We start from the raw sequence: 57,671 nt of genomic DNA on the forward strand, positions 1-57,671 counted from the left end.
TTGTATTAACTGTTATACTTCTAAATTTTGAAATTTATGATGCTCCTAAAGAAATTAGGCCAGAAGTTCGAGTTGCAGTTAATTTTATTGTAGCCATGTACTCGACTATAAGTTATTGCTTCTTCATTTCAGATTATCTAACTGAACCTCTTTATAATATACTTATTCCTTTGGAAAGTGAGTTTGTTGAACACTATGGAGAGTTTTCAAGGCAGATGATCAAATTAAAAGTAGAAAATTTTATAAAATGGGTTACTTTGCCTTATTTGATAGGTGCAGTTTTTGGTTGCTTCCTATTAGAACTACTAGATAGAAACGATTATATGAGTAATAAGAAGAAAGAAAATGAACTACATAATGAACAGACTGATTGGTGAAATTAATTTTGTACGATATTGAAGGCATATCAAATTAAGATAGTATTCCTTTATAAACTAGGATATGTACAGATTTAACTTTACTAGTTAGCCTTTATATAATCTAAACAGAATTGACTTACTTAATAATTAGACAATCTATGGTAAAATTTTCTTGCAAAATAATAAATATAAAAAATAAGTTGCAAATATAACTTATAAGTTATATAATATTGTTAAAGGGAGATACTAAATTGTGAACGAGAGAAAAGTTACTACTAATATTATTTATCCTTTTGGTTCAAAGTATCCAACTGAATATATAAAAGTTTACTATACTTTAAATAACGAACTGGAAGATATAATTGAAAATAGTGGATATAAAAGAGCATTCTTGAGCAAATATCAAAAGAGTTTAAGATTTTTAGAAGGATTAAAAACAAAATGTTGTCTTGGTAATAGCGATTTATTTGAGAAGTTACTTGATGAAGATAACTTATATAGTATTAGATTATTTGGAGAAAAAAATATAAGAATTCTATTTTCTTTTATTTCTATTAATGGAAATGGTAAAGCAATTTTGTTAAATGTATTTGAAGAAAAAAATAAATCTGATTATGAAAGTGGTAAAAGAATTGCTAGAATTAGAAGAAATGAAATAATTGATGTTCTTAATATGAAGGAGTGAGAAATATGTTAATAAATGATATTTTAAAAAATCCGTGGGACATTTTTAATGATGTTGATGAGGAAACAAAACAAGAATTTGAGTTATCTAATATGCTTGTTGATATTGCTTGTAAAATAATAAACTATAGACTAGACAATGATATGACTCAAAAGGATTTGGCTAATAAATTAGAAATAACTCAGGCGATGGTTTCAAAATTAGAAAGCGGAGAATATAATCCATCTATAGAGTTTCTATTTAAAATTTCTAAAAAACTAAATTGGAAATTTGAATTAACTTTTGAGGAAAATTATTCGGATGTATTAATTCAATATAATATGGAAAAAGAACAAGAAATATTAAATGAAGCAAATGAAAAAACTAGTGAAGAATTAGAATTATTAAAGGGGCTTGCAGCATAATGAAAACAGATAAAATAATGGCCGATTTTCAGTTTTTAAACAATAAAGTTATTGAATTTTCTATTGAGAATAATTTATTAAATATAAAAGATAAAGTAATAAAAGTTGATTTTGATATGGACTATGATATTGTAAGTTGCAATGAAGTAGAAGATGGTTATTTAGGTGTTGTTGATTTTATTGTGAATTCAATTGGAAAAATTGAAGAAAGTGAATCGTTCAAAATTCACTTAAAAATGAGAGGAAACTTTATTGGTTTCAAAAGAAACCTTAATATGGATAAATTTAAAGAAATGTTAGAAGTGAATGGAACAGCAACATTATCCCAAATTTCAAGGGCATATATTACTTCAACAACCTCATTATCAGGAATGCCTTCTATTAACTTACCTATGGTTAATATATATGCAATGAAGAAATACAAAGATAATATATTAAAATAGTATACAAAATTGTTCATTGTCGACTTCCAAGAAAGTCGGTTCAAAATTACAAAGTTTGTTCACGAAAGATACAGAGCGTCAGACTGGGAAACCAATCTGGCGCCTTTTATTTGTGCAAAAGAATATCCCCCCCGCCACAAACATCCCAGATAACCAAACAACTTTTTCCCCCGCAGCCCAGTAAAATCAATATATATAAAAATATAAGTAAATACCTCCCCTATGCATATCGCACTTACATCTCATATAATTGTTCCTATTTTTCCACGAGCAAACTTTGTCATTCTTCACTGCTCACGAGCAAACTCGCTTGTCATTTTCTCATTTTTTATCTCTTTTTTTCTATTTTTTAAGTAAATGCAACCCACGAACAAACTTTGTCACTCAAAGTAACTTATGGGCGAGAAGCATTGCAACCACTCGCTTACCAGACGAGTAAACTTTGTCACTACGTGAGCAAACTCGTGTGTAACTGGACAATTGGAAGCACTGGATACCCAGTGCTTTTTTTATGACCTAACACAGCGAACGTCAGTGAGCTGATGTAGGTCAAACGCAACGAACGCCAAATTCATGTGAATGATAATGAGCAAATGAATTTGTGCAGTGAGACTGCGGAAAATGACCTAACTTAACGAACGATAGTGAGTTCTAGTAGGTCAAACGCAACGAGAACCAAATCTATACGAGCGTAGGGAGCAAATAGATTTAAGTTTCGAGACTGCGTAATAAGCCTAAATAATTAATTTAGTTTTTCCTTGGAATATACTTTGTATATCTACAATATATTTCTATAGGAGGGGAGAGGAAAAGATGAAATTGATTATTATTAGAAAAAAATATATCAGAATAGGTATCATATTCTTGGTAGCATTAATAGCTTTAGGATATGGAGTGATAAAAAAATATAAAATTATGCCAGTAACTTATCTACCAATATCAAATAAGGTTATTGCCATAGATCCTGGTCATGGAGGAGTAGATCCAGGTGCAGTAAGTAAAAATGGTATTAAAGAAGATGAAATAAATTTGGAAATAGCATTAAAACTAAAACGACTAATTGAACAAAGTGGGGGCATAGTTTTCATGACTAGGTCTACAGATCAGGGTCTATATACATCAGAATCTAAGACACTTCGTCAAATGAAAACAGAGGATTTAAAAAAAAGGAGAGAACTCATAGATAATAGTACTAGTGAAATACTTATATCAATACATTTAAATAGTTTTACTAGATCAGCCTATTATGGAGCCCAGACTTTTTATAAAAAAGGATCTGAAGAAGGAGAACAGCTGGCATTGATAGTACAAGAGGAATTAAGAAATATATTAGATAAAGAGAATAAAAGAGAACCTCAAAAAAGAGATGATGTGTATATATTAAATGAAGTTAGTATACCAGCTGTATTGGTTGAATGCGGATTCCTATCAAATAGTATGGAAGAACAATTATTGATAGATGAATCATATCAGGAGAAAATAGCTTGGGCAATATATGTAGGTATAATGAATTATTTTAATGAAATAGATTCAAAGCATGAATTTTAAGATGTTGATAAGAACTGTGGATAATATAATAAATTGTGAATAATTAACAATGTGCATTTATCAATGTTAGACAAATAAATACTTAAGAGGAAATAGTAGGTTTACATAAATTATCCACGGTCAATTGTGGATAATGTGGATAAAGTGGATTGAAAGCGAACGTAACACTCTATATCCGTTCGCTTTCTCATTATAATTTATCTTAAAACTTTGTCAGCATCTTTAAGAGATTTGATAATTTCAATATGCTGTGGGCATATTGATTCACATGCACCACATTCAATACAGTTTTGAGCAGATTTTTCTAATTCAATAAGTCTATTATAGGTATTCTTAGATTCTTGTTCGGTGTTATAAACATAGACGTTATTATATAGTTCAAAGATATCAGGGATTTCTACGCTCTGTGGGCAAGGAAGACAATATTCACATCCTGTACAACCTACCTTAACATTTTGTGAATATATTTCGGTAACTTCGTCGATTAACTCTAACTCCTCTTTGGTTAAAGAATTTGGAGATGAATTTGAGCAAGTTTTAATGTTTTCCATAACATGATCTATTGTTGACATACCAGATAATACTACTGATACCTCTTCAAAATTTAAAATCCATTTCAATGCCCATTCAGCAGGAGTTCTTTTAATTTGACTTCTATTCCAAACTTCGGATATCTCTTCTGAAGCATTCGACAATTTTCCGCCTTTTATAGGTTCCATTATTACCAGGGAAATATTTTTGTCGGCAACATATTTCATACCCTCGATTCCTGCCTGATAATGTCTATCCATGTAATTTAATTGTATCTGACAAAAATCCCAAGAATATGAGTCTACAATACTTTTAAATACATCTAAGCTATCATGGAAGGAAAATCCTGCATATTTAATTTTTCCATTTTTCTTAGCTTCATCAAGAAAATCTAGTACTTTCAAATCATAAATTTTTCCCCAAGTCTTTTCTGATAAGGCATGAAGAAGGTAAAAGTCAATATAATCAGTTTGCAATCTTTCTAGTTGCTCGTCTAAATATTTTTCAAAATCATTGTAGGATTCAACTAACCAAACAGGTAGTTTTGTTGCTAGATATACTTTTTCTCTATATCCATTTTTTAGAGCATTACCTACAAAGGCCTCACTATTGCCTTTATGATAAGGATAAGCAGTATCAATATAATTTACCCCATTATCAATAGCATAGTGTAACATACGGGTTGCTAAATTTTTATCAATCCTACCTGAATCACCCTCTAACGTTGGAAATCTCATGCATCCAAAACCTAATTGTGATACTTTTAACCTATCTTTAGTAAAATAACGGTATTGCATATTTTTACCTCCTCTTGTATAATTAAAGCGATACTACAATATTATAACATTTAATAATCTATAAATAAAATCAGTTTATTTTTTAGATAATAGGGTAACATATTCGTAGTATGAAAAAAATAAGGGAAGGAGTGGTTAAATGGAAGCAAAGAAAACCCCATTATATGATGAGCACGTAGGCCTAGGAGGAAAAGTTGTTGATTATGCAGGATGGTATCTTCCGGTGCAATACGAGGGTTTAGTTGCAGAACATGAAGCAGTCAGAAATGCTGTAGGTTTGTTTGACGTATCCCACATGGGTGAAATCACTATTAAAGGAAAGGACGCTTTGGCATTTGTAGATTATCTTATGACAAATGATATATCTAAAGTAGTAGATAACCAAATAGTCTATACCTTCATGTGTGCACCTGATGGAGGAGTAGTAGATGACTTATTAGTATACAAATTAGCTCATGATGATTTTTACTTAGTAGTAAATGCTTCAAATACTGCTAAGGATTATGAATGGATATTAGAGCAAAAAGGTAATTTTGACGTAGAAATCACTAACATTTCCGATACTGTTGGAGAAGTAGCAATACAAGGGCCTCTAGCACAAAAAGTGTTACAAAAATTAACAGAGACTGATTTAAATACAATTACTTTCTTCACATTAAATAGGAAAGTTGATATCAATGGAGTAGAATGTATGATTTCCAGAACAGGATACACTGGAGAAGATGGTTTTGAAGTTTATACCACTAATGAAGGTATAGTAAAAGTGTGGAAGGATATACTTGAGGCAGGAAAAGAAGAAGGAATTAAACCATGTGGTTTAGGATGCAGAGATACACTTAGATTTGAAGCTTCATTACCATTATATGGTCATGAAATTTCGGCAGAAATAAATCCTCTTGAGGGTGGATTTAAGTACTTTGTGAAACTTGATAAGGCATCAGATTTCATAGGAAAAGAAGCTCTTAACAAGCAATGGAAAGAAGGACTTAAGAGAAAATTAGCGGGATTTGAAATGATTGATAGAGGAATTCCAAGAGAAGGCTATGAAATCCAAAAAGATGGCAAGGTAATAGGACATGTTACTACAGGTTATATGTCACCAACTCTTAAGAAAAATATTGGTAATGCACTTATTGCACCTGAATATACAGAGCTAGGTACAGAAGTTGACATTATGATAAGAAATAAGCCAGCTAAGGCTAAAATAATTAGTAAAAAATTCTTAAACAAATAACAAATTAGGAGGGTTAATAATGAAAGTTGCAAAAGGATTATATTACACTAAGGATCATGAATGGGTTAAAGTAGAAGGAAATTTAGCATTTGTAGGTGTTGCTGACTATGCACAACATCATCTAGGAGATATCGTATATGTAGAACTTCCAGAAATTGATGATGAAATTGAAAAAGAAGAAGCTTTCTCAGCTGTAGAATCAGTTAAAGCAGCAGCAGACATTTATATGCCAGTAAGTGGTAAAATAGTAGAAGTAAATGAAGAATTAATAGATGATCCAGCTCTTTTAAATGCAGATCCATACGAGAACTGGATGATTAAAATAGAAATGACTAATAAAGATGAATTAGAAGAATTAATGACAAGTGAGGAATACGAAAAGTTTTTAGCTGAGGAGGAATAAAATATGTTTCCATATATCCCAACTACTCATCAAGATGAGCAGGAGATGCTAAAGTCTATAGGGCTTAACTCCTTAGATGATCTTTTTAATGATATTCCTAAAGATCTTCAATTAAATAGAGAACTGAACTTACCTAAAGCAAAATCTGAACTTGAAGTTCGTTCATATTTAACTGAATTAGCAAATAAAAACTGCTCTACTAGTAAGATGACTTGTTTCCTTGGCGCAGGAGCATATGATCACTATATCCCTTCAATAATAAATCATATTATTTCAAGGTCAGAATTTTATACATCATATACACCATATCAACCGGAAATAAGCCAAGGAACATTACAATATATATTTGAATTCCAGACCCTTATATGTAATTTAACTGGGATGGATGTTGCAAATGCGTCATTATATGATGTTGGTACTGCTGTTGCTGAAGCCGCTTTAATGGCTGCAGCATCTGCAAGAAAAGATGAAATTATAATTTCCAAAACAGTAAGACCAGAGTCAATTCAAGTCCTAAAGACTTATGCACATGTACAAGGCTTAAAGGTTATTGAAGTAGATATGAAGGATGGAGTTACTGATTTAGAAGAATTAGATAAGCTTGTAAATGATAATACTGCGGCAGTTATAGTTCAAAGTCCAAACTTTTTTGGTATAATTGAGGATTTAAAGGCTGCTGGAGAGATTGCTCACAAAGCTAAAAAAGCTAGTTTTATAGCATCCGTTGATCCGATATCTCTTGCTATTCTAAAGAAACCTAGTGAATTAGGTGTTGACGTAGTAGTAGGAGAAGCTCAAGGTATGGGTATACCTGTATCTTTTGGTGGACCATACTTAGGATTTATAGCTGCTAAATCAGACTATATGAGAAAATTGCCTGGTAGAATAGTAGGACAGACAGAAGATAAAAATGGTAAAAGATCTTTTGTTCTAACACTTACAGCCAGAGAACAACATATTAGAAGAGAAAAAGCTACTTCTAATATTTGCTCAAATCAAGGATTAAACGTATTAGCTGCTACTATCTACATGGTGACTCTAGGAAAAGAAGGGTTAAAAGAAGTTGCTCTTCAAAGTACAAAAAAAGCTCACTATGCTTTTGAGCAGATTACTAAATCAGGTAAATATAAACCACTTTTTGATAAACCGTTCTTTAAAGAATTTGCCGTTACATCTGATATAGATGCTGATAAGATAAATGCAGATTTAATAAAAGAAAATATAATAGGTGGCTATCACCTAGGTAAAGATTATCCCCAATTTAATAATTCTGTCCTATATGCAGTAACAGAAAAGAGGACTAAAGATGAAATAGATAAATTGAGTAGTGTATTGGAGGGGATAAAATGAGAAAATATGATAAGTTAATATTCGAATTATCTAAGTCAGGAAGAAAAGCTTATAATCTTCCTACACTAGATGTAGAAGATAAGGACATAAAGAATTTTATTCCAGAAGAATTTTTATCTGATTCAGAACTTGAATTTCCAGAACTATCTGAAGTTGATGTAGTAAGACACTATACAAATCTATCAAATAAAAATTATGGTCTAGATACTGGATTTTATCCACTTGGATCTTGTACTATGAAATACAATCCAAAAATTAATGAGGATACAACTAGATATGATGGGTTTGCAAATCTTCATCCATATCAATCAGAATGTTGTACTCAAGGTGCACTACAATTGATGTATGAGCTAGATAAATCATTAGCAGAAATAGCGGGTATGGACAAGATGAGTTTACAGCCAGCTGCTGGTGCTCATGGTGAGTTAGCTGGTATCATGGTTATAAAAGCATACCATGAAAAGAATGGAGATTTTAAGAGAAATAAAATCATAGTTCCAGACTCAGCTCATGGTACTAATCCAGCTACAGCAGCAATGGCTGGATATAAAATAGTAGAAGTTAAATCAACAAAAGATGGTTTAGTAGACTTAGAAGCACTTAAGGCAGTAGTTGGAGATGATACAGCAGGATTAATGCTTACAAATCCAAATACTCTTGGAATATTTGATAAGAATATTAAAGAAATAGCTAAGATTGTACACGATGCTGGTGGGCAATTATACTATGATGGAGCTAATGCTAACGCTATCCTTGGTCATGCAAGACCTGGAGATATGGGATTTGACGTAGTTCACTTCAATCTTCATAAGACTTTCTCAACACCTCATGGTGGTGGAGGACCAGGAGCAGGACCGATAGGAGTTAAGAAACATCTTGAAGAATTCTTACCAGTTCCAGTGGTACAAAAAGATGGAGATAGATACTATCTGGATTATAACGTACCATATACTATAGGTAAAGTTAAGGATTTCTTTGGTCATTTTGGCATATTAGTTAGAGCGTATACCTATATATTGACAATGGGTAGTGATGGATTAAAGAAAGCTAGTGAAATAGCTGTATTAAATGCTAACTATATGGCTAATAAATTAAAAGAACATTTCTATTTACCAATAGATACTTTATTTAAACATGAATTTGTATTAGGTGGGTTAAAGGATACGTTGTCTGAAGTAACTACATTGGATATAGCTAAGAGATTGCTTGACAAGGGATATCATCCACCAACAGTTTACTTCCCATTAATTATTAATCAAGCAATTATGATTGAGCCAACAGAAACTGAATCTAAAGAAACGCTTGATGAATTTATCGATGCTATGATTACAATCTCTAAAGAGGCAAGTGAAAATCCACAGTTATTAAAGGATGCTCCTTTAAACACTATTGTAAGCAGACCAGATGAAACAAAAGCAGCTAGATTCCCAGTGCTTAAATACGAAGGGTAGGTGTACCATTTGACTAAAACTATTGCAGTTATAGGGGCTGGTCCAGGAGGCTACGTAGCGGCAATAAGAGGAGCTCAACTTGGTGCAAATATAATCTTAATAGAAAATAGAGAAGTAGGGGGTACATGCCTTAATAGGGGCTGTATCCCTACTAAAACATATTTTAGAAATGCAGAGATTATGTCCAGTTTTAAAAGAGCTGCTGAGTTTGGAATTACAGCAGGAGAATTTAAAATGGATGGAAAAGCACTACAAGAGAGAAAAAATAAAGTTGTAAATACTTTAGTAGGAGGTATTGAACAACTTATATCCTCTTATAAAAACATAGAATTTTTACGTGGAACAGCTAATATAAAAGATAAAAATAATATTTCTGTAGAATTAAAAGATGGAAACAAAAAGGAAATAACTGTGGATAATATAGTTATAGCTACAGGTTCTAAACCACAAATGACCGAAACAAAAGGAGTTGATTTAGAAGGGGTAATCACGTCTGATGAGCTTCTAGAGATGGAAGAGATTCCAGAAACTTTAATTGTAGTAGGTGGTGGAGTAATAGGTTTAGAGTTTGCAAGCATTTATCAAGAACTAGGCTCCCAAGTAATTCTTTTAGCATCTAGGATTTTAAAGGATGCAGATAAGGAGATTTCAAGAAGATTAGTACCAATGTTGAAAAAACAAGGAATTGAAACATATGTTGATATTAGGGCTAAAGAAATCACCAAAGAGGGAGATAAACTTAGAGTTTTAGCCAAATATAAAGAAAAAGACGAAGAAATAGAAGTAATAGGAGATAAAGTACTTATTGCATCAGGAAGGGGTCCCGTAATAGAAGGGTTAAACCTTGATGAATTAGGGATTAAATATGATGACAAAGGTGTTTTTGTAAATAATGAGTTTGAGACAAATATTCCTGGCATATATGCCATAGGAGATGTAAATAGAGGAGTTCAATTAGCTCATGTGGCATCTGCACAAGGTGAATATGTAATGGAGAAAATAATGGGTCATACACCAGATGTCAACTTAGATATCTATCCAAATTGCGTATTTACAATGAATGAAGTAGCTCATGTAGGCTACACTGAGGAAGAGCTTAAAGAAAAAGGAATACCTTATAAGGCTAGTAAGTTTATGTTTGCAGCCAATGGAAAGGCCTTATCCTTAGGAGAAGGAGAGGGAATAATAAAAATACTTGCTGGAGAAGAAGATAAGAAGGTTCTGGGAGTTCATATACTTGGACCTCATGCAAATGATTTAATTGCAGAAGGAACACTGGCTATAGCTAATGGATTGGATATATATAGTATAATGAGAACAATTCATGCCCATCCAACTCTTTCAGAAGCATTTTTTGAGGCTACATTGGGATTAGAAGATAAAGCGATTCATATAGCACCACCAAGAAAAAGAAGATAGGATATCCTATCTTCTTTTTCTTGGTGAGATTAGTTGGTGCTACATATAGTTGACTGTAATAATAATATACTATATACTTGAATTGATAACTAAATAATTAGGTGAAGGTGCAGAGAAAAATATTCTTTGCTTAAAAGGGAAATAGGTTAAATGCCTATACGGTCCCGCCGCTGTAATGGGGAAGGATTTAAAACTAATGTCACTGAATAAATCGGGAAGACTTTAAGTCCTTATGAACCAAAGTCAGAAGACCTGCCTTTACTTATGCACTAAAAAACTCTACGGTCGATAGGGGGTGTTAAAAGCAGATTTAAATATGTAGACAAATTATATAATCTGTCTATTTCTTTGTGCCTCCCAGAACACTTAAGTTTTGGGAGGTTTTTTGTAAATAAAAATTATAAAGGAGGAATATATTTGAAAGGAAAAATAAAAGAATATGTATTTATAACTCTTGGTATGATAATGGTAGCAGCAGGTTTATATTTCTTTCTTATGCCCCAGAAATTAGCTGTAGGTGGAGCTAATGGACTTGCGATTGTTATTAATCATTGGATTCCAATTTTATCAATAGGAGCTATTATGATAATCATTAACATAGTTTTATTTATAATTGGTTTTCTTATTGTGGGAACCAGCTTTGGATTTAAGACTATTTATGCAAGTCTGGGGACTTCTATAACCATTTCTTTATTTGAGAGAGTTATACCTATACAACAGCCTTTAGTAGAAGACATTATAATACAGCTAATTTTTGGAGTTTTTATATCGGCAATAGGTATGGGGATTGTATTTAATCAAAATGCATCAACAGGTGGAACTGATATAATAGCAAAGATAATAAATAAGTTCTTTGGGATAGAGCTTGGCAAAGGAGTGCTTATATCAGACTTCATTATAATAATAATGGCTGGATTTGCATTCGGGCCTGAGTTGGGAATGTATTCTCTATTGGGAATTATATTAAATGGTGTAGTAATAGATTGGACTATCGAGGGTATAAGTTTGTGCAAAGAAGTCAATATAGTGAGTGAATATAGTAATGATATTAAAGAATATATAGTAAATGATTTGGAAAGAGGGGCGACTATATATAATGCTAAAGGAGCTTATACAGGAGAGAAAAAGAATGTAGTAGTAACAGTTATAGATAGAAGAGATTTTATTAAATTGAAAAGTTATATTAAAGGCATAGATAAAGATGCATTTATTACAGTAAGTAATGTTTATGAAGTATTAGGTGATGGATTTAAAAACATAGAAGAATAAGATTAATAGAAAGGTTGATTTCACTAAAGAAATGAACCTTTTCTATAACGAATAAGAAAATTCTACTTTTTTTGTCTTTTTCATTTTAGAACTTGACCTATTTGAGTTTTAAGCAGATTGTCGAACATTTTGATTTCGTACAAGTCGCTTATGCAGTGACCAAAAAGTTTTCCTTAAAATTCTCCTTTAGAAGCCTTTTTTTATTAAGAAGTTTTTTGTATTTTACGAGAACTTTGGTATAATGAATTTGATAGAAAAATAATAGGGGTGTATAAATGAATAAGCAAGGTAAAGATTTTATTTTAGGTTTAATGTTAATAATATTTTTAATTTTAGGTTTTATGGTTAATGGTAGCAGTGAGGGTATTCTATTTGATGTGGATATAATGAAGTACATACATAATAATACCAATCCAAGAATATTATCATTTATGAAATTTATATCCTTTATAGGATCTGTAAATTTTTTATTGCCAGTTACTGCTATGGGGATATCATATACGTTAATCAAAAAGAAATATTACATATCTAAATTATTGTTGTTATCAACTCTGGGATCATATTTATTAAATTATTTATTAAAGCAATTCTTCCAAAGAACGAGGCCATTAGAGTTTTTTTTGGTGAATCAAGGGGGATTAAGTTTTCCTAGCGGACATTCTATGGTAACAATGACCCTTTATTCTACAATAGCATTTTTATTGGCGAAAAAAGTAGATAATGATAGGAAGAAAAAGCTAATCCATATTATATCTTTTGTCATGATATGTCTAATGGGAATTAGTAGGATTTATTTAGGAGTCCATTGGCCAACAGATGTAATAGGTGGATATTTGATAGGGTATATATTTTATTGTATAAGTATTAAGTTAATTAAAGAATAAAAATAAATATGCCACTTAAAAGATTTATATATAGATTATTGACAAAGGATATATCTCTATATATAATAAATATAAATAAAATTACTCTTAATGTAAAAGTTAAGAGGTTTTTTATACGAAAAATTAAATGCAAATGATTTGCGTTGGCATTTAAGTGGTAAATAAAATAAGATTAGAAGCGAGGAGGAGTATATGGTGAAGGGAAAAAGGATTTGGAAGACATTTATAATTTCTCTTGTAATATTATTGATGTCAGGTTGCAGTAAAAACACAGATCATGAAGAAATAAATAGTGGTAGACTAAAAATTATAACGACTTTGTTTCCTCAATATGATTTTGTAAAGGAAATTGGCAAAGACAAGGTTGATGTAAATTTATTACTTCCACCAGGAGTAGAATCGCATTCATATGAACCCACTCCTAAAGATATGGTAGATATTAAGAATGCGGATATATTTATTTATACTGGTGAGTATATGGAACCTTGGGCGAAAAAAATAGCAGATAATATTGAAGGCTATAATTTAATAATAACTGATGCTAGTGAAGGTGTAGAACTACTTGAAGGACATGGGCATGAAGAAGATGAGCATGAGGGTCATGAGAATGAAGAAGATGAGAATGAAGACCATGCTCATGATCACAGTGATAAGGATCCTCATATATGGCTAGATCCTATGTATGCACAAAAAATGATAGATAACATAACCGTAGCTCTTACAAAAGCAGATAAAGAGAATAAGGAATTTTATATAAAAAATGCAGAAGAATATAAAAAACAATTAGACTTACTAGACAAAGAAATTGCAGAAGCTTTAGAGAAGGTAAATTCAAAAAAGGTTATCTATGGTGGGCATTCTGCATTTAGTTATTTTGCTAGGAGGTATAATCTAGAGTTTATTACACCATACAATGGATTTTCTCCTAATGCAGAGCCAACACCTAAAATGATTATTGAATTAATTAAAAATATTGAAGATGCAGGGGTAAAATCAATATTCTATGAAGAATTAATTGATCCTAAGGTAGCTAAAATAATATCGTCAGAAACGGGAGCTAAAATGATTTTATTGCATGGTGCACATAATTTATCTAAGGAAGAGATAGAGTCAGATGTAAGATATATCGATATTATGAAAGGAAATTTAGAAAGATTAAAAGAAGGACTTGGCTATGAAGAATGAGATATTATCAGTAAAAAATTTAACTCTAAAATATGGAAGGCATGAAGCAGTAAAAGATATTAGCTTCAGCCTATATAAAGGAGATTATCTAGGAATTATTGGACCTAATGGTTCGGGCAAAACCACATTATTAAATGCAATTTTAGGATTAATAGAGTGTACAGATGGCAGAATAAATTTTCATGGGGAAGCTAGATTAGGCTATCTTCCGCAAAAATCTATTTCAAGTGATAAGTTTTTTCCAGCAAAAGTAAAGGAGATAGTTGCAACAGGATTATTATCACAAAAAGGAATATTTAAATTCTATACAGAGGAAGATTATATTAAAGTAAATACTATTCTCAAGAAACTGGATATATACGATTTAAGATATAAAAAAATAAGTGATTTATCCGGAGGACAGCAGCAAAGAGTATTTTTGGCACGGGCTATGGTATCTTCACCTAATATATTAATACTAGATGAGCCCACTAACTATTTAGATACTAAAATGAGAGATGAGCTTTATAGAATTCTCAAAGAATTAAATAAAGAGGATAATGTAACTGTAATAGTAGTATCTCATGATTTGAAAACTCTAGGAAATTATATAAATAAGGTTTTATATCTTGAAACAGAGCTTATTTTTTATGGCGCATATAAATCCTTCCTCCATTCAAAGGAAATAGGAAGATACTCAAATCCTATCAATATAGATCAAATAGATGGAGGGATATAATTGGGAAATATAATTTATATAATAGGAGAGATATTAAAATATGATTTTATGATGAAGGCAATTGTTGCGGGAAGTTTAATAGCGATTTCTTCATCATTTCTAGGGATATTTCTTGTACTAAAGAAATATTCTATGATTGGTGATGGATTAGCCCATGTAAGTTTTGCAACAGTGGCTATGGCCTTATTATTAAATCAGTCACCTATATTAATGTCCATACCAATAGTTGCTGTAGCCTCAATAATAATATTGAAACTAACTGAGACAAATAACATAGATGGGGATGCATCTATAGGTCTTATATCATCTTTTTCAGTGGCTTTAGGAGTGCTAATTTCTTCCTTGTCAAATGGATTTAATGTTGATTTGTTTAGTTATCTTTTTGGAAGTATTTTAGTAATCAGCAATTTTGAACTAATACTTTCTGTAATCTTATCCATAATTATTTTATTATTAATTATTCTATTTTATAATAGTTTATTTGCAATTACCTATGATGAAAATTTTGCTATGACAATGGGGATAAATGTCAAACAATTAAATTATCTAATATCAATTTTAATATCCATAACGGTAGTTCTTGGCATCCGAGTAGTTGGTACGATGTTAATCTCAAGTATGATTATTTTTCCAACAGTAACAGCATTACAATTATCTACTAGTTTTAAAAATACTATAATTATATCTATAATAGTATCAGTTTTATCAGTACTATTAGGGATACTTATTTCATTTATCTATGACCTTCCAACAGGAGCTACAATAGTTATTGTAAATGCCATTTGCTTTGTGATATCTTTAATTATAGGGAAGATAAAATAAAATTGAGATAATTAAAAGGAGATAGCAAATTGAGAAGAATAGATAATAAGGAAATATTTAGTAAACATGGAATAAAGAATACGAAACAGAGAAATGTAATTTTAGATATATTGAAGAATACAGATTCGCCTATTACTGCGGAAGAAATATTTATAAGAAGTCAAGATTCAAATGTAAATATGAATTTTTCAACGGTATATAGGATATTAAATACCTTTGTTTTAAAGGATATAGCTATAAAGACTAGTATTGGAGAAGATGATAAAAATCTATATGAGCTAAATATGGAAGAACACAGTCACTATCTAATTTGCTTATCATGTAAAAAAATGATAAAGATAGGACACTGTCCCTTAGAGGAATATGAAAGTCAAATACAACGAAATACTAAGTTTCGTATAATAGGCCATAAGTTAGAAATACATGGTTATTGCCCTGAATGTATAGAGGAGGATATGCATGAAAATAAAAATTGATATTATATCAGGATTTTTGGGTGCAGGCAAAACTACTTTAATAAAAGAGATGATTAGTCAAAAACTTTATAATGAAAAAGTAGTAATTATAGAAAACGAATTTGGAGAAGTAGGTATAGACGGAGAGCTAATAAGAGAGTCTGGATTAGAAATTAAAGAAATAAATTCAGGATGTATATGTTGCTCTTTAACACAAGATTTCGAGAAATCTATTGAGGAAATAATTGAAAAAATCAATCCAGAGAGAATTATTATAGAGCCATCTGGAGTAGGGAAATTATCTGAAATAATTAAAGCTTGTAAGTCAGAAAGATTAGAAGATTTAATCCAAGTTAATATGTTGATAACAGTTGTTGATGTAGAAAGATTTTATTTATATATTTCGAATTTTGGAGAGTTTTTTGAAGATCAAATAAAAAATGCTAAGACTATTTTGCTTAGTAGAACTAATAATACTGGTAAAGAAGAAATAGAACTTGTAACTAGCCAAATACAGAAGATTAATAGTAGAGGAAATATAGTTTCAACACCTTGGCAAGAGCTTAAATTAAATACAATTATTTCATTGGCAGAGAAAAATACTATTAGTCCTATCAATAAAAAAGTAAAGAATATCAGAGTAGTAAAGGAAAAAGTAAAAAAATCGAATTCGCATAAAGTATTTCAATCTTGGGGGTTGGAAACTCCTAGGATTTTTACAAAAAATAAGATAGAGGATATTGTAAGAAAATTTGATATATCCAAAGAATATGGAAATATTTTAAGGGCGAAAGGAATTGTAGAAATCCAAGATAATAGGTGGATTCAGTTTAACTATGTTCCGGGTGATATTCAAATAACAGAAGTATCACCGAATTATAATGGAAAGGTTTCCATTATAGGAACTGGGCTTAATAAAAATAAATTAAATAAAATATTTCATGATATATAACAAGAGGACATGTTTATGAAAACAGGAATAGAAATAGTTACAGGATTTTTGAGTTCTGGGAAAACATCAATGATTAATATTATTTTAGGAGAGAATATAGATAAGGATAAAAAAATAGTTATAATACAATGTGAAATGGGACAAAAAGAAATAAATGAAAAAGAAATAAATGAAAATATAATCATTGAAAAAATTCCAAAGGGTAATTCCTTAGAAGAAATGTATATAAAGCAAATAGTCGATAAATATTCTCCAGATAAGATTATTATTGAGCAAAATGGGATGGAAACAATTGAAGAATTATTAAATCAATTAGATACTAAAAGTATGAGAAAATACACAAGAATTGAAAGGATTATAAATATTATTGATTGCAAGCAGTTTAATATGCTAATGGGAATACTAGGAAATAATCTTATAAATAAGATATCCTATAGTGATCTAATTATTTTAAATCATGTTGATGGCGTATCTGATGATGAGTTAGAGGACATCAATAAAAAAATTGGGAGTATAAATAAATCAGGTTTAGTTATAGAAATTAATGAACATGAAAAATTTCTAAATTATACTAAAAATAAAGAAACAAATAAAATATGGAAAGGGACGATTTATGATAAGTTATCAATACTCTTTTTAATAGTTGCATCAATTTATTTATCTATAAACCTTTTAATATCAATTGATTTCAGCAAATTTAACATAGACTTTTCTAATATATATATTTTAAATACAATTTTTATAAGCATATTGATGGAATCATTCCCATTTTTAATTCTTGGAGTATTTATATCATCTATTATTCAGATATTTGTAACAAGAGATATGATAGTTAAGTATTTTCCTAAAAATAAAATAATATCATTTCTAGTAGCCATTGTGGGAGGGTTATTTTTTCCAGTTTGTGACTGTGCCATAGTGCCTGTTGTATCTAGATTAGTAAAAAAAGGAGTTCCATTATATGCAGCAGTAACTTTTATGTTAGCGGCTCCCATTGTAAATCCAATAGTTATAGTCTCTACATATTATGCATTCCCTGGGCAGCCACAAATCATGATATTTAGATTAATAATAGGTATCATAGTTGCAATAATTTCTGGTATTTTATTTCTGATTTTTCCTGAGGGGGAAATGACTGTTAAAAGCCATGAATTAGACAATCTTTGCAATTGTGTTTATTGTAATAATATAGATAATAGAGATATTAAAGGGAAAATAAGTACAATATTCAAACATGCAGGTGAAGAATTTTTCGATGTTGGAAAGTTCTTGATAATAGGTGCATTATTGACAAGCTTTTTTCAAGTCATAATTCCTAAGGATATTATTTTAAAACTGGGAGGAGATAGTGTAACGGCTATTCTACTTATGATGTCCATAGGATTTCTTTTTTCCTTATGTTCATCATCAGATGCTTTTATTGCCAGAAGTTTCCTAAATCAGTTTTCACTAAGCAGTATAATGGGATTTATGATTCTAGGACCTATGATAGATATTAAGAATTTAATTATGTTATCAGATATTTTTAGTAAAAGGTTCATTATCAAACTGACTTTTATTGTATTTAATGTAACATTTTCAGCTATTTGTTTTTTTACTATATTATATTTAGGGTGATTAAATATGAAGCTAAGAAGATTCCATAGAATAAATATAGATATTTTTTTGAGATTAGTCTTTTTATTAGGTTTTACTGTATTTTATCTTATGACAATTAAAAAGAATACAGTGACTAACTATGTTCATCCTCGCATAATACCATATATTGGTTTTGCTATAATCAGTTTTATATTTATAATACTATTTATGGTAAAGGAGCTTTTTAAAGTCAGGAGAAAGAATACTAAAATAGGGAGATATATTATTTTTTTATTTCCTGTACTGACAGCATTTATATTTCCGCCTAAGACAATGATTTCTGAAAGTGCGAAATTAAATAAAATTACTTCAAAGAATATAGTAGAGTCAAAAACAGATAGTGAAAAAGAAACTGAAGAGAGTATTTCATCAGAAATATTTGATATATATAGTGATATACTCGATGATGAGGGAAATACTCTTTCTTTAGAAGATGGTAGAATTATTCTTGATGAAGATAATTTTATAAAATGGATTGATGAAATATATATAAATGTAGATAAATATGAAGGGAAAACTATCGAATTAACTGGATTTGTCTTTAGAAATAATGAATTCAAGCAAAGTGAATTTGTAATGGGAAGGCTTATGATGGTATGCTGTGCAGCTGATACTCAGGTTATAGGCTTTTTATGTAATTATGATAAGGCATCTGAATTAGAAGAAGGTTCTTGGAATAAGATTAGTGGAATTTTAAAAAGCATAGAGGATAATGAAGAGAAAATACCTCTAATTGAAATTGAGAGTATAGAAGAAGCAAATAGACCAGAGAATGAATTTATATATCCTTATTAATAAAGTTTAACATTATAAAAAAATATATAATATAAAAATATGCTGGTTTCTACAGAAACCAGCATATTTTTATATCTTTAATGTTTATCTTCACCTCCATGTTATTTTTTGCATATTCTAAAGTACCAAAGAATATGGGAGGGATTTTATGGACATTCAATTAAATGCTCTACATTATGTATATCTTCTATTCACTCTTTTAATATTAGGGGTAATGATTAAAAAGAGAGATACTTCTTTAGTATGTATTTTAGGAGTATTTATACTAGGAATCATTGCTACTTCTTCATTATCTCAAGCAATAATGGGAGTTTTCAATTCTTTCATCTATGCCATAGTGGAACTAATGGGAACAATCCTTATTATTTCAGTAATAGTAGGGATGAGTACGATTCTAACCAAAACAGGAATAAACGAAATAATGGTCTCACCTTTTACAAAATTAATCAAGAATCCTACATTAGCTTATTGGGTAATAGGATTACTTATGATGATAATATCTTGGTTTTTTTGGCCATCTCCAGCTGTAGCTCTAATAGGAGCAGTTATGTTACCAGTGGCAGTTAGTGCTGGATTACCAGCTTTAGCTGTGGCTATGACAATGAATTTATTTGGGCATGGAATAGCATTATCGGGAGACTTTATTATTCAAGGAGCACCAAAGCTTACAGCAGATGCAGCAGGTATTCCAGTATCACAAGTGATTTCTGCAAGTATTCCATTAGTAATTGTTATGGGCGTAGTTACTACAATTACGGCATTTATATTTTTAAAGAGAGATTTGAAAAGTGGAAAAATAAAAACAGAAGAAAAAGTCAATAGATTTAAGAATAAAGAAGAGGAAGATATCTTAAAAAACATACTAACAATGAAGACCAAGAAAACTTTGGCGGTTGTAACTCCCATGTTATTCGGCATAGATGTTATAATTATGTTTGTAGCCAATTTACAGGGTGGAGATGCCACAGCTTTAATAGGCGGAACTGCCATATTTATACTTGTATTAGTTTCACTGTTGGTTCATAAAGGAAAAGCTTTAGAAGAGATAACAAAATATTTAGTATCAGGATTTAAATTTGGATTTGAAATATTTGGTCCGGTAATACCAATAGCAGCTTTTTTTTACTTAGGAGATGATGGGTTTTTAAAAGTTATTGGTGAATTCTTACCTGAAGGCTCTCAAGGATTAGTAAATGATTTAGGTATCGCCTTAGCTAATATTGTACCATTAAATGCTGGAGTAGGAGCAGTGACCATTACATCAGTAGGGGCAATAACAGGCTTAGATGGCTCAGGTTTTTCTGGTATATCTTTAGCAGGTTCTGTGGCTAGATTATTTGGAGCCGCAATAGGGAAAGGTGTAGCTACTCTTACGGCCCTAGGTCAAATTGCAGCAATATGGGTAGGAGGAGGAACACTAATACCTTGGGCAGTTATTCCAGCAGCAGCCATTTGTGGAGTAGATCCTTTTGAATTAACGAGAAGAAACTTTAAACCAGTAGTTATTGGATTGACTATAACTACCATAGTAGCAATGTTCATTATGTAGATAAACCATTGGATAATATAACAATTTTAATGTTATTCATTACAAGATTTAATATAAAAAGGCTTCCATTAAAGTACTAATAATTTAAGGAAGCCTTTTCCCTATTTTAATAAAAAATACATGCAATATAAAATTGTATGATATAATAATATCAATATACAGAATAGTTCGGCAAAATATAGGCATAAAAATAATAATAAATTATTAAGAAGGGGGAGATGTAAAATGAGTAGGCTTAGTATAATTACGCGAAATCAGGCACAGCAAACCATTTATTTGATTAAAAATGAAAATCCTAATCCTGATGCATTTAAGGAAGTAAGAGGAAGAAAAGGATGGAAAGAAGCAAGCTTTGACCAAAACTTAGGGTTGCTGTTGCCAGTGGATTGGGAAATGCAAGAAAGCTAATAGAGGCTATTAGAGTGGGAACTGCTGAATATGACTTTGTTGAGATTAGACCTGTCCTATAGGCTGCGCTAGTGGAAGAGGACAGCTAGAGGATGGTAAGGAATTGGCTGGTGAAAGAGCTGAAATACTATATGGTTTAGATAAAGTAAATAATCTTCGCTTCTCCCATGAAAATCCATCAGTCATTAAATGTTATGAGGAATACTTAGGGAAACCATTATCAAATAGATCACACAAACTACTTCATACTAATCAAAAAGATTGGTAAAATATAAATTAAGACCTCTAAGTATGGGTAACTATACTTAGAGGTTTTATCAACAATAAAGTCAGACTAAAAAATATAAGGAGCATGAGAAAGATGAAAAAAACATTGTTATTGTATTTATTCTTAATTATTGTAATACTAGGTTTTACAGGCTGTAACAAATTAGATACTTTGCAAAAAGAGCCTAAGATTATTAAATTTAGTTATCAAGATGGGACACCTGCTTTAACAGCTGCTAAGTTGGCTAAAGAAAATCCAATTATTGATGAGAATATAACTATTGAATATGAAATGGAAAAATCTCCAGATTTACTAGTCACAAAGATATTAAAAGGGGAAGCAGATATTGCCATAGTTCCATCGAATCTAGCAGCTCAGGCATTTAATAAGGAACTGCCATATAAAATAGTAGGTACATCTGTATGGGGTTCACTCTATCTAGCTAGTACAGAAGATATAAAGGATTTTGAGGAATTAAAAGATAAGGAAATTTATACCTTTGGAAAGGGACTCACTCCAGATATAGTCCTTAGATATGTTTTATCTAAAAATGGAATTGTTCCAGATAAGAATGTGAAGATTACATATTTAAATGCTGCTTCAGAGGTTGGTCCTATATTCATCAGTGGAAAATCTAATCTAGCCGTTTTAGCAGAACCTTTGTTAACTACTGTGACGATGAAGAAACAGGATACTAAAGTGATTTTTGACCTTAACCAAGAATGGGCTAATGCAACAGGAGTGACTAAAGGCTATCCTCAAGCTAGCTTAATAATTAAAGAAGACTTAATAAAGAATAATATAGAATTTGTGAAAGAATTTATTGATATATATGAGGAAAGTAGGAAATGGGCAAAGGAAAATGGAGAAGAATTAGGAAAATATGCAGAAGAATTGGGAATTAGTGTAGCAAAGGAGACAATAGAGAAAGGGATAATATGGACTAATATAGAATCCTTTGATATAAGAGATGGTAAAGAAGAATATAATGCCTATTATGGAGCAATATTAGATTTTGCACCGGATTTTATAGGAGGAAAAATGCCTGATGAAAAAATTTATTTTGAAAGATAGGAAATTATCTATCATTTCAAAAATCTTAATAATAATTATATGGATATTGCTATCAATATTTATAGACAATGAAGTGATATTTCCTACAATAAAGAGTACTTTTAGTAGTCTTGTAGATATAGCCACAAATTCAAATTTTTTAATTATTATTGGCTATTCTCTCCTAAGAAGTTTGATTGGATTTATGATATCATTGTTTTTAGCCATGGTGATAGGAATTTTTTCTAGTATCTCTAAGACCATATATTATCTAATGGTTCCTATAATAAACTTTTTAAGTTCAGTACCAACTATGGCGATTATTATATTGGCTCTCATATGGTTGGATAATGAGATGGTACCGATTTTTGTAGGATTTATTATGGTATTTCCTATATTATATGAAACGGTTTTAAATGGAATATTAAACGTGGATAAAAAAATTATAGCCATGGCAAAAATATACAAGGTAGATAAGACTACTATTATAAAGAATATCTACATACCAAGTATCTTGCTAAGTTTAAATAATATTATATCTTCTGCATTGGGGATTAATCTAAAGATGGTAATTGCAGGAGAAGTATTGTCACAGCCTAAATATGCCATAGGGAGTAATCTGCAATTACAGAAGATGTACTTGAATACTTCAGGAGTTTTTGCTTGGATAATAGTAATTCTTCTTATTTCTAAAATATTTGAATATATGCTGGAAGGGATAAAAAATTTATGTATCAAGTCAAGAATATAATAAAAAATTATAATGATTTAAAGGTATTAGAGGATATTAGCATTGATTTTCCCAAAAATAAGACTACCTGTATTTTAGGACCATCGGGATGTGGAAAAACCACTCTTTTAAATATAATATCAGGAATAATAAAAGAGTATTCAGGAGAGATAATAGGATTTGAAGATGATATATCCTTTGTTTTTCAAGAGGACAGGCTTATTCCATGGAATAATGTAAGTTCTAATATAGAATTTGTTTTGAAAAATAAAATGAATAAAGAGAAAATAGAGACTACTATGGAAAGGTATTTAAAATTAGTCAATTTAGAGGAATACAGATATTATTATCCCAAGGACCTTAGCGGTGGAATGCGACAAAAGATAAGTATATTGAGGGCTTTTGCTTATCCATCGAACTTACTTATAATGGACGAGCCTTTTAAATCCTTAGATATCAATAGTAAGCAAGTATTAATAGATTTTTTTAAGGAACTGAGAATAATGGAAAATAGAACCTGTATAATAGTAACCCATGATATAGAAGAGGCTTTAACCTTAGGAGATAAAATTGTAATATTAACGGAAAAACCTACTAGGGTAAAGAAGATAATGGAATTAAATGGAAGTCAAGAAAACAGGATTAAGTTAAGGGAAATAATAGAAAAGGAGTTAATGATGTAATAATCAACTTAGAATACCTACTTTATTTAAGATATAATAGGATATACGCATTAAGAGGAGATGTCAATAGATTTTGCTATATATAAGAAAATAGAAAAGTTCTAGAGGTGATACTATGAAAACAGAAATGAAAAGAATTTTAAAAATAGTCTTGGGAATTTTAATCATAATACTGCCTTATATTTATGCAAATGGAGATATAAAGGGATATAAATTTATAAGCCCTATGTATGAAGTTTATTTTATATCCAAAGTAATATGTGCTATAGCAGGTATTCATATGATAAGCAAAGAAATTTAATTTTGAAATGTTCTTAGCTTTAATAGTTAAAGGGTAGGTTTTTAGCGAAGACTAAAAACCTACCTACCTATTTTACCTATCCTAATACATCCATACTTTTTTCTTCAATGAACTGATTAGTATATAGATTATAATAATAACCCTTCTTCTTAATCAATTCCTTATGATTTCCTGCTTCTTCAATTTTTCCATTTCTTATAACTAAAATCCTATCTGCATTTCTTATGGTAGATAATCTGTGAGCTATAACAAAGGATGTTCTTCCATCTAGTACTTTGTGAATAGCATCTTGAATAATCTTTTCAGTTTCCGTATCTATAGATGAAGTAGCCTCATCTAGTACAAATAGTCGTGGATTACGAACCACAGCTCTTGCAAAGGATATAAGCTGTTTTTGTCCAGTAGAAAGTAGACCTCCACCTTCACCTACCTCAGTATCATACCCTTTTTCAGTATCCATAATAAAGCTATGGGCATCAACTAATTTGCTTGCAGCTATAATTTCTTCATCTGTAGCATTTAGATTACCATATTTAATATTTTCCTTTATAGTACCACTGAATAGATGAGGAGCTTGTAGTACATATCCAAGATTTTCATGTATCCAGTTTTGTGGCATATCTTTATAATTTATACCATCGATTAAAATCTCACCGGATGTAGGTTCATAAAATCTACAAAATAGATTTACTATAGTTGATTTTCCTGAGCCAGTTTCACCAACTAAGGCTATAGTCTCACCTGACTTAACCTTTAAGTTAAAATTATCAAGTATAGTTTCTCCAGTTTTATAAGAAAAGGATACATTTTTAAATTCAATAGCTCCCTTAATCTCAGGCCAAAGTTCTCTTTTAGGATTTAACAAGTCTCCATATTTTTCTTTTACCTCACCACTATCTATTATAGCAGGTACTTCATTCAATAAAGAGAAGACTCTTTCAGCAGAAGCTTGAGCTGCCTGTAGTTCTGCAAATATTACAGCTATCTGACGTACTGGCTCATAAAATTGAGCTGTATAAGATATAAAGGCTACCAAGGTTCCATAAGAAATAGCACCCAATAAAACTCCTTTACCACCATAATTTAAAGCTAAAGCAGTACCTATACTACCTAGAGTAAGTATAATAGGTAGATAAACAGAGGAAATTACAGTAGCTCTTATGGATTTATCTCTCATAGATGTGGTTATCTCAGAAAATTCCTGAAGATTAATATCTTCTCTAACTAATGTTTTTGTAGTTTTAGCCCCCTGAATATCCTCATTATAGGCAGCTGTAATCTTGGAGTTTATCTTTCTCACATCTCTTTGAGCCTTTAGTATTTTCTTTTGAAAATAAAAACTGATAACTGCTAATATCGGTATTACAGATAATGTAATTAAAGCTAATTTAAAGTTTAATTTAATCATTGCAATGGTTACAGCAGTCATCATGGAGAAACCCCATGCAAGGTCTACCAATGACCAAGATATGGTCTCTGATAGCCTACCTATATCAGAGGTCATTCTTGCCATTAACCATCCAACAGCCTTATCATCATAATAGGATAGAGGTAAAAGCTGAAGCTTTTCAAATCCTATCCTTCTAATATCATAAGCCATTTTTGTTTCTAGTTTTCCAGCTAGAGATATGAATAGATAAACCGTAAGAGATAATGCAATTACTGCAGAAAAATAAACAAAACCAAATTTTTCTATTCCAGCTAAAGTGTTTTTTTCTATAAAATTATCTATAGCATATTTCGTCATTAGAGGAAAAACAGAATCCAATATCCCAAGGCATATCATCATCAAAGCCAATATTCCAAACTCAAGTTTATATGGCTTTAAATATTTAAAGAAATCTTTCCATATATTAATCTGTATCTTATCTTGATTATTATTTTCTTGTGTCAAATTAACACCCCCTATGCATTTATTACTTCATCATCTAATGAATTTTGTATGGTATATACTCGTCTATATAGCCCTTCCTCATTAATCAAATCATTATGAGTGCCTCTTTGGATAATTTTTCCCTTATCTATTACCAGTATCATATCTGCTTCAGCTACAGTTGAAATTCTATGGGATATGATAATAGTAGTAGCTCTATTTTTTCTACTGCCTAAAGCCTTTCTAATGGAAATATCCGTCTCAGTATCTACTGCAGATAATGAGTCATCAAATATAACAATTGGACAGTCATTAATAATAGTTCTTGCAATTGCCATTCTTTGCTTTTGACCCCCAGATAGTGAAACACCACGTTCTCCTACGATAGTTTCATAGCCAGATTCAAAGGATTTTATATCTTCATGGATGGAAGCAGTTTTGGCAGCCATAATTACTTTTTCATCTTTTAAAGATGGATTAGCTAGCCTAATATTCTCTCTTATATTTTTAGCATAAAGGAAAGGCTCCTGTAGTACTAATCCAACATTTTTTCTAATCCAAGATTTATCTATAGTATTTAGCTCAATACCATCAATTTTTATAGATCCATTATTATACTCATATAGTCTTGGTAGTAAATGTACCAAAGAAGATTTACCAGATCCTGTAGGTCCTATTAAAGCAATGGTTTCACCAGCTTTAACATTAAATGAAAGATCTGATAAAACTGGTTTATTCTCCTCATACTCAAAATAAACATTTTTAAATTCTATATTACCTCTGATATTAGGTTTATGATTATTTTCATCTAATATCTCTATAGGCTCTGCAAATATTTCATCAATTCTTTTTAATGATACAAATGCCTTCCCCATATCTGTTAGGGTTCTACCCATTTGTCTAACTGGCCAGATTATCATATTAATATAACTAACGAAAGCTACAAAAGACCCAAGTGACAATTCACCTTCATATGCAAGGTAGCTACCAACTATAATAACAAATCCAACCTGGGACATACTAAGTAAATCAGATAATCCCCAATAAGCTGATAAGTTTTTTATTAGCTTATAAGTTAAATCCTTATATTCTAAATTTTTCTCATCGAATTTATCAACTTCGTATTTTTGTCTGGAGAAGGCTTTAACAACCCTTACTCCTGTCAAATTTTCTTGAAGAGTAGTAGTCATTCTAGCCTCTGCCTCATCAGAGGCCTCAAAGGCCTTTTTAACCTTAGTAAAAAATATAAATGAGAACAAAAATGTTATAGGTAATACTATTATAGATATCATAGCCATCTTAATGTTCATGGTGAACATTACATAAAGTATGAAAATCAACATAAACATTGATCCTACAACCTCTACAAGTTGTATAGATAAAAATCTTTTTATTGTATCTACATCAGATGTACATTTTTGTATAAGCTCTCCAGTTTCTGATTTAACATGATATTCATAAGGTAGTCTCTGTATATGATCATAGAGTTTATCCCTTATTTTTTTAGTAGTATTTTCTGCTGATTTACTAGCTAAAGTGTTTTTTAAATATAGAAATATTCCTCTCGAAATAGCTACAGAAATAAGTAAAAGTCCTATAATCCATAGTTTTTCTTTTAAAAATTCTTTTCCACCTAAGAAATCAACAATTTTCTGAATGGTTGAAGAGTTAATTACTTCATCACCAATTATGCTATCAATTGTGGTTCTCAAGATAAGAGGGGTGGCAGTAGTAAGTATTTGTGATATAAGAATAGATATCATTCCAAATAAATAAATAATCCTGTACCCTTCCATAAAGTTTAGTAGTTTTTTAAAATTTTTCATTATCTCCCTCCTTAATAAAAAAACCATAGGTATGCACCTATGGTAAATTATTTTTATATTGAGACACGGATATCCTAAATAGGATATTACAAGAATATAAAAAACCATAGGTGAACACACCTATGGTATCAAATTCAGTAGCAAAAAATTAGTTCTTGTACCTAGGTCGTGTTGTTAAAATTATTAAGTTTTCCTTATTGTTAATTGTAAAATTCATTCTGATCATCTTCACGACCTCCTTTCATATTTTTGCCAATAATTTAATTATATATGAAAATTTGGAAAAATCAAGCTTTATTTTATAAAAATTATAAAATAAAACAAAAGAATGTTTCTTCAAAATAAAAGAAGCATTCTTTTGAAAATCATTTATTAATATACTTAGAAAACCAAGATTTTCCCTTTGGGTTTATAATCTTATGAAAATCATCTATAGGAACATCTTCATCTTCACACAATTTTTTTATATCATATTCTAATTCACAAGGTATCTTTGCAGCTGTTCCACAGCTTGAGCTGACTTGTCTAGGCACAGGCATCAGCTTTACAGGAATACCTTTATCATTCATAAATTTCTCAAAAATTAATGCATGTTGGGTAATATGAAATGTAACTACACAGTAAAAGTCTTCCATCAAATCACCTATTTTTTAATATGAATTGTATATTCTCCATTTTTTTCCTCTACATTTACATTATACCCTTTTCCAGTAACAAATCTAGTAATATTTTCAACTGCTACATGGGTATCAACTAAAACCTGTAATGCTATATTAGGATTAATATCAATTTCATTTTTAGTCATAATAACAGGTTCAGGACAGGACCTACCTCTAGCATCAATAATATTAGCCATTGATTTTTACCTCCTTAGACTGGGATTTAGCTTTTTTACTATTTATTACAACACTATAAGCTAAGAATAATACAAATATTATACCGATAATAACAGCAAGCTTGCCATTAGCCGTAGCACCCTTAGCGCTGGATGCTAAACCAAAGTTATGAGCAAATGCAGCACCAACTACAAGCCCTAATACTGTAACACCAGCATCGCCATCTCCCTGACTGGCTAAGACAGTTTGTCTAATTGGGCAGCCTCCAAGTAAAACTGAGCAAAGACCTACAAGAGTCATACCTAAGAAATTCCAAAGATGATTTGTATGAGCCACCGGTTGACCTTCAAAACCTAATTTAAAGCTACTGAAATTTAATATAAGATTACCAGCCAGATTAAATACAAAAATTCCAACTAATCCCCATAAGAAATGATAATCTTTAATTAGTATAGCATCTCTAAATCCACCAGCAGTACAGACTCTACTTCTTTGAAGAGCGATACCAACTATTGCACCTAAAACTAAGGATATAATAATAGGTGCTGCCATAGAACCGGGACCCTCTGTACTAAATAATATAAATGCAGGTTTAACAACTAAGAAAATAAGTAAAACAACAGCTATTATCGGGAAAATAAATCCTACAATTTTGGGTTGGTCTATACTTTTACCAAGGGTGTATCCCCTTTTAAGGAATTGTACACCTATGAAGATTCCTGCCACATATCCAAATAAACCTACCAGAGCATTTAAATCTCCATTTCCCAATCTTAGAAGCATTCTGAGTGGACAGCCTAAGAATACAAGAGCACCAATCATTAAAAAGAAGCCTAAAACAAATCTTATTAATGAAGAAGAACCACCTTTAACCTTAAAATCGCCTGTCATATAAGAAATAATAAAAGAACCGAATATTATGCCGATTATTTCAGGTCGTATATATTGCACTACTTCAGCCCTGTGCAGACCAAGGGCTCCAGCAATATCCCTCCAGAAACAAGCAATGCATATTCCCATATTACCAGGGTTTCCAAGCTTCATAAGAATAGCACCTATAAGTCCAATAATACCTCCATAGATAAACATTTTGCGTTTATCACCCATTTACAAAACCTCCTTTGAAAAATAATTATCAATCTTAACTAGATTATATAAAATTAGTTGGGGATATAAAAATAGAAGATATCTATAAATAATTTATATCTATAGATATCTTCTATACATAAACTGGATTATATGGAAATATATTCACATTCACTATTTTAATAAACATTCTTCTAGTAAGTCTATGTCGACAATTTTTAGCTTATTTTTATGGTAGTCAATTATACCGTCTTCTTTCATTTTCATCAATTCCCTCGACAAAGATGGACGAGGAATATTTAATAATTCTGCCATTTTTTTTCTACAGAATGGTAGTGTTAATAGCTTGTTTTTCTGCTTACTGTATTCAGTTAATATAATATTGGCAATTTTTTTTCTAACAGTATCATAAGAAAGATTTGTTATTCTATCATTTAGCATTAAAATTCTATTAGATAAAACTGACACAAAGTTATTTAACACTCTATCATCGGACCTCATTAGTTTAATTATATCATCTTTGTTTATATACATTATTTCAGTATTACTAGAGGAAATTATAGTAGCTGGATACTTGTGACTTCCAGAAAAAATAAGGGCTTCACCGAACACATTCCCAGCTTCAAAATTATTAATTGTTACAATTTTTCCTGATGGGAAAGGTTTATGAATTTCTACAGTGCCAGACAATATTATACCTAGACTGTTGCAATCATCTCCTTCTATTGCAATTACATCATCTTTTTGATAATTACTTATACTATATGAGACTACAGAGATTAAATCATTTATTTCATCCTTGTTTAAATTTCTAAATAATATTGACTTATTTAAACTATCTAGATATTTTTTCATAAAAACATCCTTTCTAAGTTTTGATACAAAGGCTACTTAATTTATAATATATACTAAAGGAAAATCCTAATAAAAACAAGGCTAATATTGATAAACAATATAAATAAAATTAATAATAAAATAATAGTCATAAATAAGTTTTTTTTTATAAATATTGGGTAAATAGGATAAAGATAAATGTATTTATTTTTGTATGAAACATTTTAAAAATTAAAATCATAATATTATAATCTTTAACTAATGATATAAACCATATAAACAACAAGATGTTTTGGGGAGGGTGCTGCATGACTTAATTGAGGTTCTTTGCTTATTTGTATTATAGAAAGTCTTTTATAAAATCAAAAAGGAGTTATTGCAATGAATAAAATTATGTTAATTAGTAAATTAAACCCCCAAGATTATACAGATGAGAAGAAGAAGATATTTTTTTTACTAGGTGGAATGAATATACCTACTATTGAAAACAAAATTATAGATGTTTTACGTAAATCGGAGTTAGTGGGATTAAGTGATATAGTTTTAAAATATAATGGAATAGAATTAAATATAAATACACAGAAAATACCTAATATAGTTAAACTTCTATGTAAAGAGAATATTTCCATATATAGCATTTATCAATTTTATAATCCAGATTTATAGTATAGTAGCTCTCTGAGAATGCAGAGGGCTATAAAATATTTAAGAGGTGATGTGATGAAGTATTTTGACAATATTAAAGGAAAGTTAATATTAGCAATAATCGTTGTGATATTAATAGTAGGAATTGCTGGATATACAAAAATTTCAATGGATAGAAAGACTATTTTATTATCAAATAAGATTGAGGAAAAAGTCCTTAGACTAGTTGAATTATCTACTGTGAAATATAATTATACTAATATAGTGGAATACGAGGACAAAGTACAATTAAGTGGTATAAGTGTACCTTTTACCAATAAAAAATTTATTGTAAAATATAGTGGATATATTAAAGCAGGTGTAGATTTAAGCACTATAGAAGTCAATGTAAAAAATAAGGATGCGGTAGAAATAAAAATGGATAAACCACAAATATTTGAAAATGTAATTCCAGAAGAAGAGGTTTATTTTTATGATGAGAGAGATTCTATATTTAATAAGCTAAGTTTTAAAGATTTATATGTAGTACTTATACAAGAAAAAGAGAAGATGAAAGAGGAAGTAATCCAAAAGGGAATACTAAATGATGCAGAGAAAAATGGCACTGATATTATTACTTCATTATTAGAAGGTATGGGCTTTAAAAATATTTCAATAACATTTAGATAACCAACAAGATTCACCCCTTAAACATTATGCAATTTTATAATAGCGAAAATAAAATTATAAGTTTAATTTATGGAATTGCTGCATATTAATGTTAGGAAGGGGGGATATAATGAACAAGGATATTAAAATGTTTATTTTAATAATTTTATTAGTAACTGTTTTTTTAATTTTAGGAAACTATATACATAGATATTCAACTATGAAAAAGTTAACCTTAGAGGATGTCTATTTAAAAGATAAAGCAACGAATTATACTATATTAATTGAAGTAGATAAGAAACAACTTAAATTAGTAGATAGAGAAAACGAAAGTATAATAAAAACATACCCAATAGCAACAGGAAAACCAAGTTCACCAACTCCCTTAGGAACATTTAAAATTATAGAAAAGGGACAGTGGGGAGAAGGATTTGGCACTAGATGGATGGGACTCAATGTTCCCTGGGGTAAATATGGAATACATGGCACAAATAAACCAGGTTCTATTGGTGGGAATTTATCTGCTGGATGTATTCGTATGAGAAACAAAGATGTGGAAGAGCTCTATTCTATGGTGAATCATAATACTATAGTTATCATAACAAATGGACTATATGGGAATTTTGGTCAAGGATTTAGGGAACTAAAACCTGGAGATAGAGGTGCAGATGTTTTAGAAGTTCAGAAAAGGTTGGCACAAAGAGGATATTATGAAGGCAGCTTAGATGGAATCTATGGAGAGGGTATGAAAGCATCTTTAATAAGATATTTAAAGGATAATAATATGACTCCTACAGATAAAATAAATTATGGAGTATATAGTATTTTAGATATTATTTTAATGGAATAACATATTTATGATTAGATGGAAGATCTTAGGGTATCATAGAACAGTAAAGGAATATATAGAATTAAATAAATATGAATAATAAAACAACAGGAGGCATATTATGGCATCAGAAAAATTATTAAAAGCGTTAAACGATCAATTTAACTTTGAATTAGCATCTGGATATCATTACATGGGAATGGCGGCATATTGTTCTGATAGAAATATGAATGGATTTGCTCATTTCTTCATAGAGCAGGCTAAAGAAGAATATTCACATGCTATGAAATTCTATGGTTTTATCTATGATATGGATGGAAGAGTTATGACTCAAGCGATGGAAGAACCAAAAAATGAATATAATTCATTCTTAGAAGTTTTTGAAACAGCTCTTGCACATGAGAAATTAGTTACTTCAAAAATAAATAATTTATTAGGAATGGCGGAAGAAGAAAAGTCATATCCGACTATTCAATTCTTACAATGGTTTGTTGAAGAACAACTAGAGGAAGAAAATAGTATGAAAGATATAATATTTAAATTAGAGGGAATTAAAGATAATTTCCATGGACTATATCTATTAGATAAAGAGTTAGGATCAAGATAATATAAAATATAAAAAGATAGGTCAATAAAGACCTATCTTTTTTTAGAACTTACTACTTAGTAGTTCCAGTTCCACCCATAGTTTGTTGTGCCATTCTAACTAAGTTTTTAGTCATATATCCACCAACATAACCATTTTGTCTTGATGGTAAATTACCTTTATCCATTGAATCATAGTTTGCCATACCTAATTCAGAAGCTATTTCTAACTTCATTTGGTTAAGAGCTTGACGTGCTTGTGGAACAAGAATGTTGTTACTACTATTATTATTTGTAGTCATTTTTTATATCTCCTTTCAATCTTAATTTTGTAAAACTTTGGTGTAGTAGTATTATGTGTAGAAAATCATTTAATAATCATGTAATATTATGCAATATTGAATGTGGTTTCCAGATTTTCCATAAACAGCTATTTTAAAGAAATAAGATTATTTTCCCTTTCACATAGACTTAAAAAGAAAATCCTTGTAGTTTTGGGGATTTTCTTTTTAAGTTTAAAAATTTGTAAATACATGATATAATAAGCTGTTCATATTTATAGAATAGGAGGAATAAAACTTGGAACAATTATTATTAGGTGTTAAAAGTCTTGAATTAAACCAAATACTTATGTTTATTATTGGCGGTATACTTATTTATCTAGCAATAAAAAAAGATTATGAGCCAATGCTGTTATTGCCTATAGGGTTCGGAGCAATACTAACAAATTTACCTGTTGTTGCAGGTATCCCAGGTATAGCTAGCGATGAGGGAATTTTAGGAATACTTAAAAATGCAGGAATTTTAAATGAATTATTTCCAGCTTTAATTTTCATAGCAGTTGGGGCAATGATAGATTTTTCACCCTTACTTCAGATGCCATCTATGCTTTTCTTTGGTGCAGCTGCACAATTTGGAATATTTATGACCATAATATTTGCATCTTTTTTAGGATTTGATATAAAAGAAGCTGCATCCATAGGAATTATAGGAGCTGCTGATGGACCTACATCTATATTTGTAGCCACGAGATTTGCCAAGCATCTACTAGGGCCAATATCTGTAGCAGCTTATTCATATATGTCTTTGGTGCCTATGATTCAGCCTATTGTTATAAAAGCTTTGACTACAAAAGAAGAAAGAAAGATTAGAATGGAGTATAGGCAAGTTAACGTATCTAAGACTGTAAAGATAATATTCCCAATAGCAGTTACTATAATTGCGGGGATTATAGCACCTATATCTGTTACTTTAATAGGATTTTTGATGTTTGGAAATCTTATTAGAGAATCTGGTGTATTAGAGAGGTTATCTCAATCAGCTCAAAATGAACTAGCCAACTTGGTTACTTTGCTTCTAGGAATAACTATTGGATCCACAATGACAGCAGATGCATTTATTAACGTGGATACTTTAAAGATAATGGGACTTGGGTTAGTTGCATTTATATTCGATACAGCGGGTGGAGTATTATTTGCTAAGTTTTTAAATTTATTTGTGAAGAAAAAGTACAATCCTATGGTTGGAGCAGCTGGTATTTCAGCATTTCCAATGTCAGCTAGAGTAATACAAAAATTAGCTAAAGAAGCAGACCCAACAAACTTTGTTTTAATGCAAGCAGTATCTGCCAATGTAGCTGGGCAAATAGGTTCAATTATAGCAGGTAGTATTGTATTGATACTATTATCTTAGGAGGTACATTATGGACGTTATATTATTTAAACTATTAGTCTATGGAATGGGGACTACATTTTTTGTTTTAATATTATTTTATTTTGTCATAAGAATATTAGTAAAATCATTTCCCGAGAAATAGCCCCCTTTTTAGGGGTCTTTTTATAACGAATAGGAAAGCTTTACTTTTATCTTTTAATTTCAAGAAAGCTACTTCTAATGTGACATTAGAAGCTTTTCTTACAAATATCAACTTTTAAAAAAGAAAAATAATAGATAACTCGATTAGGATATTTGATATTGGGGACTGGAATGTTTTGGGGCGTAGGGAAATATATGGAAGATATGAAAGGATATGACTAAGAAGATAATAGAGATAAACAATTAATGTATTTAATAGAACCGTTTCGGAAGCTAAATAATTAGCTTCTTTTTTATTGTTTGTAACCATTTGTTTTTTTCTACGTAATATGTAATGAACAGATTTTTTTAGGAGGAGAGAAAATGGATAGAGAATATGAAGGCGAAGGAAGACCATGTTGTCCTGGCGCACTAGCAAGGGCCTGTGTCCCCTTTCAAATTATGAATCAAGTATTTAGTCCGAGAGAAGCATTGAAAAAGGGAACATTATTCCCAGAATTATATCAACCATATATTGTGGAAGAGCATAGAGAAGGTGGGTGCAGATGCTATGGATAGAACACAGATGGATTTTCTAATAGAGTTAATGGAAGTATCTTTTGTTCTAGTGGAGACAGCTTTATATTTAGATACTCATCCAAATGATGAAAAGGCTTTGAGACTTCACAACAATGCATCTCAAAGATATAGTGAATTAGAAACTATGTATCAAGCAAAATATGGTCCTTTAAGAAATACAGGTATGAGTAAATATCCTTGGGGCTATATTGATGGACCTTGGCCTTGGGAAATAAACTTTACTAATTTTTAAAGGAGGATAACTATGTGGGTATATGAAAAAAAATTGCAGTATCCAGTAAGAGTTGATACAACCAATCCAGCATTAGCTGCAATGATATTAGAACAGTTTGGAGGACCAGATGGTGAATTATCAGCAGGAATAAGATATTTAACTCAAAGATGGACTATGCCAACAAATGAAGGTAAGGCAATATTGACAGATATAGGTACAGAAGAGCTAGCTCATTGGGAGATAATTGGAACCTTAGTATGGAGATTAGTAAAAGATGCGCCAGTACATCAAATAAAAGGAACGCCATTTGAAGCTCATTATGTAAATCACGGTAAGAGTCCTTTCCCTCATAATGCTGGAGGGCAAGCTTGGACAGCTGGATATATTCAGTCAAAAGCTGATCCAGTGGCAGATTTACACGAAGATATGGCAGCAGAAGAAAAAGCAAGATCAACTTATGAATATTTAATTATGGTAAGTGATGACCCAGGAGTAACTGATACATTAAGATTTTTAAGGGAAAGAGAAATAGTCCATTTCCAAAGATTTGGAGAAACATTAAGGATAGTACAGGAGTATTTGGATTGTAAGAAATATTATTAAAAGTGAATATAGAAAAAAGTTAAGGGCTCATATCTGCAATGGATATGAGCCTTTTTGTGACAAGATTTTGACGAGAAAAAGATATTTTAGATCATACGTTAGCTATTTGCCATAAGTTATATCTATATTATATAATAAGACTATAGACAAGCTGGAGGGTGAAAAATGAAAGATAACAATTATCTAACCAATATGAATTACGTAGATGCCATAATGATAGTAGATAGACATGGAAAAATTGTATATTCTGTGAGATATAATCCTAGATTTGATAGTAGTGGTTGTGAGGATGATCTTGAGAATATATTAAATAGAAATTTTTTAGAAGTATATTCTGGTATTAACCCTAAAGATAGTACTATGATTAGATGTATCAATGAAGGAAAGCCGATTTATTTATCAGAGCAGGTATTTAGTGATTATAAGGGAAGGATTATAAATACTCAAAACCTTACAATACCAATAATAAAAAGTGGAAAAATTCTTGGTGCAATAGAACTATCTAAAGATATAACGAAGATTGAAGAGCAGATAAAAAGTAAGGGTTATTCCTTTAAAACAGATTCCGTTAGATACAAAAGAATACAGGGACCTATATATACTTTTGAAGATATAATTACGTCAAATAAGGAAATGTTACATAATATAGAAAAGGCAAAAATAATATCAAATAATACGTCCTCAGTTATAGTCTATGGAGAGACAGGAACAGGTAAGGAGCTATACGTTCAATCAATTCACAATTATAGCAGTAGAAGAAATAAACCATTCATAGTACAGAACTGCGCTGCACTTCCTGAAAATCTATTTGAATCTATATTATTTGGCTCAGTTAAAGGAGCTTTTACTGGTGCTATAGATAAGCCAGGTTTATTTGAAGAAGCTCATGGGGGAACATTATTCTTAGATGAAGTGAATTCCATGCCTCTAAATCTACAAGCAAAATTACTTAGGGTATTACAGGATGGTAGGGTTCGTAGAGTAGGAGGTAGTCAAGAAAAGGAAGTAGACGTAAGAATAATTGCAGCAATGAATATAGAACCAGTCAAGGCTATGGAATTAGGACAAATTAGGGAGGATTTATTCTACAGGTTATGTGGAATAAGTTTAAAACTACTGCCACTTAGGGAACGAAAAGAAGATATAATGGTATATGTTGAATATTTTATAAATTTTTATAATAGGAAGTATAGCAAGGAGATAATTGGTATATCTAATGAAGTAATGAAATTGTTTCTTGACTACAATTGGCCCGGAAATGTAAGAGAACTTCAGCATGTAATAGAATCCTCAATTCATTTTGTAGGAAATAATGAAGAAATAAAATTAGATCATCTTCCAGTATATTTAAACGATAAGATTAATAAAGAGAATGATGATTTTATTGAGGATAATTTTGATATAAGTTGTGCCACATCTTTAGATGAAATGCTTGAAGGAATAGAAAAACAAATGATAAATAAAGCTTTAGAAAGTACAGGAGGTAATATAACTAGAGCTGCTTCATTATTAAAGATAACTAGACAAAGATTACACTATAAACTTGATAAATATGGAATAGATTTTAATTGATGTTAAAAAAATAGCAAAAAAATTTTCACTGGGTGACAGATTTCTGTCACCTTTATTATATTTTATCATCCTTAAATAACTAAAATAGCACTTTAATGATTGGCATAGCTTTTGCATTAACATGATGGTGTAAAGAGAGTAAGAAAAAGGAGGTTAAGATATGGAATTAATTCTAAGAAAGATTAAAGTAAATGATATAGTATTTGGTCTGGTTACCAAAATAGATAATGGAGTATTAACTATATCAAAGGACGAAATCCAAGACTTGTTATTAGAAGATGAAAGAATATTAGAAGTGCAAATAGATATAGCGAGACCTGGGGAGTCCATCAGAATAATTCCCGTTAAGGATGTTATAGAGCCTAGAGCAAAGTTAAATGGTGATGTTTTTCCTGGGATAAATGGAGCAATAGAGGATGTTGGCAGAGGGATTACTTATGCATTAAAGAATTGTGCTGTAATCACAACGGGGCCTATAGTGGGATTTCAGGAAGGAATAATTGATATGAAGGGTCCCTTAACTAAATATACACCATTTTCTCAGTTAAATAATCTTGTCCTTAATATAAAGAAGAAAATCGGAGTAAGTCAACACGAACATGAAGAGGCGGTAAGAGTAGGTGGAGTAAAAGTAGCACATTATATTGGAAGACATGCCTTAGAGTATAAGAATTATGAAGAAGAGATTTATAATTGGAATAGCTTATCAGTTAAGCTAAAAGAGTACCCAGAACTACCAAAAGTAGCATATGTTTATCAATGTGTAGGTCAAGGACTTTTACATGACACCTATTTTTATGGAAAAGATGTTAAGACTATGGTTCCAACAGCAGTTAATCCCCTAGAGATATTTGATGGTGCATTAGTTAGCGGTAACTGTGTATCAGCAGGGTCTAAGACTACAACATACCATCATCAAAATAATGCTATTATTAATGAATGTTTTAAAAGGCATGGGAAAGAAATAAATTTCATAGGTGTAGTCCTAAGTCCTATGACTACATACCTAGCAGATAAATATAGAAATGCAGTGATTACGTCTAAAATGGTGGAAATGCTTGGAGTTGATGGAGTTATTCAATCACAAGAGGGTTTTGGTAATCCAACAACTGATTTAATGATGATATGTAAGAGACTTGAAAACAAAGGAATAAAGACAGTCCTTATTAGCAATGAAGATGCTGGAGTAGATGGTAAATCTGAATCCTTACCAGATGGTACTATAGAGGCTAATGCCATGGTTTCAACTGGAAATAGCAATGCAACAATTAAAATACCACCGATGGATGTGATATTAGGAGATTTCGATGCGTTAGAACATATTACAGGAGGTTTCCAAGGTTCAAGGCAAGGGGATGGGTCTCTAATCATAGAAGTTCACGGTATATTAGGTAGTCATAATTTACAAGGTTTTAGTCACTTATCAGCAGTGACAATTTAGGAGGTGAGAGGATGAAAAAAATATTATTCTACACTAATCAATTTTTTGGACAAATTGGAGGAGAAGAGAAGGCAGGTATACTACCCAAAATAGAAAGAAGTATGATAGGTTCAGCAAATTTGTTTAAGGATTTAGAGGGTGAAATTATTGCTACAATAATTTGTGGAGACAATTATTATGCAGAAAATATGGAGGAAACGAGAAAATTCATATCTAAACATATAGAGGAGCTTAATCCTGACTTAGTTGTAGCAGGCCCTGCATTTAACGCAGGAAGATTTGGTATAGCTTGTGGAGATATATGTAGTTTTGTTAATGAAAAATATGGAATCAACACTATAACTGGAATGTATATAGAAAACCCAGCAGTTGAGATATATAAGGGCAATACCTATATTGTAGAAACTGGTAATTCTGCTGCTACAATGAGAAAGGCAGTTTTCAAAATGGCAAAATTGGCTAATAAATTGTTAAAAAATGAAGATATTGGATTACCTAATGAAGAAGGATATATTCCGAAGGGAATTAGAATCAATGTATTTAAAGAAAAAAATGGTGCAGAAAGAGCGCTTGATATGTTAATTAAAAAGCTAAAGGGAGAAGAATTTAAAACTGAAATTCCAATACCAATATATAATACAATTACTCCAGCAGAGCCAATATTTGATATAAAGAAGGCAAAGATTGCCTTATTAACAACTAGTGGATTAGTGCCTATGAAAAATCCTGATCATTTGCCAGCCGCTACTGCAAAATTTTATAAAAAATATCCAATAGATAGTATAGAAAGATTTGAAGAAGGAGAATTTGAATCAGTTCACGCAGGATTTGATCCAGTATATGCAAATCATAACCCAAATAGGTTGTTACCACTGGACTTATTTAAACAATTGGAAAAGAATGGAGAAATAGGAAATTTACATGAACATTACTTCGTAACTACAGGAAATTCTACCTCGGTAGCAGATGCTACAAAAATGGGAAAAGAAATAGCGCAGGAATTATTGGATGCAGGGGTAGATGGAGTTATAATGACATCAACCTGAGGTACATGTACACGTTGCGGTGCAACCATAGTAAAAGAAGTAGAGAATATAGGTATTCCGGCATCACATATATGTACAGTAACGCCAATTTCAAAGACAGTCGGAGCAGTAAGGATAGTTCCAGCAGTAGCAATACCTTATCCAGTAGGTAATCCCAATGAAACTGAAGAAAAGGAAAAGGAAATCAGAAAAAAAATAGTGCAACATGCTATAGACCTATTGCAAGAAAAATTCTAAGGGGGAGTAGAAATGAAAGTTGCAGTACTTGGTTCAGGAAATGGTGGTTGTGCCGTTGCCTTTGATTGGGCAAAAGCAGGACACGAAGTATACTTATACGATTTTGAACAATTTTCTTTTAATATTGATGCCATAAATGATAAAGGTGGTATTTCTAGTTCGGGAATGTTAGAAGGATTTCAAAAATTATCATATGTAGGTCATGATTTAGAGAAAACTTTGAAAGGGGCACAGCTAATATTTATTGTAGGACCAGCCTATAGTACAGAACCTTTTGGAAAAGCTGTAAAACCTTATTTAGAAAAGGGTCAAACTTTTATAGTATGTCCTAGTTCTTGTGGCGGTAGTATTGTATTTAAAAATGCATTAGGATTGAGTCTAGATAATGAAGATTATTTAATAGCTGAAACAAGCACTTTGCCTTATGCTGTAAGAATTAATGGACCTGCAAGTATTAATATATTTTTGAAGTTAAAAGATGGTGTATTTCTCGCAGCTCTGCCTAGTAAGCATACTTCTAAGGTTCATGAATTAATAAAAGAAGTTTATCCAGCGTTAATTCCTGCAAATAATGTACTGCAAACAACATTGCAAAATGCCAATCCAGTTATCCATCCATCTGTAACATTACTAAATGCAGCGTTAATAGAGAGAACTAAAGGTGATTTCTATTTTTACGAAGATGGGGTAACCACAGCTGTAGGAAGATTAATGAAGGAAGTAGATAAGGAGAGAATAGCAATAGGTCATAGACTTGGATTTAGTATTATTGAAGATCCAGTCCTAGGGATGAAACAAGGTTATATGCAGGAAGCAACATATGATAAAGGATATTCAGAAGCTATTGGATTTAAGGGAATAGGAGCACAATCAACCTTAGACCATAGATACTTAAATGAAGATGTTGGCTATGGATTAATATTTATGGCAGAGCTTGGCAAGGAAATTGGGGTAGAGACACCCGTAATGGATTCAGTAATAAAACTTGCATCAATTATTATGGATAGGGATTATCGAGGAGAGAAAAAAAGAACAATAGAAACATTAGGTCTTAATAAGTATAATTTGTCAGATTTACTTGAAATTTTATAGGACTTATAAAAATTAAGGAGGTAATATCATGGATCCAGTTACAAACTTTGGAATTTTATCATTATTACCAGCATTTACAGCATTAATCCTCGCATTTATTACTAGGGAAGCAGTTTTTTCATTATTAATTGGAGTTCTAGTTGGGATATTAGTTACAGGACAAAATATATTATTTGGATTTACAGGTCTAGCTCAATCCGCACTAGGAAATGCAGATTTTATCTGGGTACTAAGTATAGAAGTTTTTGTAGGTATTATGATAGCATTTTTTCAAAAATCAGGTGCCATTGATATTTTTTCAAAATCTATCGAAAAAATGAACGTAAAAGCAAAAGGTGCTCAAGTACTAGCCTGGCTACTAGGTATATTTATATTTTTTAGTGATTATTTTAGTCCTCTATATGTAGGTACAGTTATGAGAAATATAACAGATAAAGCAAGAGTATCAAGAGAAAAATTAGCATATATATGTGACTCTACATCAGCACCAGTTTGTACAATTATTCCCTTTTCCTCTTGGGGTGTATATGTAGCAGGGCTATTAGTGGGAATTGGAGCATTTACGGATAAAAATATAGCTATGAATGCAATTGTTAGAATGGTTCCGTTCAATTTTTATGGTATTTTATCCGTAATTATGGTAGGGGTAATAGCAATAGGCATAATTCCTGACTTTGGGCCTATGGGCAAAGCTGAGAAAAGAACAAGAGAAACAGGAAAGGTTATGAATGATAATGCAAGACCATTATTAGGAAAAGAGCTTTCAGAAATTAAGCCTAATGAAGGTATAAAGCCAAATCTTTTTTTAAACTTCTTTGCTCCAGCATTAATTATTATTTCAATTACCTTAGGAACATATATAATTAACGGAAGTGCAAAAACACTTGAGGGATTTGTCGCCGCAGTAGCATTTCAATTTATTACAATGCTAATTCAAAAGATGGGAACTATTCCTGAATTAGTAGAGACAGCTATAGCTGGTATCAAAGGTATAGTATCTGCAGTTATTATTTTAGCATTAGCATATTCACTTAATGCAATAAGTAAAGAACTTGGAACAGCAGACTATGTTATATCAATTGCTAGTTCATGGATGACGCCAGCATTATTGCTAGTATTTACATTCCTCATAGGAGCTTTTATATCCTTTTTCACGGGTACCAGCTGGGGGACATATGCTATTTTAACTCCAATAGTTGTACCATTAGCATTTAATTTGACAGGTGGAAATATAACAACCTTAGTATACGCAACTATAGCTGCAGTAATGGGGGGAGGATGTTTCGGAGATCATTGTTCACCATTATCAGATACAACAATATTATCATCACTTGCAGCTGGCTCGGATCATATTGACCACGTAAAAACACAAGTGCCCTATGCACTTTCAGTAGCAGGAATATCGGCAGTACTTTATTTAGTAATAGGAATTATGTTATAGCGAAATTGAGCTTTGGAGGAATGAATAATGAAAATAGGAATACCAAAAGAAATAAAGCCATATGAATACAGAGTAGCATGTGATCCTAATGGAGTGAAAGAAATAGTAAATAAAGGGCATAAAGTATTAGTTGAAAGAAATGCAGGAATAGGTAGCGGATTTACCGATGAAGATTATAAGGTTCAAGGGGCGGAAATAATAGATACAGCCAGAGAAATATTTGCAGAATCAGATTTAATTTATAAAGTAAAAGAAATTTTTCCAGAAGAGTTTGCATATATGAGAGAAGGTCAAATAATATTTACGTATATTCATTCTAATGCTCATAGAGAACAAACAGATGCCATGATTGACAAAAAAATTATTGGTATAGCCTATGAGGATGTGGATGATAAAGATGGGGAATTTCCTTTATTAAAACCAATGAGTATTATAGCCGGAAAGGGAGGATTTCTAGCAGCATTAAATTTTATGCAGAAAATCTATGGAGGAAATGGAATATTATTGTCGAAAATAGATGGCATAAGAACTCCAGAAATAACCATTATAGGTGCGGGAAATTCAGGAGTAGGGGCAGCAGAATTAGCATCAGCATTTGGAAACAAAGTTACGGTATTAGATATAGATGTAAATAAGCTAGAAGCGGCAAGAAAAGTATTACCATCAAATGTAGAATTTTTGTATTCTAATAGAAACAATCTAGAGATGTGTCTAAAGAGGACAGATGTATTAATGAATTGTATCCTTTGGCCAAAATGGAGAAAAGATCATTTAGTAAGTAAAGATATGTTAACTATAATGAAAAATAGAGCATTAATAGTAGATGTAGCATGTGATGAAGGTGGAGCTATAGAGACATGTAAATCAACAACTCATGATGACCCAATATATGAAGTAAATGGAATAATACATTATTGTGTAGATAATATACCATCTGCATTTTCGCAGACTGCAACTCAAACTCTATGTAATGCAACTCTTCCATATTTACTAGAAATAGCAGATAAAGGAGTGGAAAAGGCATTAAAGGATAATAAATATCTTAGAAGAGGTTTATCATTCTATAATGGGAAATTAACTTTGAAAGAGACTGGAAGAAAACAGGAAAGACCATATATAACACCCGAAGAAGCTTTAGGAATATAAATATTGAATATAGAAAGATAAAGCTAGAGACTCATATCTACAAGATATGAGTCTCTTTATAATGTATAGGAAAATGCTAATTCGTTTTCATATGAACTTTGCATAGGTATTACATATAAATCTTTTTTACATAAAATTTTATTGACAAAAATAGTACGATATCATAATATATAAATATACAGATACGGGGTATAGGTTTAAGGTTAAAATTGGCAAGGAGGAATTAAAAATGAGTAAAAAAGTAGTTATCGTTGGTGGTGTTGCTGGCGGTGCAACAGCTCTAGCCAGACTTAGAAGACTTGATGAAGATATTCAGATAGTATTGTTTGAAAGAGGAGAATATGTTTCCTTCGCAAATTGCGGTTTGCCGTATTATATAGGAGGAACTATAGAAAATAGGGATTCCTTATTGGTTCAAACGCCACAAAGTATTATGGAAAGATTTAACGTAGATGTAAGAATAAAATCAGAAGTTACGAAGATATTTAAGGAAGATAAAAAAGTATTGGTTAAAGATTTAAAAAATGATAAGACATATGAGGAATACTATGATTATCTTATTTTATCCACAGGATCAACGCCCTTAAAGCCACCAATACCAGGAATCAACTCACCTAACATCTTTAGTCTTTGGAATATACCAGATACAGATACCATAAAATCTTATGTAGATGAAAAAAGTCCAAAGTCTGCTATAGTAGTAGGTGGTGGATTTATAGGTCTTGAAATGGCTGAGAATTTACATGATTTAGGATTAAAGGTTTCCATAGTGGAGATGCTAGATCAAGTAATGGCACCGATAGATTATGAGATGGCACAAATAGTTCATGAGCATTTGAAGTCAAAGGGAGTAGACCTTAGACTAAAAGATGGAGTAAGCAAATTTGAATATAGTAGTGAAGTGACTACTATTACTTTACAATCAGGTGCTGAAATTAAAGGAGATATAGTTATATTATCCATAGGCATTAGACCTAATGGAGAATTAGCTAAGGATGCAGGACTAGAGGTAAATCAAAGAGGTGGAATCATTGTAGACAAATATTTAAAGACTTCTGATGACTTTATATATGCTATAGGAGACGTTATTGAAGTTAAAGACTATGTAAACAATGTTCAGACAATGGTACCTTTAGCAGGTCCAGCTAATAAACAAGGCAGAATAGTTGCAAATAATATTTTAGGTTCAAAGGAAGAATATAAAGGAACTCAGGGAACGAGTATTGCTAAGGTTTTTGATTTGACAGTAGCTAATACAGGTACAAATGAAAAAACTTTAAATAGGCTAGGAAAAGAATACAAAAAGGATTATTTTATAGCAATTATTCATTCCAATTCCAATGCAGGATATTATCCTGGAGCTCTACCAATGACCATAAAACTAATATTTGACTTTGGCGGTAAAATTCTAGGTTCACAAATAGTAGGATATGAGGGTGTAGATAAGAGAATAGATGTAATAGCTACTGCCATTAGATTTGGAGGAAAAGTTTCTGATTTAACAGAACTAGAACTCGCATATGCACCACCATATTCCTCAGCTAAGGATCCAGTGAATATGGTAGGATTTGCAGCGGAAAATCAGCTATTAGGAAAAGTTGACATTGTTCTTTGGAAGGAATTAGAAGAGCTAGATAAAGAAAATATTATTATCTTAGATGTAAGAGAAAAAGAGGAAATAAATATGGGCTATATTGAAAACTCTATTAATATTCCTTTAGGACAGCTAAGGAATAGACTTGGAGAATTGGATAAAAATAAATCATATATCTTGTATTGTGCTGTAGGCCTTAGAGGATATATAGGTACAAGAATTCTTACTCAAAACGGATTTATAGCTAAAAATTTAGCAGGGGGTTTTAATACCTATAAGACTATGTTTTGTCAAAATAATAAAGATGATGCTTGTGGTATTAGCAGCAGTGGGCCTGAAGTCTTTAGTGATTCTGGAGTTCAGAAAGTGGAGAAGAAAACTAAAAGATTAGAAGAAATAGATGTCAAGGTAGCTGAGACAGGTGAATTTTTTAAATTAAATGCTTGTGGTTTATCTTGCCCTGGTCCTATTATGCAAGTAAGTGAAAAAATCAAAACTATTGATGAGGGAGATAAATTAGAAGTAATGTCAACAGATCCAGGGTTTATCAATGATATCGCTGCTTGGTGTAAGAATACAGGAAATATATTAATAAGAACTGAAGAAGGAGACAAGAAATTTGTTGCTTTAATTGAAAAAGGGAGTAAAATTAAGGGGCAAATTGGCAAAAGTGTACCACAAGTAAAAGATGATAAAAATATTATAGTCTTTAGTGGAGATCTTGATAAAGCTATAGCATCGTTTATTATAGCAAATGGTGCAAGAGCAATGGGTAAAGAAGTTACTATGTTCTTTACATTTTGGGGATTAAATATAATTAAAAAGGACTCCTATATAAAGACAAACAAAGATTTTATGGGTAAAATGTTTGGAATGATGATGCCGAAGAATAGCAGAAAACTTGGGCTCTCTAAGATGAATATGGCAGGTATGGGACCTAAGATGATAAGGATGGTAATGAAGGATAAAAATATATCTTCATTAGAGGAATTAATAGAACAAGGAATTAAATCTGGAATTAAAATGGTAGCATGCCAGATGTCAATGGATGTAATGGGCGTAAGTAAAGAAGAACTCCTCGATGGAATAGAAATTGGTGGAGTAGCTACAATGCTCAATGCAGCAGATGACTCTAATATGAGCTTGTTTATATAAAAATGGGACTAAAAAGTCTCATTTTTTTATGATTAGGGCTATACAAAATGGGAATATATATGAAGAGAGTTGCATATTCTAGACATTGTTTAGAATATAGTATACAATATAGTATGCAATGTATATAATAAAATTTATAAAGGGGGAATTTTGATGAACGCAATGACAGCGGAAAATTTGAGATCAGCATTTGGTGGTGAATCTCAAGCACATATGAGATATAGAATATGGAGTGATAAGGCTAATAAAGATGGATTCCCAACTGTGGCTAGATTATTTATGGCTACATCAGATGCAGAAGAAGTTCATGCTACACTTCATTTCAAAGCGTTAAAAGATATTTCAGGTGATTTTTTAGTAGCATCTGGAGCAGGATTTGGGCTTAGCACTACTTCAGAGAATCTTCAGGGAGCAATCAATGGAGAGCTGCATGAAGTAAATCAAATGTATCCAGCTTACATAGCAGTGGCAGAGATGCAAGGAGAAAAAACAGCTATATCAGCAATGAGATTTGCTATTGAAGCAGAAAAAGTTCATGCAGAGCTTTTCACTAGAGCTAAAGAAGCGGTAGATGCTGGTAATGACTTAGAAGCAAAAGTTGTGGAACTTTGTCCAGTTTGCGGATATATTACACTAACAGGTGAAGAAGATAAATGTCCACTTTGTAATGCGAAGAAAGAGCTATTTGTAGCATACTAATAAACATAGTATGATGCTAGACACTTTGTGTCTAGCTTTCTACTTTTTATGACCTAACACAGCGAACGCTAGTGAGTTGATGTAGGTCAAACGCACCTACGCTGTCCGTTTTGTCTACAATTCGCTACGCTTATTGGACAAAAAGGCAACGAGAACCAAATCTATACGAGCATAGCGAGTAAATAGATTTGAGTTGCGAAACTGCGGAGTACGCATTGTGAATTTATTTAGGAGGTTGTTTTATTATGGTAATCGAAACTATTACACTATCTTTACTACTTGGGAAATTAATGGGTGGAAAGATAAGAAATATCGGTAATTTATATATAAACGGATGGTATTTATTTGTTGTAGCTTTTTCAGTAGAAATCATATCCTTATTAATAGTTTCTAAAACCGGTGGAAATTTAAGTGATATTATAGAGAATAATTTCTTTTATATACATATATTTATCTACTTATTACTAATCATTGGGCTAATAATGAATTTTCATGAGAATGGACTTAGAATAACTTTATTTGGATCTATTTTAAATTTTTTACCTCTTTCACTAAATAGTGGGAGAATGCCTGTTGCAATAAATGCTTTAAAGGTTTCTAAATTATATACTCAGTTATCACTATTAGAAGAGGGAAGAATAATGACTCATACTTTAGCTAATAAAGCTACAAAGTTAACTTTTTTAGGAGATATAATACCAATACCAAAACCATATCCTTTTCCTAAAATAATAAGTATTGGGGATGTTTTGATATCATTAGGACTTTTAATATTAATATTATCTTATATGAGGAAGAAATATGAGTCCCAAGGAAAAACTATAGAATTTTATAGACCCTAATTTCATTAGGGTTTATTTTTTTATGTTTTTGGGAAACTATAAGAAAAGACATAAGGAGGTAATGTTTTGGAACTTAGACTTTTAATTATAGCAGTGATACCTGCTATAATCATAATCGCAGGCATATATTTATCTGATAGACATGATAGAGAGCCTCTAAGGGTTTTACTATTTACCTATATTTTAGGAGCATTAACAGTAATTCCTTCAGTTATAGTTGAAGAGATTTTAATCGCATTTAATATATTTCCTGGCGTATTAGGTGCTTTTTATAATGCTTTCCTAGTTGCAGGATTTACAGAAGAATTTTTTAAAAGACTAGTAGTATTAAAATATCCCTATAAAACAAAGTTTTTTAATGAGAAATTAGACGGTATAGTTTATTGTGTATTTGCAACTATGGGTTTTGCTACTGTAGAAAATATAATTTATGTTGCATATAGATATACTAATAATCCTTTTATTGGGCTATATAGAGGAATATTTTCAGTACCAGCCCATGCTGTTTTTGGTATAACTATGGGATATTATCTATCCTTAGCTAAATTTGACACAAATATAGATAGAAAAAGAATGAATATGAGAAAGTCTTTGTATATGCCTATTATTATGCATGGGATGTTTGACTTTATACTGATGGCAGAAATACCTCAGCTTACAATGGTTTTTGTTCCATATGTAATATTTTTGTGGATATTAAATCAAAGAAAATTAGCAAATTTTATGTATGATTCAAAGTCTAGAGTAATAGGTTTAAAGAGAAAAGAATAATAATATTGTATAAAATATTAACAAAGTATAAAATAAAGGTAGAGATATCTCTACCTTTAGAGCAAAAGGACAAGCTATTGATATATTAGGGGGAATACTGTGAGAAAAAAACATAACATAATTATAATATTTTTGATTCTAGCATTTTGCTTCCTAGGATTTATGGGAGCAGCGGCTTATATGAAGTTCAAATCTGCAGAAACAAATATAACAAGTGAATACATAGAAGCAGACAAAGAAATAGACGAGGAAAAATCTGTAATTAAAAATTTAGATGATATTACTGAGGTTATTGAGGAGCCCAGGATATCTACTATAAATCTTCTAGCTGTTGGAGATATAATGTTCCACTCACCACAATATAAAGCAGCCTTCAACAAAGAAACTCTAAGCTACGATTTTACTTCTACATTTAGACATATAAAGAAATATGTTGAGAAAGCCAATATAGCATTAGGAAATTTTGAAACTGTTACTGCGGGGGAAGAAATTCCTTTTTCTGGCTTTCCTCGATTTAATACACCAAAGGAATCTCTTTTAGCCTTAAAGGAGACAGGCTTTGATATACTTGCTACGGCCAATAATCATTGCTTAGATCATGGAAAGACAGGATTAATTAGGACTATAGATAATATAAATGAGTATGGAATGAAAAATATAGGGACATATAAAGAACCAAATAATAATATTCTTATAGAGGAGATAGAGAATATAAGAATAGGATTCCTTTCCTATACCTATGGTTTAAATGGTATGGATTCTACTTTAACAGGGGAAGAATTATCATATATGGTAAATAGAATAGATGAAGAGAAAATAAAAAGAGATATTGAAAAGGCAAGATCTTCAGATATTGATTTAATAGTAGTATTTATTCACTGGGGGAATGAATATCAAAGAGAGCCTTCCAGCTATCAGATAGAGTTAGGTGAAAAAATGGTAGAATGGGGTGCAAATATTATATTAGGTAGCCATCCCCATGTAATACAAAGATCTCAAATAATTAATAGGGATGGAAAAGACAATTTTATAATCTATTCTATGGGAAATTTTTTATCAAATCAGAGAAAAGAAACTATGGATAATTCTTATACTGAAGATGGAGTAATGATAAATTTAGAGATAGAAAAAGATTTTTCTTCTCAAGAAACAGTAATTAAAAATATACAGTATATACCGACTTGGGTCTATAAATACAGAGAGAATAATAAATTGTTTTTCGAAATTCTGCCCATTGATGATTATATTAATGGAGAGTTGAATGTGAGTATAGCAGATTCTTTAAAAGGAAGACTCAAGAAGTCATATGATGATACTATGAGCAAGATGAGTGAAAATTAACCATTTTCAGAATTGAATTAAATTTATTATATTCAATTTATTAGTTCAATTAATGGAACAGTTATTATATAATAGGAATAGAAGTGAAAATACGATAAAAGGCGTGGTAAACCTTGGAACTTATTAATAGAATATTTTCAGGCATTAGAATAAGGGACATAATTGATATTATCATTGTGGCAGCTGTTTTTTATAAGATATTTAAATTAATTAGAGAGACTAGGGCGGAACAATTAACTAAAGGTATTTTTGCATTATTTGTATTTGCTAAACTTAGTGGTTTATTACAGCTATATACTATAAATTGGATATTAGAAAATGCCATGACTGTTGGAGTTCTTGCTATTCTAATAGTCTTTCAGCCTGAGCTTAGGCGTGGATTGGAGTATATTGGTAGATCCAGATTTTTTACAAAATCTCTACTAGAAATAAAGGGAGAGAGCTTATCTAAGACTGTAGATGAAATAGTGGAAGCTTGTGCATCTTTATCTAGACAAAAGATTGGAGCATTGATTGTTTTAGAAAGAGAAACAGGATTAAATGAGGTTGCCGATACCGGAACTAAGATCAATGGTATGGTATCCAGTAATCTACTTATCAATATATTTATTCCAAATACACCATTACATGATGGAGCAGTGATTATAAAAGAAGATATGATTAAAGCAGCTGCTTGTTTTTTACCTCTTACAGACAATATGAATATAAGTAAGGAATTAGGTACAAGGCATAGAGCTGCACTAGGTATATCGGAAAGATCTGATAGTTTAGCTATAATAGTTTCAGAAGAAACGGGTTCTATTTCTATAGCTGAAAATGGAACTATAGCAAGACATTTAGATTCTAAGACATTAAAACAAATATTAACAGATATGTATAAGCCAAAGGATTCAACACAAACATTTATGACTAAATGGAGGCGAAAAGATGAGCAAGGAGAAGAGTGATTTAACCCTAAAAATCTTTTCTGTTATTATAGCTATTGTTTTGTGGAGCTATGTTACTAGTGAAAGCGAAGTTAATCCAGATATATCTAAGGAATATAGAAATATTCCGGTAACTTATACCAATAAAACCGCATTAGATAGACAAGACCTAGTAATTATGGAACCAGAGGAAGCAACAGTTTCTGTGAAAGTTACAGGTAAAAAATCTGATATGGCTAAATTTTCACGAGAATTTATAAAAGCTGAGGTAGATTTATCAGGATATAGTGAAGGGCAAGTAAAAGTACCAATAAATATAAGTTTAGACCAATCAAGTAATATAAAAATAGTTGGACGTGAACCAGAGAATGTTCTATTTACGTTTGATAAGATAATAACTAAGACACAATCTGTAACTGTAAAGACCAAGGGCAATCTTGATCCTAATTATGTATTAGGGGATATATTAACAAAAACTCAATCTGTTTTATTGAAGGGACCTAGGTCTTTGGTAAATAAAGTAGCGGATGTAGTAGCAGTTGTAGATATAAGTGGTAGAAAAGAAAATATTAATGTTACAGAGCCTATAAAATTAATAGATGATGAAAAAAATGATGTTAGAGGAGTAGAATATGAACCAAGTGTAGTGGATGTAAGTATCCCAGTGTTTAGGATAGTAACTGTGCCTATTGAACTTAATTTGCAAACAGAGCCACCAGAAAACTATGAAATTACTAGCATTACAATAAATCCAAATAAGATAACACTTAAGGGTGGAAATGATATAGCAAACTTGACATTTATTCAAACTAAGCCAGTGGATATAAATTATCTAATGGAAAATGCAGATGTTCCAGTTGAGTTAGATCTTCCAGAAAATGTTTCTCTATTAAATCCAAATGAGAAGGTAACAATTTCTTTAAAAATAGAAGAAAATTTTACTAAGTCCTTTGAATATACCTTAGATGAAGTGGATATTAGAAATTTAGATGGTGAATTAACTATTGATAAAGACGATCATTCAAAGACTATACAGGTTTTAGCAAAAGGTAGTAAAGAAGCAATTGAAAATTTAACTAAAGAAGACTTAATGCCATATCTAGATTTTAATATGCTTGATGAAGGAATTCATAAAGTATACTTAAATTTTACTGCACCAATAGGAATTACAATTAAAGAAATATCACCACAACCTATTGAATTAAAAATAATTAATCACTAAGGGGGAAAAGTATGGAAAGAAATTTCGTTCTGGCAATTAATCCAGGATCCACCTCTACAAAGGTATCTATATTTGAAAGAGAGCAGGAAATTAAAACTTTCAAAATAGATCATAGAAAAGAGGATTTAGAGAATTATAAAAAAATAGCTGATCAATATGAATATAGGTTAAGATTAATAAAAGATTGGCTAGAAGCAGAAAATATATCAACTGATTCTCTTATAGCAATAGTTGGTAGGGGGGGACTATTAAGATCAATGCCCGGAGGTACCTACTCTGTAACCGACGCAATGATTGAAGATTTAAAAGTTGGGATACAGGGAGAACATGCTTCTAACCTTGGTGGTATGTTAGCTAAGGGACTAGCAGATTTAAAAAATATACCATCTTATATAGTAGACCCAGTGGCAGTAGATGAATTTCACGATATAGCTAGAATATCTGGTCTAAAGGAAATTCCAAGGAAATCTCTAGTTCATGCATTGAATATTAAGGCTGTATCACACAGAAGGGCTAAAGAATTAAATAAGAATTTTGAAGACTTAAATTTAGTGGTAGCTCACTTAGGCGGTGGAATATCTATTGCGGCAGTTGAAAAGGGCAAGATTATAGATGTTAACAATGCAAAGGAAATGGGCCCATTTTCTCCAGATAGAGCAGGTACTCTACCTGTGGGAGATTTAGTTAAATTATGTTATTCAGGAAAATATACATTAAATGAGATGAAGACTATGCTGCAAGGAGAAGGTGGACTTTTCTCATATTTAGATACCATGGATGGACGAGAAGTGGAAGAAAGGATAAAGAATGGCGATAATTATGCAAGGCTTATCTATGATGCAATGGCATATCAAATAGGGAAAGAAATAGGCTCCTATGCAACAGTGCTTTATGGACATATAGATAATATTATATTGACAGGTGGATTATCCTATTCTAACTACTTAGTTGATAGAATAAAAGAGATGATAGACTTTATATCTGAAGTCATAGTATATCCTGGAGAAGATGAAATGGAAGCACTAAACAAAGGTGCACAAAGAGTAATCAATGGAGAAGAAAGAGCAAAAATATATGAAGATGAGGTGAGTATAAGTGGCTAAATCATTTGAAAATCTGTTAGAATTGGCCCAAAAGAGAGGGCCAAAGAAAGTATCAGTAGCCGTTGCACAAGATAAGGATGTTTTATCTGCAGTAAAAAATGCAGCCGAATTAAAGATAGCCGAGCCTATATTAGTGGGAGATAAAGAAAAAATATTGGTTATTGGGAAGGAAATCAACTTTGATTTATCAGGTATAGAAATAATCCATGAAGAAGATGGTGCTACGGCTTGTAGGATAGCAACAGAATTAGTAAGTAGTGGAAAAGCTGATGTTTTGATGAAGGGACTTATAGATACTTCTGTAATAATGAAACAGGTATTAGATAGTGAGATTGGACTTAGGACAGGCAATGTAATATCCCATGTGGCAGTTTTTGATGTTCCAACTTATCATAAGGTTTTTATTGTAACTGATGCAGCTATGAATATAGCTCCTAATCTTGAGCAAAAGAAAGAAATAATTGAAAATGCAGTAGTATTAGCACAATCTTTAGATATAGAAAGACCAAAAGTAGCAGTTTTGGCAGCAAAAGAAAAAGTATCTCCTAAGATGGAAGCTACTGTTCATGCAAAGGAATTAGCTGATATGAACAAAAATGGAGAAATCCTAGGATGCTTAGTAGATGGACCTTTTGCATTAGATAATGCTGTGTCAAAAGAATCAGCAATATTAAAAGGAATTGATAGTGAAGTTGCAGGAGATGCAGACATACTTCTTGCTCCAGATATTGAAGCTGGTAATGTACTATATAAATGTTTATCATTTTTAGCAAATGCAAAATCAGCAGGACTTATCGTGGGCACAAAGGCACCAATAGTACTTACATCAAGAGCTGATAATGAAGAATCAAAATTAAATTCAATTGCTTTAGCAGTGCTTATGGCTTCAAGATAGGAGGGGGAAAATGACTAGATTATTAATTATAAATCCAGGTTCTACATCAACAAAAATAGCAGTTTTTGACGATGAAAAAAGTATATTTGAGGAAACTCTTCGCCATTCAGTAGAGGAAATTTCTGCTTTCAACAAGATTTATGATCAATATGAATTCAGAAAAAATATTATAGTGGAAGCATTGAAGAAGAATGATATTTCCATAGAATCTCTTGATGGAGTAATAGGTAGGGGTGGACTTCTCAAGCCTATAGAAGGGGGTACTTATGAAGTAAATGACAGCATGTTGGAGGATTTAAAGGTTGGATATTTAGGGGAACATGCCTCAAACCTGGGAGGAATCATAGCTTATGAAATAGCTAAGGAAATAAATAAAAAATCCTTTATAGTAGACCCAGTAGTAGTAGATGAAATGCAAGATGTAGCTAGAGTATCAGGATTGAAAGAAATAGAAAGAAAGAGTATATTCCATGCATTAAATCAAAAAGCAGTAGCAAGAAGACATGCTAATAAACTAGGAAAGAAATATGAAGAATTAAACCTAATAGTTGCCCATTTAGGCGGAGGGATTTCAGTAGGTGCTCATGAAAAAGGCAAGGTAATAGATGTAGCAAATGCATTAGATGGCGAAGGACCATTTTCACCGGAAAGATCAGGTTCTCTTCCAGTAGGAGATTTAGTAAAACTTTGCTATTCAGGAAAATATTCTTTAGATGAAATGAAGAAGATGATAAAAGGAAATGGTGGAATAGTATCTTATCTAAATACTAATGATGCAAGAGAAGTTGGACAAAGAATAAAAAATGGTGATGAATATGCGGAGCTAGTATACAAAGCTATGGCTTATCAGGTAGCAAAGGAAATTGGAACCTGTGCAGCAGTATTAAAAGGAAAAGTTGATGGAATCCTCGTTACAGGTGGTATTGCCTATGATAAGGAGTTCACGTCATGGATAGAGGAAAGAGTTAAATTTATCTGTGATGTAACCGTATATCCGGGAGAAGATGAACTTATGGCATTAGCTGAAGGTGGACTTCGTGTCTTAAGAGGAGAAGAGGAAGCAAAAGTTTATAAATAGGACTTGGTGATTATGCTAAATGATAAGAGAATAAGAATTATAATAGGACACTATGGATCAGGAAAGTCTGAATTTAGTGTGAATTATGCTGTGAAACTAGCACAGCTAGGTAGAAAAGTTGCATTAGCCGATTTAGATATAGTAAATATGTATTTTAGATCTAGAGAGAAAGCACTAGAGATGGAGGGTGTTGGTATAAAAGTAATTGGCAGCCAGATAAATGCACCTGCCATAGAAGTGCCATCAATATCTGCAGAAGTCTATACACCATTACAGGATGAATCCTATGATTTAATATTAGATGTAGGTGGAGATCAAGTAGGAGCAAGGGCCCTAGGGAGATATGTAGACTATTTCCAAGAAGGGAATTATGATATGTTTTTTGTTTTAAATGCAAATCGCCCTGAAACTCAAACTGTAGAAAAAGTGCTAGAATATATGATAAAGATTCAAGATGTATCAAGGGCTAAAATAACAGGAATTGTGAACAATACACATTTATTAAAAAGTACAACTCGTGATGATGTACTAAGAGGTCAAAAATTAGCTTTAGAGGTTCAAGAAAAAACCGGTATAAAGCTAAGATATATATCTGTATTAGAAGATATAATCCCAAGCCTTCCTAAAGACTTAGAAGGCGAAATATTCCCCATAAAGTTATTTATGAGGGATGAATGGATGCTATAACAATAAAGGAGGGTAAAAAGAATGGCTAAAGGAAAGGTAACATTTAAGGAAGACATCTGTAAAGGATGTGCACTATGTACAACTGTTTGTCCTGTAAAAATACTTACAATGGACAAAACTAAAATAAATGCTAAGGGTTATCATCCAGCTACAACAACAGACCCAGAAAAATGCATTGGTTGTGCCAATTGTGCCACAATCTGTCCAGATGTAGTTATTACTGTAGAACGAGTTTAATATATTTTAAGGAGGGTTTTAAAATGGCAAAAGTTCTCATGAAAGGGAATGAGGCTATAGGAGCAGCAGCTATTGCAGCAGGTTGTAAATACTTTTTTGGTTATCCTATAACTCCCCAATCTGAATTACCAGAATATATGTCAAGAGAGTTACCAAAGGTAGGCGGAGTATTTTTACAAGCAGAATCAGAGGTAGCAGCTATAAATATGGTTTATGGTGCCGCAGGAGCAGGTGCAAGAGTTATGACATCTTCATCAAGCCCTGGAATGTCATTAAAACAAGAAGGTATATCATATATTGCTGGTGCAGAATTGCCTTGTCTATTAGTTAATATAATGAGAGGTGGACCAGGTCTAGGAAGTATCCAACCTTCACAGACTGATTATTTTCAAGCAACTAGAGGTGGTGGAAATGGAGACTATAGAATGGTTGTATTTGC

63 protein-coding genes and 1 riboswitch (2 of these 64 cut by a window edge) are annotated in these 57,671 nt (G+C 31.3%); of the genes, 55 read left to right on the plus strand and 8 right to left on the minus strand.

Going from position 1 to position 57,671, the window contains the following annotated elements:
- The 5 genes from RDK80_RS06210 to cwlD all read left to right on the plus strand — a co-directional run.
- Positions 1 to 377: the end of a hypothetical protein gene (locus RDK80_RS06210; protein WP_308523781.1), read on the plus strand. 607 nt of this gene lie to the left of the window's left edge; only the last 377 of its 984 coding nucleotides appear in the window; the start codon falls outside the window, past its left edge; its stop codon occupies positions 375 to 377.
- Between the two features lie 235 nt (positions 378 to 612).
- Positions 613 to 1,044, plus strand: coding sequence for a hypothetical protein (locus RDK80_RS06215; protein WP_308523782.1), 432 nt, complete (start codon positions 613 to 615; stop codon positions 1,042 to 1,044).
- A gap of 5 nt (positions 1,045 to 1,049) precedes the next feature.
- The gene (locus tag RDK80_RS06220) at positions 1,050 to 1,448 is read left to right on the plus strand and encodes a helix-turn-helix transcriptional regulator (RefSeq protein WP_308523783.1); all 399 of its coding nucleotides are present in this window, start codon (positions 1,050 to 1,052) and stop codon (positions 1,446 to 1,448) included.
- Positions 1,448 to 1,891, plus strand: coding sequence for a hypothetical protein (locus tag RDK80_RS06225; RefSeq protein WP_308523784.1), 444 nt, complete (start codon positions 1,448 to 1,450; stop codon positions 1,889 to 1,891). The genes RDK80_RS06220 and RDK80_RS06225 overlap by 1 nt, the downstream gene beginning before the upstream one ends.
- An 813-nt stretch (positions 1,892 to 2,704) precedes the next feature.
- A complete protein-coding gene (gene cwlD / locus RDK80_RS06230) occupies positions 2,705 to 3,439 on the plus strand; it encodes an N-acetylmuramoyl-L-alanine amidase CwlD (RefSeq protein WP_216557455.1) in 735 nt (244 codons plus the stop codon).
- Positions 3,440 to 3,636: 197 nt separating this feature from the next.
- Here the strand turns inward: cwlD and RDK80_RS06235 are convergent, their stop codons facing one another.
- A complete protein-coding gene (locus RDK80_RS06235) occupies positions 3,637 to 4,767 on the minus strand; it encodes an aldo/keto reductase (protein WP_216557459.1) in 1,131 nt (376 codons plus the stop codon).
- Positions 4,768 to 4,906: 139 nt separating this feature from the next.
- On the opposite strand from RDK80_RS06235, the gene gcvT reads away from it, so the two are divergent.
- From gcvT to RDK80_RS06345, 22 genes are all read left to right on the plus strand, one after another.
- Positions 4,907 to 6,001 carry a glycine cleavage system aminomethyltransferase GcvT gene (gcvT, locus tag RDK80_RS06240; protein ID WP_216557462.1) on the plus strand — a complete coding sequence of 365 codons (1,095 nt, stop codon included), beginning with the start codon at positions 4,907 to 4,909 and terminating at the stop codon, positions 5,999 to 6,001.
- A 19-nt stretch (positions 6,002 to 6,020) separates the two neighbouring features.
- Positions 6,021 to 6,404, plus strand: coding sequence for a glycine cleavage system protein GcvH (gene gcvH, locus RDK80_RS06245; protein ID WP_216557464.1), 384 nt, complete (start codon positions 6,021 to 6,023; stop codon positions 6,402 to 6,404).
- A 3-nt stretch (positions 6,405 to 6,407) separates the two neighbouring features.
- Entirely contained in the window at positions 6,408 to 7,754 is a 1,347-nt protein-coding gene (gene gcvPA / locus RDK80_RS06250; RefSeq protein ID WP_216557468.1) for an aminomethyl-transferring glycine dehydrogenase subunit GcvPA, read from the plus strand.
- Entirely contained in the window at positions 7,751 to 9,205 is a 1,455-nt protein-coding gene (gene gcvPB, locus RDK80_RS06255) for an aminomethyl-transferring glycine dehydrogenase subunit GcvPB (RefSeq protein WP_216557472.1), read from the plus strand. Before gcvPA ends, gcvPB begins: the two co-directional genes overlap by 4 nt.
- A gap of 9 nt (positions 9,206 to 9,214) precedes the next feature.
- On the plus strand, positions 9,215 to 10,624 hold the full coding sequence (lpdA, locus tag RDK80_RS06260) for a dihydrolipoyl dehydrogenase (protein ID WP_216557476.1): 1,410 nt from the start codon (positions 9,215 to 9,217) through the stop codon (positions 10,622 to 10,624).
- Between the two features lie 88 nt (positions 10,625 to 10,712).
- Positions 10,713 to 10,899, plus strand: a riboswitch (cobalamin riboswitch).
- Positions 10,900 to 11,041: 142 nt separating this feature from the next.
- Entirely contained in the window at positions 11,042 to 11,893 is an 852-nt protein-coding gene (locus RDK80_RS06265) for a YitT family protein (RefSeq protein WP_246565674.1), read from the plus strand.
- Positions 11,894 to 12,168: 275 nt separating this feature from the next.
- A complete protein-coding gene (locus tag RDK80_RS06270; protein ID WP_216557479.1) occupies positions 12,169 to 12,777 on the plus strand; it encodes a phosphatase PAP2 family protein in 609 nt (202 codons plus the stop codon).
- Between the two features lie 192 nt (positions 12,778 to 12,969).
- Complete coding sequence (locus RDK80_RS06275) at positions 12,970 to 13,962, plus strand: metal ABC transporter solute-binding protein, Zn/Mn family (RefSeq protein ID WP_308523785.1); 993 nt, start codon at positions 12,970 to 12,972, stop codon at positions 13,960 to 13,962.
- The gene (locus RDK80_RS06280; protein WP_216557485.1) at positions 13,952 to 14,680 is read left to right on the plus strand and encodes a metal ABC transporter ATP-binding protein; all 729 of its coding nucleotides are present in this window, start codon (positions 13,952 to 13,954) and stop codon (positions 14,678 to 14,680) included. The genes RDK80_RS06275 and RDK80_RS06280 overlap by 11 nt, the downstream gene beginning before the upstream one ends.
- Entirely contained in the window at positions 14,681 to 15,502 is an 822-nt protein-coding gene (locus tag RDK80_RS06285) for a metal ABC transporter permease (protein ID WP_216557488.1), read from the plus strand.
- Between the two features lie 29 nt (positions 15,503 to 15,531).
- The gene (locus RDK80_RS06290; RefSeq protein ID WP_256312831.1) at positions 15,532 to 15,978 is read left to right on the plus strand and encodes a Fur family transcriptional regulator; all 447 of its coding nucleotides are present in this window, start codon (positions 15,532 to 15,534) and stop codon (positions 15,976 to 15,978) included.
- Positions 15,962 to 16,909: a GTP-binding protein gene (locus RDK80_RS06295; RefSeq protein WP_308523786.1), complete on the plus strand. Its 948-nt coding sequence runs from the start codon at positions 15,962 to 15,964 to the stop codon at positions 16,907 to 16,909. Before RDK80_RS06290 ends, RDK80_RS06295 begins: the two co-directional genes overlap by 17 nt.
- 15 nt (positions 16,910 to 16,924) lie before the next feature.
- Positions 16,925 to 18,526, plus strand: a complete 1,602-nt coding sequence (locus tag RDK80_RS06300; protein WP_308523787.1) for a permease — start codon at positions 16,925 to 16,927, stop codon at positions 18,524 to 18,526.
- Positions 18,527 to 18,532: 6 nt separating this feature from the next.
- On the plus strand, positions 18,533 to 19,342 hold the full coding sequence (locus RDK80_RS06305; protein ID WP_308523788.1) for a TIGR03943 family protein: 810 nt from the start codon (positions 18,533 to 18,535) through the stop codon (positions 19,340 to 19,342).
- Positions 19,343 to 19,490: 148 nt separating this feature from the next.
- Positions 19,491 to 20,891, plus strand: a complete 1,401-nt coding sequence (locus RDK80_RS06310) for a hypothetical protein (protein ID WP_216557504.1) — start codon at positions 19,491 to 19,493, stop codon at positions 20,889 to 20,891.
- Positions 20,892 to 21,116: 225 nt separating this feature from the next.
- The gene (locus RDK80_RS06315; protein ID WP_216557507.1) at positions 21,117 to 21,299 is read left to right on the plus strand and encodes a hypothetical protein; all 183 of its coding nucleotides are present in this window, start codon (positions 21,117 to 21,119) and stop codon (positions 21,297 to 21,299) included.
- The gene (locus RDK80_RS06320; protein ID WP_216557740.1) at positions 21,278 to 21,361 is read left to right on the plus strand and encodes a hypothetical protein; all 84 of its coding nucleotides are present in this window, start codon (positions 21,278 to 21,280) and stop codon (positions 21,359 to 21,361) included. Before RDK80_RS06315 ends, RDK80_RS06320 begins: the two co-directional genes overlap by 22 nt.
- Before the next feature lie 41 nt (positions 21,362 to 21,402).
- Entirely contained in the window at positions 21,403 to 21,567 is a 165-nt protein-coding gene (locus RDK80_RS06325; protein WP_216557510.1) for an iron hydrogenase small subunit, read from the plus strand.
- 93 nt (positions 21,568 to 21,660) lie between these two features.
- Positions 21,661 to 22,641, plus strand: coding sequence for an ABC transporter substrate-binding protein (locus RDK80_RS06330; RefSeq protein WP_216557513.1), 981 nt, complete (start codon positions 21,661 to 21,663; stop codon positions 22,639 to 22,641).
- On the plus strand, positions 22,616 to 23,371 hold the full coding sequence (locus RDK80_RS06335) for an ABC transporter permease (RefSeq protein WP_216557516.1): 756 nt from the start codon (positions 22,616 to 22,618) through the stop codon (positions 23,369 to 23,371). The genes RDK80_RS06330 and RDK80_RS06335 overlap by 26 nt, the downstream gene beginning before the upstream one ends.
- Positions 23,350 to 24,033 (plus strand): ABC transporter ATP-binding protein, encoded by a 684-nt coding sequence (locus RDK80_RS06340; RefSeq protein ID WP_216557519.1) that lies wholly within the window; start codon positions 23,350 to 23,352, stop codon positions 24,031 to 24,033. The genes RDK80_RS06335 and RDK80_RS06340 overlap by 22 nt, the downstream gene beginning before the upstream one ends.
- Before the next feature lie 115 nt (positions 24,034 to 24,148).
- A complete protein-coding gene (locus RDK80_RS06345) occupies positions 24,149 to 24,334 on the plus strand; it encodes a hypothetical protein (RefSeq protein WP_216557522.1) in 186 nt (61 codons plus the stop codon).
- Positions 24,335 to 24,410: 76 nt separating this feature from the next.
- On the opposite strand, the gene RDK80_RS06350 is transcribed toward RDK80_RS06345, so the two are convergent.
- From RDK80_RS06350 to RDK80_RS06375, 6 genes are all read right to left on the minus strand, one after another.
- Positions 24,411 to 26,228 (minus strand): ABC transporter ATP-binding protein, encoded by a 1,818-nt coding sequence (locus tag RDK80_RS06350; RefSeq protein ID WP_246565676.1) that lies wholly within the window; start codon positions 26,226 to 26,228, stop codon positions 24,411 to 24,413.
- A gap of 11 nt (positions 26,229 to 26,239) precedes the next feature.
- Positions 26,240 to 28,033, minus strand: coding sequence for an ABC transporter ATP-binding protein (locus RDK80_RS06355; RefSeq protein ID WP_308523789.1), 1,794 nt, complete (start codon positions 28,031 to 28,033; stop codon positions 26,240 to 26,242).
- Positions 28,034 to 28,398: 365 nt separating this feature from the next.
- Positions 28,399 to 28,668: a DUF3343 domain-containing protein gene (locus tag RDK80_RS06360; protein ID WP_308523790.1), complete on the minus strand. Its 270-nt coding sequence runs from the start codon at positions 28,666 to 28,668 to the stop codon at positions 28,399 to 28,401.
- An 8-nt stretch (positions 28,669 to 28,676) separates the two neighbouring features.
- Positions 28,677 to 28,889, minus strand: coding sequence for a sulfurtransferase TusA family protein (locus RDK80_RS06365; protein WP_256312824.1), 213 nt, complete (start codon positions 28,887 to 28,889; stop codon positions 28,677 to 28,679).
- On the minus strand, positions 28,882 to 29,976 hold the full coding sequence (yedE, locus tag RDK80_RS06370) for a YedE family putative selenium transporter (RefSeq protein WP_308523791.1): 1,095 nt from the start codon (positions 29,974 to 29,976) through the stop codon (positions 28,882 to 28,884). Before yedE ends, RDK80_RS06365 begins: the two co-directional genes overlap by 8 nt.
- A 153-nt stretch (positions 29,977 to 30,129) precedes the next feature.
- Positions 30,130 to 30,810 carry a Crp/Fnr family transcriptional regulator gene (locus tag RDK80_RS06375; RefSeq protein WP_216557537.1) on the minus strand — a complete coding sequence of 227 codons (681 nt, stop codon included), beginning with the start codon at positions 30,808 to 30,810 and terminating at the stop codon, positions 30,130 to 30,132.
- Between the two features lie 360 nt (positions 30,811 to 31,170).
- On the opposite strand from RDK80_RS06375, the gene RDK80_RS06380 reads away from it, so the two are divergent.
- From RDK80_RS06380 to RDK80_RS06395, 4 genes are all read left to right on the plus strand, one after another.
- Positions 31,171 to 31,455 (plus strand): hypothetical protein, encoded by a 285-nt coding sequence (locus RDK80_RS06380; protein ID WP_094902036.1) that lies wholly within the window; start codon positions 31,171 to 31,173, stop codon positions 31,453 to 31,455.
- Positions 31,456 to 31,509: 54 nt separating this feature from the next.
- Positions 31,510 to 32,103, plus strand: coding sequence for a DUF4230 domain-containing protein (locus RDK80_RS06385; protein ID WP_308523792.1), 594 nt, complete (start codon positions 31,510 to 31,512; stop codon positions 32,101 to 32,103).
- A gap of 109 nt (positions 32,104 to 32,212) precedes the next feature.
- Positions 32,213 to 32,932: a L,D-transpeptidase family protein gene (locus tag RDK80_RS06390; RefSeq protein WP_094902040.1), complete on the plus strand. Its 720-nt coding sequence runs from the start codon at positions 32,213 to 32,215 to the stop codon at positions 32,930 to 32,932.
- A gap of 100 nt (positions 32,933 to 33,032) precedes the next feature.
- Positions 33,033 to 33,518: a ferritin gene (locus RDK80_RS06395; RefSeq protein ID WP_094902042.1), complete on the plus strand. Its 486-nt coding sequence runs from the start codon at positions 33,033 to 33,035 to the stop codon at positions 33,516 to 33,518.
- A 52-nt stretch (positions 33,519 to 33,570) separates the two neighbouring features.
- Here the strand turns inward: RDK80_RS06395 and RDK80_RS06400 are convergent, their stop codons facing one another.
- Positions 33,571 to 33,798, minus strand: coding sequence for an alpha/beta-type small acid-soluble spore protein (locus tag RDK80_RS06400; RefSeq protein WP_094902044.1), 228 nt, complete (start codon positions 33,796 to 33,798; stop codon positions 33,571 to 33,573).
- 277 nt (positions 33,799 to 34,075) lie between these two features.
- Here RDK80_RS06400 and RDK80_RS06405 point away from each other — a divergent pair, with 277 nt between their 5' ends.
- The 24 genes from RDK80_RS06405 to RDK80_RS06520 all read left to right on the plus strand — a co-directional run.
- Positions 34,076 to 35,188, plus strand: a complete 1,113-nt coding sequence (locus RDK80_RS06405; RefSeq protein WP_094902046.1) for a sodium ion-translocating decarboxylase subunit beta — start codon at positions 34,076 to 34,078, stop codon at positions 35,186 to 35,188.
- Positions 35,189 to 35,198: 10 nt separating this feature from the next.
- A complete protein-coding gene (locus RDK80_RS06410) occupies positions 35,199 to 35,312 on the plus strand; it encodes an OadG family protein (protein WP_143598565.1) in 114 nt (37 codons plus the stop codon).
- Positions 35,313 to 35,674: 362 nt separating this feature from the next.
- Entirely contained in the window at positions 35,675 to 35,869 is a 195-nt protein-coding gene (locus tag RDK80_RS06415; protein WP_216557549.1) for a spore coat associated protein CotJA, read from the plus strand.
- On the plus strand, positions 35,862 to 36,122 hold the full coding sequence (locus tag RDK80_RS06420; RefSeq protein ID WP_216557552.1) for a spore coat protein CotJB: 261 nt from the start codon (positions 35,862 to 35,864) through the stop codon (positions 36,120 to 36,122). Before RDK80_RS06415 ends, RDK80_RS06420 begins: the two co-directional genes overlap by 8 nt.
- Positions 36,123 to 36,134: 12 nt before the next feature.
- Positions 36,135 to 36,707 (plus strand): manganese catalase family protein, encoded by a 573-nt coding sequence (locus tag RDK80_RS06425; RefSeq protein WP_308523793.1) that lies wholly within the window; start codon positions 36,135 to 36,137, stop codon positions 36,705 to 36,707.
- A gap of 165 nt (positions 36,708 to 36,872) precedes the next feature.
- Entirely contained in the window at positions 36,873 to 38,279 is a 1,407-nt protein-coding gene (locus tag RDK80_RS06430; RefSeq protein WP_308523794.1) for a sigma 54-interacting transcriptional regulator, read from the plus strand.
- A 160-nt stretch (positions 38,280 to 38,439) separates the two neighbouring features.
- Entirely contained in the window at positions 38,440 to 39,720 is a 1,281-nt protein-coding gene (locus RDK80_RS06435; protein WP_308523795.1) for a glycine/sarcosine/betaine reductase component B subunit, read from the plus strand.
- An 11-nt stretch (positions 39,721 to 39,731) separates the two neighbouring features.
- A complete protein-coding gene (locus RDK80_RS06440; RefSeq protein ID WP_308523796.1) occupies positions 39,732 to 41,003 on the plus strand; it encodes a glycine/betaine/sarcosine/D-proline family reductase selenoprotein B in 1,272 nt (423 codons plus the stop codon).
- Positions 41,004 to 41,015: 12 nt separating this feature from the next.
- On the plus strand, positions 41,016 to 42,095 hold the full coding sequence (locus RDK80_RS06445; protein ID WP_308523797.1) for an NAD/NADP octopine/nopaline dehydrogenase family protein: 1,080 nt from the start codon (positions 41,016 to 41,018) through the stop codon (positions 42,093 to 42,095).
- 28 nt (positions 42,096 to 42,123) lie between these two features.
- Complete coding sequence (locus RDK80_RS06450; protein ID WP_308523798.1) at positions 42,124 to 43,536, plus strand: Na+/H+ antiporter NhaC family protein; 1,413 nt, start codon at positions 42,124 to 42,126, stop codon at positions 43,534 to 43,536.
- A 27-nt stretch (positions 43,537 to 43,563) separates the two neighbouring features.
- Entirely contained in the window at positions 43,564 to 44,682 is a 1,119-nt protein-coding gene (locus RDK80_RS06455; protein WP_308523799.1) for an alanine dehydrogenase, read from the plus strand.
- Positions 44,683 to 44,911: 229 nt separating this feature from the next.
- On the plus strand, positions 44,912 to 47,431 hold the full coding sequence (locus RDK80_RS06460; RefSeq protein ID WP_308523800.1) for an FAD-dependent oxidoreductase: 2,520 nt from the start codon (positions 44,912 to 44,914) through the stop codon (positions 47,429 to 47,431).
- A gap of 153 nt (positions 47,432 to 47,584) precedes the next feature.
- Positions 47,585 to 48,130, plus strand: coding sequence for a rubrerythrin family protein (locus RDK80_RS06465; protein ID WP_094902771.1), 546 nt, complete (start codon positions 47,585 to 47,587; stop codon positions 48,128 to 48,130).
- A gap of 245 nt (positions 48,131 to 48,375) precedes the next feature.
- The gene (locus tag RDK80_RS06470) at positions 48,376 to 48,972 is read left to right on the plus strand and encodes a DUF5317 domain-containing protein (RefSeq protein WP_094902773.1); all 597 of its coding nucleotides are present in this window, start codon (positions 48,376 to 48,378) and stop codon (positions 48,970 to 48,972) included.
- Positions 48,973 to 49,038: 66 nt separating this feature from the next.
- Positions 49,039 to 49,743 carry a PrsW family intramembrane metalloprotease gene (locus tag RDK80_RS06475; protein ID WP_094902775.1) on the plus strand — a complete coding sequence of 235 codons (705 nt, stop codon included), beginning with the start codon at positions 49,039 to 49,041 and terminating at the stop codon, positions 49,741 to 49,743.
- A gap of 99 nt (positions 49,744 to 49,842) precedes the next feature.
- The gene (locus RDK80_RS06480) at positions 49,843 to 51,084 is read left to right on the plus strand and encodes a CapA family protein (protein WP_308523801.1); all 1,242 of its coding nucleotides are present in this window, start codon (positions 49,843 to 49,845) and stop codon (positions 51,082 to 51,084) included.
- Positions 51,085 to 51,197: 113 nt separating this feature from the next.
- Positions 51,198 to 52,031: a diadenylate cyclase CdaA gene (cdaA, locus tag RDK80_RS06485; protein WP_094902779.1), complete on the plus strand. Its 834-nt coding sequence runs from the start codon at positions 51,198 to 51,200 to the stop codon at positions 52,029 to 52,031.
- The gene (locus RDK80_RS06490) at positions 52,012 to 53,232 is read left to right on the plus strand and encodes a CdaR family protein (protein WP_308523802.1); all 1,221 of its coding nucleotides are present in this window, start codon (positions 52,012 to 52,014) and stop codon (positions 53,230 to 53,232) included. The genes cdaA and RDK80_RS06490 overlap by 20 nt, the downstream gene beginning before the upstream one ends.
- Positions 53,233 to 53,243: 11 nt before the next feature.
- Positions 53,244 to 54,335, plus strand: a complete 1,092-nt coding sequence (buk, locus tag RDK80_RS06495) for a butyrate kinase (RefSeq protein ID WP_094902783.1) — start codon at positions 53,244 to 53,246, stop codon at positions 54,333 to 54,335.
- Complete coding sequence (locus RDK80_RS06500) at positions 54,328 to 55,230, plus strand: phosphate butyryltransferase (RefSeq protein WP_308523803.1); 903 nt, start codon at positions 54,328 to 54,330, stop codon at positions 55,228 to 55,230. Before buk (RDK80_RS06495) ends, RDK80_RS06500 begins: the two co-directional genes overlap by 8 nt.
- 10 nt (positions 55,231 to 55,240) lie before the next feature.
- Positions 55,241 to 56,308 (plus strand): butyrate kinase, encoded by a 1,068-nt coding sequence (gene buk / locus RDK80_RS06505; RefSeq protein ID WP_308523804.1) that lies wholly within the window; start codon positions 55,241 to 55,243, stop codon positions 56,306 to 56,308.
- Positions 56,309 to 56,320: 12 nt separating this feature from the next.
- On the plus strand, positions 56,321 to 56,995 hold the full coding sequence (locus tag RDK80_RS06510) for an ATP-binding protein (protein ID WP_094902835.1): 675 nt from the start codon (positions 56,321 to 56,323) through the stop codon (positions 56,993 to 56,995).
- Positions 56,996 to 57,016: 21 nt separating this feature from the next.
- The gene (locus RDK80_RS06515; protein WP_094902789.1) at positions 57,017 to 57,232 is read left to right on the plus strand and encodes a 4Fe-4S dicluster domain-containing protein; all 216 of its coding nucleotides are present in this window, start codon (positions 57,017 to 57,019) and stop codon (positions 57,230 to 57,232) included.
- Between the two features lie 23 nt (positions 57,233 to 57,255).
- Positions 57,256 to 57,671: the 5' portion of a 3-methyl-2-oxobutanoate dehydrogenase subunit VorB gene (locus tag RDK80_RS06520; RefSeq protein WP_256312773.1), read on the plus strand. 646 nt of this gene lie beyond the right edge of the window; only the first 416 of its 1,062 coding nucleotides appear in the window; its start codon is at positions 57,256 to 57,258; its stop codon lies off the right edge, out of view.

The organism is uncultured Tissierella sp. (genome assembly GCF_902479755.1).
GTDB lineage: Bacteria > Bacillota > Clostridia > Tissierellales > Tissierellaceae > Tissierella > Tissierella carlieri.

What these genes read in the sequence shown, in the direction of transcription:
- RDK80_RS06220 (WP_308523783.1), top strand. Translation starts at nt 1,050, where the DNA reads ATGTTAATAAATGATATTTTAAAAAATCCGTGGGACATTTTTAATGAT.
- RDK80_RS06225 (WP_308523784.1), top strand. Translation starts at nt 1,448, where the DNA reads ATGAAAACAGATAAAATAATGGCCGATTTTCAGTTTTTAAACAATAAA.
- cwlD (WP_216557455.1), top strand. Translation starts at nt 2,705, where the DNA reads ATGAAATTGATTATTATTAGAAAAAAATATATCAGAATAGGTATCATA.
- RDK80_RS06235 (WP_216557459.1), bottom strand. Translation starts at nt 4,767, where the DNA reads ATGCAATACCGTTATTTTACTAAAGATAGGTTAAAAGTATCACAATTA.
- gcvT (WP_216557462.1), top strand. Translation starts at nt 4,907, where the DNA reads ATGGAAGCAAAGAAAACCCCATTATATGATGAGCACGTAGGCCTAGGA.
- gcvH (WP_216557464.1), top strand. Translation starts at nt 6,021, where the DNA reads ATGAAAGTTGCAAAAGGATTATATTACACTAAGGATCATGAATGGGTT.
- gcvPA (WP_216557468.1), top strand. Translation starts at nt 6,408, where the DNA reads ATGTTTCCATATATCCCAACTACTCATCAAGATGAGCAGGAGATGCTA.
- gcvPB (WP_216557472.1), top strand. Translation starts at nt 7,751, where the DNA reads ATGAGAAAATATGATAAGTTAATATTCGAATTATCTAAGTCAGGAAGA.
- RDK80_RS06270 (WP_216557479.1), top strand. Translation starts at nt 12,169, where the DNA reads ATGAATAAGCAAGGTAAAGATTTTATTTTAGGTTTAATGTTAATAATA.
- RDK80_RS06275 (WP_308523785.1), top strand. Translation starts at nt 12,970, where the DNA reads ATGGTGAAGGGAAAAAGGATTTGGAAGACATTTATAATTTCTCTTGTA.
- RDK80_RS06280 (WP_216557485.1), top strand. Translation starts at nt 13,952, where the DNA reads ATGAAGAATGAGATATTATCAGTAAAAAATTTAACTCTAAAATATGGA.
- RDK80_RS06295 (WP_308523786.1), top strand. Translation starts at nt 15,962, where the DNA reads ATGAAAATAAAAATTGATATTATATCAGGATTTTTGGGTGCAGGCAAA.
- RDK80_RS06300 (WP_308523787.1), top strand. Translation starts at nt 16,925, where the DNA reads ATGAAAACAGGAATAGAAATAGTTACAGGATTTTTGAGTTCTGGGAAA.
- RDK80_RS06305 (WP_308523788.1), top strand. Translation starts at nt 18,533, where the DNA reads ATGAAGCTAAGAAGATTCCATAGAATAAATATAGATATTTTTTTGAGA.
- RDK80_RS06310 (WP_216557504.1), top strand. Translation starts at nt 19,491, where the DNA reads ATGGACATTCAATTAAATGCTCTACATTATGTATATCTTCTATTCACT.
- RDK80_RS06315 (WP_216557507.1), top strand. Translation starts at nt 21,117, where the DNA reads ATGAGTAGGCTTAGTATAATTACGCGAAATCAGGCACAGCAAACCATT.
- RDK80_RS06330 (WP_216557513.1), top strand. Translation starts at nt 21,661, where the DNA reads ATGAAAAAAACATTGTTATTGTATTTATTCTTAATTATTGTAATACTA.
- RDK80_RS06335 (WP_216557516.1), top strand. Translation starts at nt 22,616, where the DNA reads ATGAAAAAATTTATTTTGAAAGATAGGAAATTATCTATCATTTCAAAA.
- RDK80_RS06340 (WP_216557519.1), top strand. Translation starts at nt 23,350, where the DNA reads ATGTATCAAGTCAAGAATATAATAAAAAATTATAATGATTTAAAGGTA.
- RDK80_RS06345 (WP_216557522.1), top strand. Translation starts at nt 24,149, where the DNA reads ATGAAAACAGAAATGAAAAGAATTTTAAAAATAGTCTTGGGAATTTTA.
- RDK80_RS06355 (WP_308523789.1), bottom strand. Translation starts at nt 28,033, where the DNA reads ATGAAAAATTTTAAAAAACTACTAAACTTTATGGAAGGGTACAGGATT.
- RDK80_RS06360 (WP_308523790.1), bottom strand. Translation starts at nt 28,668, where the DNA reads ATGGAAGACTTTTACTGTGTAGTTACATTTCATATTACCCAACATGCA.
- RDK80_RS06365 (WP_256312824.1), bottom strand. Translation starts at nt 28,889, where the DNA reads ATGGCTAATATTATTGATGCTAGAGGTAGGTCCTGTCCTGAACCTGTT.
- yedE (WP_308523791.1), bottom strand. Translation starts at nt 29,976, where the DNA reads ATGGGTGATAAACGCAAAATGTTTATCTATGGAGGTATTATTGGACTT.
- RDK80_RS06375 (WP_216557537.1), bottom strand. Translation starts at nt 30,810, where the DNA reads ATGAAAAAATATCTAGATAGTTTAAATAAGTCAATATTATTTAGAAAT.
- RDK80_RS06380 (WP_094902036.1), top strand. Translation starts at nt 31,171, where the DNA reads ATGAATAAAATTATGTTAATTAGTAAATTAAACCCCCAAGATTATACA.
- RDK80_RS06385 (WP_308523792.1), top strand. Translation starts at nt 31,510, where the DNA reads ATGAAGTATTTTGACAATATTAAAGGAAAGTTAATATTAGCAATAATC.
- RDK80_RS06390 (WP_094902040.1), top strand. Translation starts at nt 32,213, where the DNA reads ATGAACAAGGATATTAAAATGTTTATTTTAATAATTTTATTAGTAACT.
- RDK80_RS06395 (WP_094902042.1), top strand. Translation starts at nt 33,033, where the DNA reads ATGGCATCAGAAAAATTATTAAAAGCGTTAAACGATCAATTTAACTTT.
- RDK80_RS06400 (WP_094902044.1), bottom strand. Translation starts at nt 33,798, where the DNA reads ATGACTACAAATAATAATAGTAGTAACAACATTCTTGTTCCACAAGCA.
- RDK80_RS06410 (WP_143598565.1), top strand. Translation starts at nt 35,199, where the DNA reads ATGGACGTTATATTATTTAAACTATTAGTCTATGGAATGGGGACTACA.
- RDK80_RS06415 (WP_216557549.1), top strand. Translation starts at nt 35,675, where the DNA reads ATGGATAGAGAATATGAAGGCGAAGGAAGACCATGTTGTCCTGGCGCA.
- RDK80_RS06420 (WP_216557552.1), top strand. Translation starts at nt 35,862, where the DNA reads ATGGATAGAACACAGATGGATTTTCTAATAGAGTTAATGGAAGTATCT.
- RDK80_RS06425 (WP_308523793.1), top strand. Translation starts at nt 36,135, where the DNA reads ATGTGGGTATATGAAAAAAAATTGCAGTATCCAGTAAGAGTTGATACA.
- RDK80_RS06430 (WP_308523794.1), top strand. Translation starts at nt 36,873, where the DNA reads ATGAAAGATAACAATTATCTAACCAATATGAATTACGTAGATGCCATA.
- RDK80_RS06435 (WP_308523795.1), top strand. Translation starts at nt 38,440, where the DNA reads ATGGAATTAATTCTAAGAAAGATTAAAGTAAATGATATAGTATTTGGT.
- RDK80_RS06445 (WP_308523797.1), top strand. Translation starts at nt 41,016, where the DNA reads ATGAAAGTTGCAGTACTTGGTTCAGGAAATGGTGGTTGTGCCGTTGCC.
- RDK80_RS06450 (WP_308523798.1), top strand. Translation starts at nt 42,124, where the DNA reads ATGGATCCAGTTACAAACTTTGGAATTTTATCATTATTACCAGCATTT.
- RDK80_RS06455 (WP_308523799.1), top strand. Translation starts at nt 43,564, where the DNA reads ATGAAAATAGGAATACCAAAAGAAATAAAGCCATATGAATACAGAGTA.
- RDK80_RS06460 (WP_308523800.1), top strand. Translation starts at nt 44,912, where the DNA reads ATGAGTAAAAAAGTAGTTATCGTTGGTGGTGTTGCTGGCGGTGCAACA.
- RDK80_RS06465 (WP_094902771.1), top strand. Translation starts at nt 47,585, where the DNA reads ATGAACGCAATGACAGCGGAAAATTTGAGATCAGCATTTGGTGGTGAA.
- RDK80_RS06470 (WP_094902773.1), top strand. Translation starts at nt 48,376, where the DNA reads ATGGTAATCGAAACTATTACACTATCTTTACTACTTGGGAAATTAATG.
- RDK80_RS06490 (WP_308523802.1), top strand. Translation starts at nt 52,012, where the DNA reads ATGAGCAAGGAGAAGAGTGATTTAACCCTAAAAATCTTTTCTGTTATT.
- buk (WP_094902783.1), top strand. Translation starts at nt 53,244, where the DNA reads ATGGAAAGAAATTTCGTTCTGGCAATTAATCCAGGATCCACCTCTACA.
- buk (WP_308523804.1), top strand. Translation starts at nt 55,241, where the DNA reads ATGACTAGATTATTAATTATAAATCCAGGTTCTACATCAACAAAAATA.
- RDK80_RS06510 (WP_094902835.1), top strand. Translation starts at nt 56,321, where the DNA reads ATGCTAAATGATAAGAGAATAAGAATTATAATAGGACACTATGGATCA.
- RDK80_RS06515 (WP_094902789.1), top strand. Translation starts at nt 57,017, where the DNA reads ATGGCTAAAGGAAAGGTAACATTTAAGGAAGACATCTGTAAAGGATGT.